Annotated in this window: 50 protein-coding genes and 1 pseudogene (1 of these 51 running past the window's edge); 31 read left to right on the top strand and 20 right to left on the bottom strand. The window is 69.2% G+C overall.

All coding sequences use genetic code 11. The features are described 5' to 3' along the window. Positions 1–142: 142 nt before the first annotated feature. Positions 143–787 (bottom strand): PhzF family phenazine biosynthesis protein, encoded by a 645-nt coding sequence (locus ACW4TU_RS33170; protein ID WP_457419235.1) that lies wholly within the window; start codon positions 785–787, stop codon positions 143–145. Positions 788–1,251: 464 nt separating this feature from the next. On the opposite strand from ACW4TU_RS33170, the gene efeO reads away from it, so the two are divergent. From efeO to ACW4TU_RS33150, 4 genes are read left to right on the top strand one after another with little or no spacing between them, the layout of a single operon-like run. Continuing rightward, positions 1,252–2,391, top strand: a complete 1,140-nt coding sequence (gene efeO / locus ACW4TU_RS33165) for an iron uptake system protein EfeO (protein WP_457419233.1) — start codon at positions 1,252–1,254, stop codon at positions 2,389–2,391. Between the two features lie 18 nt (positions 2,392–2,409). Beyond that, entirely contained in the window at positions 2,410–3,723 is a 1,314-nt protein-coding gene (efeB, locus tag ACW4TU_RS33160; RefSeq protein WP_457419231.1) for an iron uptake transporter deferrochelatase/peroxidase subunit, read from the top strand. Positions 3,724–3,728: 5 nt separating this feature from the next. Then, a complete protein-coding gene (efeU, locus tag ACW4TU_RS33155) occupies positions 3,729–4,613 on the top strand; it encodes an iron uptake transporter permease EfeU (protein WP_457419230.1) in 885 nt (294 codons plus the stop codon). Beyond that, positions 4,561–5,604, top strand: a complete 1,044-nt coding sequence (locus ACW4TU_RS33150) for an SCO2278 family lipoprotein (RefSeq protein WP_457419228.1) — start codon at positions 4,561–4,563, stop codon at positions 5,602–5,604. Before efeU ends, ACW4TU_RS33150 begins: the two co-directional genes overlap by 53 nt. Positions 5,605–5,638: 34 nt before the next feature. Here the strand turns inward: ACW4TU_RS33150 and ACW4TU_RS33145 are convergent, their stop codons facing one another. Continuing rightward, on the bottom strand, positions 5,639–6,388 hold the full coding sequence (locus ACW4TU_RS33145) for a bifunctional DNA primase/polymerase (protein WP_457419226.1): 750 nt from the start codon (positions 6,386–6,388) through the stop codon (positions 5,639–5,641). Positions 6,389–6,553: 165 nt separating this feature from the next. Next, positions 6,554–7,225 carry a TetR/AcrR family transcriptional regulator gene (locus tag ACW4TU_RS33140; protein ID WP_457419223.1) on the bottom strand — a complete coding sequence of 224 codons (672 nt, stop codon included), beginning with the start codon at positions 7,223–7,225 and terminating at the stop codon, positions 6,554–6,556. 100 nt (positions 7,226–7,325) lie between these two features. Here ACW4TU_RS33140 and ACW4TU_RS33135 point away from each other — a divergent pair, with 100 nt between their 5' ends. Further along, positions 7,326–7,562, top strand: a complete 237-nt coding sequence (locus ACW4TU_RS33135) for a DUF6243 family protein (RefSeq protein WP_457419221.1) — start codon at positions 7,326–7,328, stop codon at positions 7,560–7,562. A gap of 10 nt (positions 7,563–7,572) precedes the next feature. Here ACW4TU_RS33135 and ACW4TU_RS33130 read toward each other — a convergent pair whose 3' ends face one another. Beyond that, positions 7,573–7,734 carry an ArsR/SmtB family transcription factor gene (locus tag ACW4TU_RS33130; RefSeq protein WP_457419219.1) on the bottom strand — a complete coding sequence of 54 codons (162 nt, stop codon included), beginning with the start codon at positions 7,732–7,734 and terminating at the stop codon, positions 7,573–7,575. 341 nt (positions 7,735–8,075) lie between these two features. Here ACW4TU_RS33130 and ACW4TU_RS33125 point away from each other — a divergent pair, with 341 nt between their 5' ends. Continuing rightward, on the top strand, positions 8,076–8,489 hold the full coding sequence (locus ACW4TU_RS33125; protein WP_457419217.1) for a cytidine/deoxycytidylate deaminase family protein: 414 nt from the start codon (positions 8,076–8,078) through the stop codon (positions 8,487–8,489). Positions 8,490–8,582: 93 nt separating this feature from the next. Here the strand turns inward: ACW4TU_RS33125 and ACW4TU_RS33120 are convergent, their stop codons facing one another. After that, positions 8,583–9,701 carry a glycosyltransferase gene (locus tag ACW4TU_RS33120; protein WP_457419215.1) on the bottom strand — a complete coding sequence of 373 codons (1,119 nt, stop codon included), beginning with the start codon at positions 9,699–9,701 and terminating at the stop codon, positions 8,583–8,585. A 414-nt stretch (positions 9,702–10,115) separates the two neighbouring features. Between ACW4TU_RS33120 and ACW4TU_RS33115 the strand changes: the two genes are divergently transcribed. The 3 genes and pseudogenes from ACW4TU_RS33115 (at position 10,116) to ACW4TU_RS33105 (ending at position 12,398) form a co-directional block, all read left to right on the top strand. Beyond that, entirely contained in the window at positions 10,116–11,195 is a 1,080-nt protein-coding gene (locus tag ACW4TU_RS33115) for a hypothetical protein (RefSeq protein ID WP_457419213.1), read from the top strand. A gap of 196 nt (positions 11,196–11,391) precedes the next feature. After that, positions 11,392–11,611: pseudogene (locus tag ACW4TU_RS33110) on the top strand (GNAT family N-acetyltransferase); the annotation flags it as partial. 238 nt (positions 11,612–11,849) lie between these two features. Further along, the gene (locus tag ACW4TU_RS33105; RefSeq protein ID WP_457419211.1) at positions 11,850–12,398 is read left to right on the top strand and encodes a hypothetical protein; all 549 of its coding nucleotides are present in this window, start codon (positions 11,850–11,852) and stop codon (positions 12,396–12,398) included. A gap of 122 nt (positions 12,399–12,520) precedes the next feature. On the opposite strand, the gene ACW4TU_RS33100 is transcribed toward ACW4TU_RS33105, so the two are convergent. The 3 genes from ACW4TU_RS33100 to ACW4TU_RS33090 form a co-directional block, all read right to left on the bottom strand. Beyond that, on the bottom strand, positions 12,521–12,901 hold the full coding sequence (locus ACW4TU_RS33100; RefSeq protein WP_457419209.1) for a VOC family protein: 381 nt from the start codon (positions 12,899–12,901) through the stop codon (positions 12,521–12,523). Between the two features lie 341 nt (positions 12,902–13,242). After that, on the bottom strand, positions 13,243–13,470 hold the full coding sequence (locus ACW4TU_RS33095) for a DUF397 domain-containing protein (RefSeq protein ID WP_457419207.1): 228 nt from the start codon (positions 13,468–13,470) through the stop codon (positions 13,243–13,245). Next, positions 13,467–14,294 carry a helix-turn-helix domain-containing protein gene (locus tag ACW4TU_RS33090; protein WP_457419205.1) on the bottom strand — a complete coding sequence of 276 codons (828 nt, stop codon included), beginning with the start codon at positions 14,292–14,294 and terminating at the stop codon, positions 13,467–13,469. The genes ACW4TU_RS33095 and ACW4TU_RS33090 overlap by 4 nt, the downstream gene beginning before the upstream one ends. Before the next feature lie 106 nt (positions 14,295–14,400). Here ACW4TU_RS33090 and ACW4TU_RS33085 point away from each other — a divergent pair, with 106 nt between their 5' ends. After that, a complete protein-coding gene (locus ACW4TU_RS33085; protein ID WP_457419203.1) occupies positions 14,401–14,661 on the top strand; it encodes a hypothetical protein in 261 nt (86 codons plus the stop codon). Beyond that, positions 14,658–14,843, top strand: a complete 186-nt coding sequence (locus ACW4TU_RS33080) for a hypothetical protein (protein ID WP_457419201.1) — start codon at positions 14,658–14,660, stop codon at positions 14,841–14,843. Before ACW4TU_RS33085 ends, ACW4TU_RS33080 begins: the two co-directional genes overlap by 4 nt. Positions 14,844–15,104: 261 nt before the next feature. On the opposite strand, the gene ACW4TU_RS33075 is transcribed toward ACW4TU_RS33080, so the two are convergent. Then, on the bottom strand, positions 15,105–15,635 hold the full coding sequence (locus tag ACW4TU_RS33075) for a GNAT family N-acetyltransferase (RefSeq protein WP_457419199.1): 531 nt from the start codon (positions 15,633–15,635) through the stop codon (positions 15,105–15,107). 123 nt (positions 15,636–15,758) lie between these two features. Then, positions 15,759–16,769 (bottom strand): small ribosomal subunit Rsm22 family protein, encoded by a 1,011-nt coding sequence (locus tag ACW4TU_RS33070; protein ID WP_457419197.1) that lies wholly within the window; start codon positions 16,767–16,769, stop codon positions 15,759–15,761. Positions 16,770–16,868: 99 nt separating this feature from the next. Here ACW4TU_RS33070 and ACW4TU_RS33065 point away from each other — a divergent pair, with 99 nt between their 5' ends. After that, on the top strand, positions 16,869–17,600 hold the full coding sequence (locus tag ACW4TU_RS33065) for a class I SAM-dependent methyltransferase (protein ID WP_457419195.1): 732 nt from the start codon (positions 16,869–16,871) through the stop codon (positions 17,598–17,600). 7 nt (positions 17,601–17,607) lie between these two features. Here ACW4TU_RS33065 and ACW4TU_RS33060 read toward each other — a convergent pair whose 3' ends face one another. Next, complete coding sequence (locus tag ACW4TU_RS33060) at positions 17,608–18,792, bottom strand: serine hydrolase domain-containing protein (RefSeq protein WP_457419193.1); 1,185 nt, start codon at positions 18,790–18,792, stop codon at positions 17,608–17,610. Continuing rightward, on the bottom strand, positions 18,744–20,129 hold the full coding sequence (locus ACW4TU_RS33055; protein ID WP_457419191.1) for a multidrug effflux MFS transporter: 1,386 nt from the start codon (positions 20,127–20,129) through the stop codon (positions 18,744–18,746). Before ACW4TU_RS33055 ends, ACW4TU_RS33060 begins: the two co-directional genes overlap by 49 nt. A 115-nt stretch (positions 20,130–20,244) precedes the next feature. Between ACW4TU_RS33055 and ACW4TU_RS33050 the strand changes: the two genes are divergently transcribed. The 4 genes from ACW4TU_RS33050 to ACW4TU_RS33035 all read left to right on the top strand — a co-directional run bounded on the left by ACW4TU_RS33050 (position 20,245) and on the right by ACW4TU_RS33035 (position 24,755). Then, entirely contained in the window at positions 20,245–21,249 is a 1,005-nt protein-coding gene (locus tag ACW4TU_RS33050; RefSeq protein WP_457419189.1) for a Gfo/Idh/MocA family protein, read from the top strand. After that, the gene (locus ACW4TU_RS33045) at positions 21,246–22,025 is read left to right on the top strand and encodes an SDR family oxidoreductase (RefSeq protein WP_457419187.1); all 780 of its coding nucleotides are present in this window, start codon (positions 21,246–21,248) and stop codon (positions 22,023–22,025) included. The genes ACW4TU_RS33050 and ACW4TU_RS33045 overlap by 4 nt, the downstream gene beginning before the upstream one ends. A 489-nt stretch (positions 22,026–22,514) precedes the next feature. Beyond that, positions 22,515–23,999: an ABC transporter permease gene (locus ACW4TU_RS33040; RefSeq protein WP_457419185.1), complete on the top strand. Its 1,485-nt coding sequence runs from the start codon at positions 22,515–22,517 to the stop codon at positions 23,997–23,999. 66 nt (positions 24,000–24,065) lie between these two features. Beyond that, the gene (locus ACW4TU_RS33035) at positions 24,066–24,755 is read left to right on the top strand and encodes an ABC transporter ATP-binding protein (RefSeq protein WP_457419183.1); all 690 of its coding nucleotides are present in this window, start codon (positions 24,066–24,068) and stop codon (positions 24,753–24,755) included. 33 nt (positions 24,756–24,788) lie between these two features. Here the strand turns inward: ACW4TU_RS33035 and ACW4TU_RS33030 are convergent, their stop codons facing one another. Then, a complete protein-coding gene (locus tag ACW4TU_RS33030) occupies positions 24,789–25,835 on the bottom strand; it encodes an aldo/keto reductase (protein ID WP_457419181.1) in 1,047 nt (348 codons plus the stop codon). A 79-nt stretch (positions 25,836–25,914) separates the two neighbouring features. Beyond that, entirely contained in the window at positions 25,915–26,238 is a 324-nt protein-coding gene (locus tag ACW4TU_RS33025; protein ID WP_457419179.1) for a nuclear transport factor 2-like protein, read from the bottom strand. Positions 26,239–26,339: 101 nt separating this feature from the next. Between ACW4TU_RS33025 and ACW4TU_RS33020 the strand changes: the two genes are divergently transcribed. Both ACW4TU_RS33020 and ACW4TU_RS33015 read left to right on the top strand, forming a co-directional pair. Continuing rightward, a complete protein-coding gene (locus tag ACW4TU_RS33020; RefSeq protein WP_457419177.1) occupies positions 26,340–26,903 on the top strand; it encodes a DoxX family membrane protein in 564 nt (187 codons plus the stop codon). A 94-nt stretch (positions 26,904–26,997) separates the two neighbouring features. Continuing rightward, positions 26,998–27,324, top strand: a complete 327-nt coding sequence (locus ACW4TU_RS33015) for a MazG-like family protein (protein WP_457419175.1) — start codon at positions 26,998–27,000, stop codon at positions 27,322–27,324. A gap of 106 nt (positions 27,325–27,430) precedes the next feature. Here ACW4TU_RS33015 and ACW4TU_RS33010 read toward each other — a convergent pair whose 3' ends face one another. Beyond that, complete coding sequence (locus tag ACW4TU_RS33010; protein WP_457430446.1) at positions 27,431–28,093, bottom strand: helix-turn-helix transcriptional regulator; 663 nt, start codon at positions 28,091–28,093, stop codon at positions 27,431–27,433. Positions 28,094–28,229: 136 nt separating this feature from the next. On the opposite strand from ACW4TU_RS33010, the gene ACW4TU_RS33005 reads away from it, so the two are divergent. Together ACW4TU_RS33005 and ACW4TU_RS33000 are read left to right on the top strand one after the other, a co-directional pair. Next, complete coding sequence (locus ACW4TU_RS33005; RefSeq protein WP_457419173.1) at positions 28,230–28,433, top strand: hypothetical protein; 204 nt, start codon at positions 28,230–28,232, stop codon at positions 28,431–28,433. A 22-nt stretch (positions 28,434–28,455) separates the two neighbouring features. Further along, positions 28,456–31,359 carry a helix-turn-helix transcriptional regulator gene (locus ACW4TU_RS33000; protein WP_457419171.1) on the top strand — a complete coding sequence of 968 codons (2,904 nt, stop codon included), beginning with the start codon at positions 28,456–28,458 and terminating at the stop codon, positions 31,357–31,359. Between the two features lie 24 nt (positions 31,360–31,383). Here ACW4TU_RS33000 and ACW4TU_RS32995 read toward each other — a convergent pair whose 3' ends face one another. Continuing rightward, the gene (locus ACW4TU_RS32995) at positions 31,384–32,406 is read right to left on the bottom strand and encodes a DUF6183 family protein (protein ID WP_457419169.1); all 1,023 of its coding nucleotides are present in this window, start codon (positions 32,404–32,406) and stop codon (positions 31,384–31,386) included. 187 nt (positions 32,407–32,593) lie between these two features. Between ACW4TU_RS32995 and ACW4TU_RS32990 the strand changes: the two genes are divergently transcribed. From ACW4TU_RS32990 to ACW4TU_RS32980, 3 genes are all read left to right on the top strand, one after another. Then, on the top strand, positions 32,594–32,821 hold the full coding sequence (locus ACW4TU_RS32990; protein WP_457419167.1) for a hypothetical protein: 228 nt from the start codon (positions 32,594–32,596) through the stop codon (positions 32,819–32,821). A 309-nt stretch (positions 32,822–33,130) separates the two neighbouring features. Beyond that, on the top strand, positions 33,131–33,403 hold the full coding sequence (locus tag ACW4TU_RS32985) for a type II toxin-antitoxin system Phd/YefM family antitoxin (protein ID WP_457419165.1): 273 nt from the start codon (positions 33,131–33,133) through the stop codon (positions 33,401–33,403). Next, complete coding sequence (locus ACW4TU_RS32980; protein ID WP_398393984.1) at positions 33,400–33,663, top strand: Txe/YoeB family addiction module toxin; 264 nt, start codon at positions 33,400–33,402, stop codon at positions 33,661–33,663. The genes ACW4TU_RS32985 and ACW4TU_RS32980 overlap by 4 nt, the downstream gene beginning before the upstream one ends. Before the next feature lie 295 nt (positions 33,664–33,958). Here ACW4TU_RS32980 and ACW4TU_RS32975 read toward each other — a convergent pair whose 3' ends face one another. Next, on the bottom strand, positions 33,959–35,821 hold the full coding sequence (locus ACW4TU_RS32975; RefSeq protein WP_457419162.1) for a DNA/RNA helicase domain-containing protein: 1,863 nt from the start codon (positions 35,819–35,821) through the stop codon (positions 33,959–33,961). 164 nt (positions 35,822–35,985) lie between these two features. Further along, positions 35,986–37,074 (bottom strand): beta family protein, encoded by a 1,089-nt coding sequence (locus ACW4TU_RS32970; protein ID WP_457419160.1) that lies wholly within the window; start codon positions 37,072–37,074, stop codon positions 35,986–35,988. Between the two features lie 298 nt (positions 37,075–37,372). On the opposite strand from ACW4TU_RS32970, the gene pglW reads away from it, so the two are divergent. After that, positions 37,373–42,079, top strand: a complete 4,707-nt coding sequence (gene pglW / locus ACW4TU_RS32965) for a BREX system serine/threonine kinase PglW (protein WP_457419158.1) — start codon at positions 37,373–37,375, stop codon at positions 42,077–42,079. Then, a complete protein-coding gene (gene pglX, locus ACW4TU_RS32960; protein ID WP_457419156.1) occupies positions 42,076–45,699 on the top strand; it encodes a BREX-2 system adenine-specific DNA-methyltransferase PglX in 3,624 nt (1,207 codons plus the stop codon). The genes pglW and pglX overlap by 4 nt, the downstream gene beginning before the upstream one ends. Before the next feature lie 61 nt (positions 45,700–45,760). On the opposite strand, the gene ACW4TU_RS32955 is transcribed toward pglX, so the two are convergent. Together ACW4TU_RS32955 and ACW4TU_RS32950 are read right to left on the bottom strand one after the other, a co-directional pair. Next, on the bottom strand, positions 45,761–45,970 hold the full coding sequence (locus ACW4TU_RS32955; RefSeq protein WP_457419154.1) for a DUF397 domain-containing protein: 210 nt from the start codon (positions 45,968–45,970) through the stop codon (positions 45,761–45,763). Next, on the bottom strand, positions 45,952–46,794 hold the full coding sequence (locus tag ACW4TU_RS32950; RefSeq protein WP_457419152.1) for a helix-turn-helix domain-containing protein: 843 nt from the start codon (positions 46,792–46,794) through the stop codon (positions 45,952–45,954). The genes ACW4TU_RS32955 and ACW4TU_RS32950 overlap by 19 nt, the downstream gene beginning before the upstream one ends. 216 nt (positions 46,795–47,010) lie before the next feature. Between ACW4TU_RS32950 and ACW4TU_RS32945 the strand changes: the two genes are divergently transcribed. The 6 genes from ACW4TU_RS32945 to ACW4TU_RS32920 all read left to right on the top strand — a co-directional run. Continuing rightward, on the top strand, positions 47,011–47,268 hold the full coding sequence (locus ACW4TU_RS32945; protein WP_457419150.1) for a hypothetical protein: 258 nt from the start codon (positions 47,011–47,013) through the stop codon (positions 47,266–47,268). Next, positions 47,265–47,495: a hypothetical protein gene (locus tag ACW4TU_RS32940; protein ID WP_457419148.1), complete on the top strand. Its 231-nt coding sequence runs from the start codon at positions 47,265–47,267 to the stop codon at positions 47,493–47,495. Before ACW4TU_RS32945 ends, ACW4TU_RS32940 begins: the two co-directional genes overlap by 4 nt. 210 nt (positions 47,496–47,705) lie before the next feature. Continuing rightward, positions 47,706–49,646: a DNA/RNA helicase domain-containing protein gene (locus ACW4TU_RS32935; protein ID WP_457419147.1), complete on the top strand. Its 1,941-nt coding sequence runs from the start codon at positions 47,706–47,708 to the stop codon at positions 49,644–49,646. A gap of 92 nt (positions 49,647–49,738) precedes the next feature. Continuing rightward, positions 49,739–53,635 (top strand): BREX-2 system ATPase PglY, encoded by a 3,897-nt coding sequence (gene pglY, locus ACW4TU_RS32930; RefSeq protein ID WP_457419145.1) that lies wholly within the window; start codon positions 49,739–49,741, stop codon positions 53,633–53,635. Beyond that, the gene (pglZ, locus tag ACW4TU_RS32925; RefSeq protein WP_457419143.1) at positions 53,632–56,532 is read left to right on the top strand and encodes a BREX-2 system phosphatase PglZ; all 2,901 of its coding nucleotides are present in this window, start codon (positions 53,632–53,634) and stop codon (positions 56,530–56,532) included. Before pglY ends, pglZ begins: the two co-directional genes overlap by 4 nt. 40 nt (positions 56,533–56,572) lie before the next feature. Beyond that, positions 56,573–57,030, top strand: partial view of an AIPR family protein gene (locus ACW4TU_RS32920; RefSeq protein WP_457419141.1) — the 5' portion only. It continues 1,291 nt past the right edge of the window; 458 of the gene's 1,749 nt are visible here — the first part of the coding sequence; it begins with the start codon at positions 56,573–56,575; its stop codon lies off the right edge, out of view.

The following is a 57,030-nucleotide window of genomic DNA, read 5'->3' as shown; positions in this document are numbered from 1 at the left end:
AGGCGACGCGAGCCCGTCCTCTTCCGGGGGCGGGCTCGCCGCGTGTCCGGGTACGCTTCCGCCACTTTGCCGACAGACCGTCGGTAAAGTATTGACAATCGCCGGGACGGGCTGAGATTCAGTCCCTCCGGCGTGCGGAAACTCAGCGTTCCAGAAACACCCGCCCCCCGACCTCCACCCACCCCATCGGCTGCGGCGCCGTGAGTATCTGCGACCCCTTGCCCTGCGTGATGTTGAGCGCCCGGCCCAACTGGTCCGTGAGCAGCAACGCCGCCGCCCCCGTCGCCTCGTCCTCCGCGATCCCGTCGTCGCGCCCGGGGAAGGCGCGGGCCCGCACCCGGCCCGCCGCCTCGTCCTCCCAGGCCCACGCGTAGATCCACTCCCCCGCCGGCGGCACCGCCAGCGCGTCGACCTCCGCGGCCGACCCGTACCGCCGCAACGTCCGCGCCGGCACCCACTCCGCCCGCGCCTCGATCCAGCTGAACTCCCCGTCCAGCCGCGCCCCCACCAGTCCGGCGGGCGTGACCAGTTCGGGTACGTCGAGCAGCCAGGCCGTACCGACACAGGGGTGACCGGCGAAGGGCAGGCGCAGGGTGGGCGTGTAGATGTCGATGATCCCGCGCTCGGGGTCGTCGACGAACACAGTTTCGCTGAAGCCGAGTTTCGCCGCGAACGCCTGCCGCTCGCTCCGCTCCGGCATGACGGAGCCCTCACGGACCACGGCCAGTTCGTTGCCGTATCCCCCGTTGGGCGCGCAGAAGACGCGGAGTACGTCGTAGTCAGTCACGCGCGCATTCAAACACCCAGGTGGCAGAGGTCACCAACTACGCGTCGGTACACCGACGTCGTACCGCCACGCCACACCCGCGCCCGCCGCCACCGTAACCACTGCATCCGAACCCAGCACCCACCGGAATCCGCACGGGCGGCCGCGAGATCCACCGGTCACACCGCCGCTCGCCGTGGCCGCAGCGACGTCGTGGAGCCCGTAGTACCGGACCTGTCCTGATCTCGTCGATCCGTCACACTTGACCTGTGCGTTGCCTGTGCATGGGGTCTGCTTTAGGTTTCCTTTAGATCACCATTAAGTGTCCGTGATCGGGGCGTGCCCATCCACCGCCCATGAGAGGTGAATCACCGATTACCCGGGTATCACTGAGGCAAGCCTTAGGTAAGTTAGGGCCGCCTCACCAAACCTGTGTGAGCCCGGACACGTCGTTTTTTCGCCACTCGCGATTCTCAGGAGCCCGCATGCGAGCCGTCAGACTCTCCGTCGTCACCGCCGCCGCCACCGCGGCGGCCCTGGCAGCCGTCACGGGGTGCACGGAGAAGGGCAGCTCCGGGAGCGGCGACCGGGTCATCAGCGTCACCGCGACGGACGACAAGTGCGAGGTCTCGAAGAAGGAGTTCCCGGCCGGACACGTCGAACTGGCCATCGAGAACAAGGGCTCCAAGGTCACCGAGGTCTACGTCCTCTTCCCGGACGACCGGATCGTCACCGAGCGCGAGAACATCGGCCCCGGCACCAAGCAGAAGGTCACCGCCGAGGTGAAGGCCGGCGACTACACGATCGCCTGCAAGCCCGGTATGAAGGGCGACGGCATCCGTCAGGCCGTGAAGGCCACCGGCGGCAAGGTCGCCAAGCGCGACCCGCGCCTGGACGCGGCCGTCGCCGCCTACCGCAAGTACGCGCAGGAGCAGGCCGACGCGACGCTGCCGCTCGCCAAGACCTTCGCCGAGGCGGTCAAGGCCGGCGACCTCGAAGCCGCGAAGAAGGCGTACGCGCCCTCCCGTATCGGCTGGGAGCGCACCGAGCCGGTCGCCGAGTCGTTCGGAGACATCGACCCGAAGGTCGACGTCCGCGCGGACGGTCTGGAGGCCGGCCAGAAGTTCACCGGCTGGCACCGCCTGGAGAAGTCCCTCTGGGAGGACAAGAAGATCACCGCCGAGGACAAGGCCCTCGCCGCCGAGCTGATCACCGACCTGACTGACTGGCAGAAGCGGGTCGGCAAGGCCGAGATCACTCCGACCTCGATGGCCAACGGCGCCAAGGAACTCCTCGACGAGGTCGCCACCGGCAAGGTCACCGGCGAGGAGGAGCGCTACTCGCACACCGACCTGGTCGACTTCAAGGCCAACGTCGAGGGCGCCGAGCAGTCGTACGAGCTGCTGAAGCCGGTAGCGAAGGAGAACGACGCGGCGCTGGTCACGGAGCTGGACAAGCAGTTCGCGGCCCTGAACACGCTGCTCGACAAGTACCGCACGGACAAGAACTCGTACGACTTCACCTCGTACGACAAGGTCGGCGAGGCCGACCGCAAGCAGCTCTCGGACGCGGTGAACTCGCTCGCCGAGCCGCTGTCCAAGCTCGCCGCCGCCGTCGTGAAGTAGGAGAGGGGACCGACTGTCATGACGGAGACACCGGAGACAACCAAAAGCAGTGCTGAAGTCAGTACCGAAGGCAGGGCTGAAAGCGGTACCGAAGGCAGTACCTCGCGGCGCGCGCTGATCGGCTGGGGCGGGGCCGGGCTCGCGCTCGGGGCCGTCGTGGCCGGAAGCGCGGTGGCGGTGACCCGTGGCAGCGACGAGGTGCAGACGGTCGCCGCCGATGCCGGCGGGGCCGTCGGCTTCCACGGCGCCCACCAGGCGGGGATCGCGACGCCGGTGCAGGACAGGCTGCACTTCGCCGCGTTCGACCTGGCGACGGACGACCGCGCCGAGTTCGTGCAGATGCTCAAGGAGTGGACGGCGGCGGCCCGGCGGATGACCGCCGGACAGACCGTCGGCGAGGGCGCGTACGGCGGTCTTGCCGAGGCTCCGCCGGACGACACCGGTGAGGCGCTGGGGCTGAAGCCGTCGCGGCTGACGCTGACGATCGGTTTCGGGCCCAATCTGTTCGAGAAGCTGGGGATGGCGGACCGGCGGCCCGACGCGCTGGTCGATCTGCCGCAGTTCCCCGGCGACAACCTCGACCGGAACCGCAGCGGCGGTGACGTGTGCGTACAGGCGTGCTCGGACGATCCGCAGGTCGCGGTGCACGCGATCCGCAACCTGGCCCGGATCGGCTTCGGCAAGGTCTCGGTGCGCTGGTCGCAGCTCGGGTTCGGCAAGACGTCGTCGACGACCCCCGAGGAGCAGACCCCGCGCAACCTGCTGGGCTTCAAGGACGGCACCCGCAACATCGCGGGCACCGAGACGGCCCGGCTGAAGAAGTTCGTGTGGGTGGACGGCGCGGACACCGACGACAACTCGGCCTGGATGGAAGGGGGTTCGTATCTCGTCGCGCGACGCATCCGGATGCACATCGAACCCTGGGACCGGACGTCGCTGCAGGAGCAGGAGGACATCTTCGGGCGCGACAAGGGTGAGGGCGCCCCGGTCGGCAAGGCGAAGGAGCGGGACGAGCCGTTCCTCAAGGCGATGAAGCCCGACGCGCACGTCCGGCTCGCGCACCCCGACTCCAACCACGGGGCGACACTGCTGCGCCGCGGCTACTCCTTCACGGACGGCACGGACGGTCTCGGCCGCCTGGAGGCGGGCCTGTTCTTCCTCGCCTACATGCGGGACGTCCGCAAGGGTTTCATCCCGGTGCAGCGCAACCTCGCGACCGACGCGCTCAACGAGTACATCCAGCACGTGGGTTCGGCGGTCTTCGCGATCCCTCCGGGCGTCCGGGACAAGGACGACTGGTGGGGCCGAGCACTGTTTTCCAAGGAGGCGTAGGCGCCGTGTTCGCGAACTATCTGATCGGTCTGCGCGAGGGTCTGGAAGCCAGTCTCGTCGTCTGCATCCTCATCGCCTACCTGGTGAAGACGGACCGCCGGGATGCCCTCAAGCCGATCTGGATCGGCATCGGGGTCGCCGTCGCGCTGGCCCTCGGCTTCGGCTGCGCGCTCGAATTCGGCTCCCAGGAGCTGACGTTCGAGGCGCAGGAGGCGCTCGGCGGCTCACTGTCGATCGTCGCCGTGGGTCTGGTGACGTGGATGGTCTTCTGGATGCGGCGTACGGCCCGGCATCTGAAGTCGGAGCTGCACGGCAAGCTGGACGCGGCCCTCCAGATGGGCACGGGTGCGCTGGTCGCGACCGCGTTCCTGGCGGTGGGCCGGGAGGGCCTGGAGACCGCGCTGTTCGTGTGGGCGTCGGTGCGGGCGTCCAGCGACGGCACCGAAGGGCCCCTGATCGGCGTGCTGTTGGGCATCGCGACGGCGATCCTGCTCGGCTACCTCTTCTACCGGGGCGCCCTGCGGATCAACCTGTCCAGGTTCTTCACCTGGACCGGCGGCATGCTGGTCGTGGTCGCGGCGGGCGTCCTCGCCTACGGCTTCCACGACCTCCAGGAGGCCGACTGGGTGCCCGGCCTGACGAACAAGGCCTTCGACATCAGCTCGACGATCCCGCCGGACAGCTGGTACGGCACGCTCCTCAAGGGCGTCCTCAACTTCCAGCCGGACCCGACCGTCCTCCAGGTCACGGTGTGGGCGCTGTACCTGGTCCCGACGCTCGCGCTCTTCCTCGCCCCGGTAGGGTTCGCCTCCGGGAAGGGGAAGGTGAAGCCAGCTGATGAGCACGGTGAGCAGGGGTCGCAGCCCTCGGAGTCCACAAACGCCTCGTAGGCCTCGAAGGCCTAGGGGTCTTCTTGACCGGAGCGTCCTCGCAGCGGCCTCGGTGACCGTGTTGGCCCTGGCCGCGAGCGGCTGTGTCGTGGTGCACGGGGAGCGCGAGGTGCTCCCGGCGGCGACCCCGACGGAGGCCGCCGAGGCGCTGAAGGACTTCACGGCGGCGTACAACAAGGCGGACAGGGCGTACGACCGTGCCCTGGACGCCGACTACGTCACCGGCGCCCTCGGTGCGATCGACGCGGCCCGGCTGGACGCCGGTCACGAGGTCAGCCCGGCCGGCAACCCGTCGTACGTACCGCTGGAGTTCACGGACACCCGGTTCACGATCCCGAAGAAGGCGGGCTGGCCGCGCTGGTTCGTCGCGAACGCCGACGCCAACAAGGGCAACGAGGCACGCTGGCTGCTGGTGTTCACGCGCAGCAACGTGGCCGAGCCGTGGGCGGTGGCGTATCTGACGCTCCTCGACCCGGCCGACGTGCCGGTGTTCAGGACGGACAAGGACGGCCTCGCGGAGCCGGTGACGGCGAACTCGGCCGAACTCGCCGTCTCCCCCAAGGACTTGAGCGCGGACTACGCGACCTATCTGACGAACGGCGGCGGCGACGTCTTCGCGCCGGGTGTGCACACGAGCGGCTGGGTGGAGCAGCGGAAGAAGAGCGCCACCAAGCCCGGGCTCGTCACCCAGTACATCGACGAGCCGCTCGGCAAGGGCGACTTCGTCCCGCTGGGCCTGCGGACGGCGGACGGCGGCGCGCTCGTCTTCTTCGCCACGCACCACTACGAGAAGCAGACGGCCGCGCTGGGCACGTCGATCCCGGCGCAGAGCGACAGTGTGCTGGCGCTGACGACGGGCGAGATCAAGCAGTCGCTGACCCTGGAGTTCGTGTCGAACCAGGTGGTGCTGGACCCGGGGAAGGGTGCCGCGAACCAGAGTGTGGAGTTCCTGAACCGCATCCAGGGTCTGACGGCGGCGCAGGGCGAGTAACTCCGGCAGGAACTCCGCCTTGTCAGGCGGCAGTTCAGTTGCGGTGGGGCCAGGCCGCGGTGGCGTGGTCGGGCTCCTCGCCGGCGTACCGGGCGCAGGCGTCGGTGAGGACTTCGAGCAGGCTCAGCGGGTCGGGCAGGGCGAACTCCGGTCCGCGCACCCAGTACACGCCCTGCTCACCGGGCAACCGGGCGGGCGGTACGAGGACGTAGGAGCCCCGGCAGTGCCAACGCAGGCCCGGATGCTCGTCCATGGTCTCGGGGTGGCAGTCCAGTTCGCAGGGCCACCACTCGTCCTCGTCGTCGGGGGTGCCGCGCGTGAGGGTGAAGAACAGGAGCCGTCCGTCGTCGCTCTCGGCGACGGGTCCGACCTCGATCCCGGCCCCGAGCAGCCGCTCCAGCGCCTCGCGGCCCGCTTCGAGGGGCACGTCGAGGACGTCGTGGACTATGCCGGTCGCGGTGATGAAGTTGGCCTGCGGCTGGTGCCTGGCCCAGCGCTCGATCTGGGCGCGGTCGGTGGTGGACTGCGTGTGCCAGGCGAAGGAGATCGGGTGCCGGGCGGGCGTGGGACAGCCGACGCGGTCGCAGGAACACCGGTAGGCGGAGGGGTGCGCGGCGGGCGCGAGGGGCAGTCCGGCACGGGCGACGGCGAGCAGCAGTTCCTCACGGCGCCCGCTCTCGGCGGCGGTGGCGGCGTCCTCCCGGGCATTCGTACGGCCGCCACGCAGCCACTGGGAGATCCTTCCCTGCCAGCCTGTCGTACTACCGCCGAACTCCGCGCTCATGTATCGCCTCGCCTCGCTGCTGTTGTGCGGACAGCCTGCTCCATGCTCCCACCATCCTGCGGTGCGAGAGGCCGGAGCCGACATCCGGGGTAGGGGGGACGAGGCGTACGGGGAGTGGGATGAACCGTTTTCAGGTCGATTAGCAGGATTTACCACCCACCATTTTCAGCCATTCCGGCTCCTGCCGTTGCCGGGTGCGGCGATCCCGCCCAGGGCGTAGTCGACGAGGGTGTCCGTGTACTCGTACGAAATCGGTCCGGTGCGCTGGAGCCAGCGCTGGGCGAGCGGGGAGACGAAGAGTTCGAGGGCGATACGGGGGTCGACGTCGGCCCGCACCTCCCCCGCGTCCTGGGCGGCGCGCAGTCGCTGGACGTAGAGCTGGAGGGAGGGTTCGAGCAGCCGGGCGACGTACCTGCGGCCGAGTTCCTCATTGACGAGGCCTTCGGCGGCGAGGGCGCGGGAGGGGACCTCGAACGCGGGGTCGAGCAGTTCGTCGACGGTGGCGCGCAGTACGGCCTTGAGGTCGGCGGCGAGATCACCGGTGTCGGGGATGGCGTACTGTCGCCCGGGCTGAGCGGCTTCGGCGGCCTGCTCGCTCAGATCGACGAAGGCCTCCATGAGCACGTCCCCTTTGGAGGCCCACCACCGGTAGATGGTCTGCTTCCCGACACCGGCCCGGGCGGCGATGCCCTCGATGGTCGTCTTCTGGTACCCGACCTCACCGACGAGCGCGAGCGCCGCGCTGTAGATGGCACGGCGGGACTTCTCACTGCGGCGGGTGGAGTCGGGGCCGGGTTTGGCTGGGGCGGGTTTGCCTGGGGTGGGCTTCTGGACCATTTCGGCAATTTATCAGGTTGACAAGACGGAGCGTCTCGCCTCAGGGTGAGATCGTACCGAACGAGACGATACGTATCGTCAGAACCGAAGGAGATGTCTCATGGCACGAGGTGGCGGAAACATGCTCGGAGTGGGCGGCACCCGCAGCAACCTGGGCAAGAACGCCCTGCGCGGCGGCGGCCGGGGCAAGCAGACCGGCGGCGGGACGGACCCGCAGGCCCAGAAACGGGAGCTGGTGCGCAAGCTGCAGGAGAAGCGTGCCGAGGAGGAGGGCACACAGGAAGGCACTCCAGAGGGACCTGCGTCGGACAAGGCCGACCCGACGGCGACCGAGTGACCGAAGCTCCTCAGCGCAGTACGGCCACCAGCAGGTCGGTTCCCAGCACCGTCAGGTCGGGCGGACTGACGGTGCAGCGGACATGACGACCGTGCCGGCGGGCCGCGAGCAGGTCCGTGCGGCACAGGACGGCGAGATGGCGGGAAACCTCCGGTGGTGAGAGGTCCCACACCTGGGCTGGTTCACGGGTGGCGCGGGGACCGCGAGGGCCGCCGGGCCAGGGTGCGCGGCAGCCACAGCCGCACCGGACGGCCGCTGGACACGGCTGGACCGCTCCGGCCGTCGCCGCAGTGACCGTGGCGTCCGTGGTGGCCGTAGCCCGTGGTCCGCACGATCGGCGAGATCGTCTACGCCGGCAGCACGACCGCGCCCGTCACCGCCACTCGCCCCCACCCACCACCACGGCTCGACGGCTCGACGGCCTGTGGGGTGGCCTCAGCGCTGAGGTGCTCCTCCCAACGTCCGCCGGTAGCCAAGGACTTGGGGTGTCCGACACCTGATGAAGGCAGAGAGATGAGCACGCAGCCCCACCCCGTCGACCACGAACTCATCCAGGCCGCAGCGCGCATCGCGCGCACTCGCTGCCGGGGTGACAACCACACCATGGCAGCAGCGGCCCGTACTCAGGACGGCCGGATCGTCACGGCGGTGAACGCCTACCACTTCACCGGGGGCCCCTGCGCCGAACTGGTCGTCATCGGCACGGCAGCGGCCCAGGGCGCCTACGACTTGGACACGATCGTCGCGGTGGGCGACCGGGACCGCGGGGTTGTCCCACCTTGCGGCCGATGCCGTCAGGTCCTGCTCGACTACTTCCCCGCCCTCAAGGTCATCGTCGGCGAAGGCGACCGCCTCCGAACCGTCCGCATCACCGAGTTGCTCCCCGAGACCTATGTCTGGGCCGACCACCAACTCGATACCGAGTAAACCGCTGTCGCAGCCGAAAGCCCCACCATGTACGCGACTTGTGCCCGACTGGGGTGCTTGGTTTCCGCCGTGAGTGGCACGATGCGGCCGCGTCTAGATTTCGGCCCCCGATTTCCGGGACGCTCCCCCCTCGACGCTGTCCGACTCTTCGGCTTGACGGGCGACGGCGAATTCGCGATTCCTCAGTGTTTGCAGACGGTGGGATTCCGGCAGGTCAGGCATGGCCAGAAGGCGGTCACACGCATCGAGGGAGCCTTGAACATCCCCTGCCCAGTAAGAAACGACGGAATACTCGAAGAGCATCCCCCACTTGTAGACCCATGGGTGAGTGAAGAGAATATCGTCGGGCTCTGTGCGATTGATCCCCGCACATGCGAAGGCATGCCCGGCACGATAGTTTCCACGCTTCCGCAGCCGTGAGACCAATTCGAAGCATGCCTCAAGGCGCTGCGGACGCTGCTCCCATGCCCGCGAGAGGGTGTCCATGGCTCCCGGCCAGTCACCGGAGTCATCTTTGAGGATTCCTGCCTGCAGGAGTGAGTAATAGACCTCCTCTCCCCAGCCACCCATCTCCGCACGCCGTTCGTAAAGGGCGATCGCCTCTTCGGTGCGACCCATGTCACGCATGGTCTGGGCCAGGTAGAACGTGCTTCGCGCGTTTGTGGGATCGCGCTCGAGCTCCGCGCTCAGCAGGGCCATGTCTCGTTCGAACTTGTCATGCCGGGAGCCGCCGTCGGCGAAGTGCTCGATCACGAGGGCGTCGAGATTCTCCTGCTCATGCTCCTCGTCGGCGGTCAGGTACTCGTGTGTCACGCCTTCGTAGCGCCAGTGCAAATCACCGCGGACGAGACGCTTGATCCGGTAGGCGAGACTTCCGGCGTGCGGGATCATGTAGGACGCACAGGACAGCGAAGGCAATGGCCCTTCTTGCCGAATGGTCATGTCGGCGTCCATCAGAAGCAAGTAGTCAGCTTTCCCGCGGGCGCGTTCGATGTTGAGTGTGCGATTGACCCCGAAGTCAACCCAGGCGTCTTCGTGCAACTCGCCGGGGACACCGTCGAAGGCTTTTCTAATCAGATCCTGAGTGCCATCTGTCGAGCCCGTGTCAGAGATAATCCAGGTGTCGACGATGTCGCGCACCGAGGCGATACACCGCTCGATTACGGCCGATTCGTTCTTTACGATCATGCAGAGACAGATGGTCGGCTTCATGGTTCTGACCCTACTTTCGAGTTTCTCATCGGGCATGACGAAAAAAGCTTGAATCGCACAGGAGGAAGTCGCCGTAATCACTGTAGACACTTCAACTCAAGGATTGTCGACGCAACGCCGATTCTTGTTATGAGCGAGCCGGCCGGGCGACAGGAAGCGGGCGGGTGCCGGTAGACCGGCGGCCACCCTTGCCCCCCTGGAGGGGATACATCCGGCATCTGTCATGGAGTTGGCCGTTCGCGCCAATGCCCGGCAAAAAATGCCATGTGCATGGCACGTAACTAGGAGCACTTAAAGCATGGACAAGGCGGCAATGTTACACAAAGTGCGCAAACCGTCGCACATGGTAATGATGGGGATGTCGCCCCTTCCGGGGTGGCGTGACTCTTCGACTTCGCGAAATCAGGAGACCGCATGAGTCCTGACTCCAGGACACGTTCCTCACTCGGCCCGCTCCCCAGGCGAAGCAGTTGGATCGCGGGCAGCAGCCTTGCATCCCTCGCCATCGTGCTCACGGGCATGGCCAGCCCGGCTCTCGCGACGGAGCACACCAAGACGGTCGCCAACATAGCCTCTGCCACCAGCCCTGTTGGCGATGGCGACTACGGCGACGACGACCAGACCGGCCCCACAGGACCGACCGGGCCGAAGGGTCCCAAGGGGCCGAAGGGGCAGACGGGCGCGACGGGCGCGACGGGGCCGAAGGGTCCCAAGGGGCCCACGGGGCCGACGGGCGCCACAGGCGACACGGGCGCTGACGGTGCGACCGGCCCGACCGGTGACACGGGCCCGACCGGTGACACGGGCGCTACCGGCGCTACCGGCCCTGCGGGCGTCGACGGTGCGACCGGCCCGACCGGCCCGACCGGCCCGACCGGCGCCACGGGTGCTACCGGCGCCACGGGTGCTACCGGGGCCACAGGTCCCACGGGAGCTACCGGCGCCACCGGCGCCACCGGCCCTGCGGGCGTCGACGGTGCGACCGGCCCGACCGGCCCGACGGGCGCCACCGGCGCCACGGGAGCCACGGGAGCCACCGGCGCCACCGGCGCCACGGGTGCTACCGGCCCTTCGGGTGCTACCGGCCCTTCGGGTGCCACCGGCGCCACCGGAGCTACGGGCGCCACGGGTGCGACGGGCGCGACGGGTGCCACCGGCCCGACCGGCCCGACCGGCCCTGCGGGCGTCGACGGTAGCGCGGGTGCCACCGGCCCTGCCGGCGCCACGGGCCCCACCGGCGCCACCGGCCCCACCGGCCCCGCCGGACCGTTGACTTCGGTGATCGTCTCGCAGGACTACAACGTCCTGGTGGGCGTTAACGCGTCCTACGACTCCCCGGCATGTCCGGCCGGCACCACTCCCATCTCCGGAGGACTGTCTGCCGTTGGCCTCGCCACCGTCCTCGGGCAGACCTACCCGAACGGAGACCACTGGACGGTGACCGCGACGGCGGGTGCCATCACCACCATTACGGTCTACGCGGTCTGCAGCTGACCGCACACCTCACGAACGCCTTTGCACGTATGAGTCCCCGCCGGGCTTCTTCCGGCGGGGACTCACGCGTGCTGAGGTTCCACCTCGGCTCGGTGCGGCGGAAGAGCCCGCCTTCGATATTCCATCCGCCTGTCCAGCTCGCACCTGCGCTTCCTGACCCGCCAGCCGGCCGATCTCCGCCGTCAGGTCGGCACCGGCCGGCGGATCCGGGTACGCCGCCGAGGCAGGCGTGGCGGCACTCGACTGGCTCACCGGCGCCCTTCCCGGCGAGCCGGTGGTGCTCACCGCCCAGACCGCCAAGCGTCGGCTCGATGCGCCTCGCGGCGAAGCTGGGGTTCACCGAGGTGGAGCGGTTCGAGGCCTGGGGCGCCGAGCGGTGGCTCGGCATGTGGTCCACGGTCACATCACCCGACTGACCTTTCCCGCCAGCCCCGTGACACCTCAGGCAGCCTGGACGGTTTCAGCCGGCCGTGGGAGAGCCGCGTCGGGCTGGACAGCGGGCCGGGGCGAGGGCGAGCATCGCTTCGGAGCGCTCGGCCGGTCCCGTAGTCGCGAACGTTGCGGACATTGCGGCGCACGTGCAGCAACCGCACCGGACTCCTCTCGACCGCCCAGCATCCGGCCACCGGTTGCCGCACTTCCAGGAGCACCCCCTTGTCCCCCACACGATCGTCCATCGCCGCCCGCGTCGGGCTGACGGCCGCCCTCCTCCTGCCGACGGCCTTCCTCACCGCGTGCTCCGCGCTCGGCGACGACGACGGCTGCCACGACACGGCCGCCCAACTCGAAGGGCTGGCAGGCCAGCCGCCGCTCGGCTCGGCGCCCGCCGGCGCAGGCGAACCCGCCAACTACCGCGGTACGGGGGTGACCACCGGCTGCGACGACGACAGCGGTGGAAAGCCCTGGCTGCACGCGGACCGCCTCTACACCTTCCCGGGAAAGCCGGACGCCGTCATCGCCTACTACACGAAGACCGCCACCGCCGAAGGCTGGCGACCCGAGCCGGACCCGGACCCGGCGGCGCCGCCCCCCAGTGTGGAGGGCGCCTGCTGGACCAAGACCGACAAGAACCGACACCTGCTGCTCAGCGTCGACTTCCGCACCGACGGCTTCTCGCCCACACCCGAGGTCGGCACGGGACTCGCCTACGCGGTAACGGTCGGCGCCGAGGGGGACGACGGCAAGGCCACCTGCTGGCACTAGGTCGCGTCGACGGGGAGGCCCGGAACCGGGCCGCTCGGGTTCCGGGCATCACGAACGGGGACCAGGCCACGCGGGGCGACCATGTTTACGGATTCCGCCGCACAGGTGTCGTCGTCACGGCGTCAGAGCGGGTTGAGGCGGGCCTTGAGCAGGCAGAACTCATTGCCTTCGGGGTCGACCAGGACATGCCACTGCTCTTCCCCTGTCTGGCCGATGTCGGCCGGACGCGCACCGAGCTTCAGAAGGCGTTCGAGCTCGGCGTCCTGGTCGCGGTCGGTGGCGTTGACGTCCATGTGCAGCCGGGTTTTCCCCGGCTCCGGCTCGTCCCTGCGACTGAGGATGATCGTCGGCTGCGGACCGCCGAACCCTTCGCGCGGCCCGATCTCGTACATGTCGTCGCCCTCGCGATCGAGCACGACGAAGTCGAGGACCTCGCACCAGAACCGCGCCAGCACCTCAGGGTCGCGGCAACCGAGCACGAGCTCACTGATACGACACGCCATGACGAAACCTGCTCTCAGCCTGGGAACCGCCGGGAGCCGAAGGTGTACCCCATGTGCTCCCAGCAGTGAAAACAACCTCGCGACCGTATCGAACGAGGCGAGCGCTGGCGAACGATTTCAGAGCGGTACGGGGGTGGCGGGCGGGCGCCGGGGCCACCGGGAAGCCGGTGGCCCCGCGTAGTTGAACTTCTCGTCCTCGTACGGGGCCCACAGGCAGCCGTGAGAAAGGCTGGGCGGCGCAGCAACAAGCCCCACACCACGCTCCCTCCTGACAGGGGGCGCGGCGAGGATTCTGCTGCCGCGCACTACGTGCGGAGCCAGGCGGTCGGACGGTCAGACGGTCAGACGGCGCCGAACTCTCCGGCCCTGACGCCCTTGACGCCCTTGATGCCCTCGACAAAGGTCGAGAACGCGTCGACGTGGAAGTCCAGAACCGGGCCGCTCGGGCTCTTGGAGTCACGGACGGGGACCAGGCCGCGCGAAGCGACGAGGTTTGCGGCGACCGCTACGCAAGCGCCGCCGTTGTTGCTGTACGAGGACGTGAACCAACGCGGGGATTCGGTCGTCACGAGGTGCCCTTTCGTAACTGCTCGATCATGGCCACAGACGCCGCCTGAGAGAGCGCTTCGGCCTGCAACTGATGGTAGGCCGTCAGCATCGGCAGTACGAAAGTGCTTTCCCGTTCGAGGTGACCGCGGTGGGCGGACTCGGCGTAGGACACGAGCGAACGGTCCGGCAGAGTCAGGATGTAGATCGGCAAGTCGAACGGACGACGGGACCCCATCACGAACGGAGCGACCTGGAGGACGGTGTTCGGCAGCTCCGCGAACTCGACCAGCCGCGCCAACTGGGCGTCCATGACGGCGGGTTCACCAATAGGCACACGGATGCAGCTTTCGTCCAGCACCACGAAGACCATCGGCGGGGGTCTCCGGACAAGCGTGGCCTGCCGTTCCGCGACAAGCTCGACGCGTTCGTCCGCCTGGTCGCTCGTGATCGCACCCCGCCGCACAGCGCTCTGTGCGAGAACCGCCGCGTACTCCGGCGTCTGGAGCAGACCGGGGACGACACCCACCTCGTACAGCCGGATCTCCGCCGCCTGCGCCTCATGGTCGACGAACTGCGGGAAGCCTTCCAGCAGCCCCGCGTTCCGCACCTTGCGGAATGCGCGCTCGAACATGTCGCCTGTCCCCAACGCCGAATCCGCACTCCGCGCGAGGCGCAAGGTTGGAAGCTTGCGACCGGTTTCGACCGACGAAATATGCGTGCTGGAGTACCCCATCTGCTCTGCCAGCTCTTCCTGCGTCCAGCCACGCGCCTCCCGTGCAGTGCGCAATCGCGCCCCGAAGGCCGCCTGGGGCGAGCTGTCCGGGTCCAACTCCTTACGGTTCAAAGTTTTTTCATCAACCTTTCGTCCTCACCTGACAAGTTGAAGGGTTCCCGCCTCTGAGTCACGCTGAAACGCCTTGGTAGTGGAACGACTACGGAGAGGAGTGGTTGTGTCCGGAGAGAGTGTTCCCGCACACAGGCGAGAACCCCCGCACGCACCGACCCCCGGCACACTCGTGGTGGACACCAGCAGTGAAGGCCGGGTCGGGGAGTTCCGGGGTACGGCCGGCCCGTACTGGTCACTGCGTCCGGTCTGCGGCGGAACGGAGTGGGACGCGGACCCTGAACACGTCCGCCCCGCCACACCGGCCGAGTGCCTCAGCGCCAGGACGGCGCGCGAGAACGCCAGAAGCCGGGGAGAAGTGGCGTGACCGACACCAACACCGACATCAACACCGACGTCAACGCCGCTGAGCCCACCGCATGTTGGGGCTGCCAGGAACTCGACCGGGCCGAAGCCGCCGCCAGAGCCGAGCGGGACGCGAGCAAGGTGAGCGACTGCCGCGTGCTGCGTGTTCGGCACCGGGTCGCCGAGCACGGAGAGCGCTCGTGAACCGGGAGAAGAGGGCCGGCACGCTCGCCGACCGGGCGACCGACCCGGATTCCCTGGGGCGCCCGGTGGTGGTGGCTGCGCCCCGGCACGAGTTGGTCCCGCGCTGGTGGGATGTCGACGGCTGGGGGGTGCGGGTTCTCCGCGAGCGGGAGACGCCCCGGACGTGCGGGCGGAAGCCGCTTACGTGGACGGGTAGTGGGTGACCGGGCTCGCGGGCTCGACGAGTGGCCGGAACCAGCACGGCTGCGGCTGCGGCACTGTCTACAAAGTGATCCAGTAGCGGCGCTTGATGCCCACTTCGGTGGTACGTACGTCCTCCAGGACGCCACCGTTGCGCTCGATGGTGCGCGCCGATCCGACGTTGTCGTCGTCGCAGGTGACCAGGACCCGGTCCAGCCCGAGCGTGCGGGCTTCGTGCAGAACCGCCCCGAGGGCCCATGTGGCCAGGCCACGTCTCCGTGCGGAGGGCCGGATGCTGTAGCCGATGTGCCCGGCGATATCGAGCAGAACGGCGTTCAGATAGTGCCGCAGATCGACGGCTCCCAGATAGCTGCCGTCCTCGACGATCCACCAGTAGGTGGCGTGGACGTGCCCTTCTCCCACGGCAACCGACCTGTCCGACTGCTGCCGCAGTTGTTCGACCCACTGCGCGAAAACCTCGGGGCTGTCGAGGCCGTCGTCAGGTGCGAGACGCAGACCGGTTCCGTCCTGGTGGGCGCCTGGAGGCCACTCGTCACACGCCGCGAGCCATGAGGACTGGAGTCGGCCTGTGGGTGTGATCAGTTCGGGCATGCGAGCGACGTTAACACCCGTCCATCCTCGGTGATCAGGCATTCTTCGTAACCTCGGGCCCACGACTGCTCACGCGTCACGCGACATGCGTCACGCATGACCGTTCCCGACCGAGATCTACTTTCACCTCGGGTCATGGTTCCCGTCCTCCTCCACCGGCGGCCAGGCATCCCCCCAGTCCACGTCCCGGGCCGCCCGGTAGAGAACACCGTGCCGCTTCGTGACTGTTTCCCGGCGCAGCGAGAGGTCTGTCTCGCACAGATCCAGAAGCACCTGCCCCTTGCGGATCTGCGGCTTGCGTACGACGCGGGCGGGCGCCGGAGTCACCGGGAAGCGGGTGGCGGCGACGTAGCTGAACTTCTCGTCCTCGTACGGGAGGGAGCCGCCCTTCACCTTTCGGTGGAGGGAGGAGCGGCTGACCCGGGCGGAGAAGTGGCACCAGTCCTCGCCGGGGACGATCGGGCAGGCCGCGCTGTGCGGGCAGGGCGCGGCGATGTGGAAGCCGGCGCGGACGAGCTGCTCGCGGGCCTCGATGACGCGGAGGTAGCCGTCGGGGGTGCCGGGTTCGATGACGACGACGGCCTGGGCGGCGCCGGCCGCCGTGTCGACCACGGAGGTGCGGTCGGCGGCGGTCAGTTCGCCGAGCACGTAGGAGATGGTGACGAGATCAGTGCTCTCGATTTTGAGCGCCGCTCCGATCCGAGAGCGCTGCCACTCCGCGCCCTTCAACTCCGGGTTGGCGGCGGCGATCTCCCGCCCGAGAACGAGCGCCGGCTCGGCCCAGTCGAGGACGGTCACGGGCCGTACGCCCGCCCACACGGCGTTGACAGCCCAGGTCGCGGCCCCGGTCCCGCCCCCGACGTCGACATGACTGCCGGGCACCCAGCCGGGCGCCGCCGCGGCGAAGGCGTCCAGCGCCGAGCACATCGCCTCGAACGTGGCCGGCATCCGGTAGGCGGCGTACGCGGCCACGTCGGACCGGTCCCGCAGTACGGGCACATCGGTCGGCGTCAGTCCCCGGTAGTTGGCGATCAGCCGCTCGACCGCCTGCGTGGCCGCCTTCGGCGGCAGCCCGTCGAGCAGACCGGCAAGGGCGACGCGCAGGGCGCCGGCTGGGGAAACAGGGGTGTTCACGGGCCGATTGTAGTGATTCCCGGAGGGATGCCGATCTCGCCCATGGGACGGACGAAACTCGGCGGCGGCCGGGCATCCGGCGCCGATAGCGTCCGCCCCATGGCTGACGAAGCGTTCCGGCACCCCCGCCTCGCCGCGATCTACGACCCCCTCGACCCCGACCGTACCGACCTCGACGCCTACGTCGGCATCGCGGCCGAGTTCGAGGCCCGCCGCGTCCTCGACATCGGCTGTGGCACCGGCGTGTTCGCGCTGCTGCTCGCGCGCCGGGGGATCGACGTGGTCGGCGTCGACCCCGCCCTGGCCTCGCTCGACGTCGCCCGTGCCAAACCCGGTGCCGGACGCGTCCGCTGGATCCACGGCGACGCGACAACCCTGCCGCCCCTCCGGGTCGACCTCGCGACGATGACCGCCAACGCGGCCCAGGAGATCACCGACCCGCACGCCTGGCAGCGCACCCTGCGGGGCGCCTACGCCGCCCTCCGTCCCGGCGGCCACCTCGTCTTCGAGACCCGGGACCCGTCGAGGCGAGCCTGGGAGCAGTGGAACCGTGACTCCTCGTACCGCGTGACGCAGATTCCCGGCGTCGGTGCGGTCGAGAGCTGGGTCGAGCTGACCGGCGTCAACGGCCCACTCGTGACGTTCCGTTGGACCTTCGTGTTCCCGGTGGACAGGGAGGTGCTGACCTCCGACTCCACGCTGCTCTTCCGTGAACGGGACGAGACCGAGGCCGAGTTGCTGTCCCAGGGTTACGAGGTACGGGACGTGCGCGACGCTCCCGACCGCCCCGGCCGGGAGTTCGTGTTCGTGGCACGGCGGGCGCAGCAGTGACCTGGCCTCATCTCCCCCGCACCCCCCGAGCCACCCGGTCCGCCACCCGCACCCGGGGCCCGTTCCCCACGCGCCCCCAACTCCGTTTCGGATGCACCGCGTTCGTCAGCAGCACCACGAACGTGTCCGTGGCCCGGTCCAGGACCAGGGACGTACCCGTGAAGCCGATGTGGCCGGCCGCGCCCCGCCCCGCCAACTCCCCCATGAACCACGGCTGGTCGACGGCGAAGCCCAGACCCGGCGGGACCAGCAGCAGTTCCACGTAGTCCGGGCCCAGGATGCGGGCCGGGCCGTACGCGCCGCCCGCCAGCAGGCAGCGGCAGAAGACGGCCAGGTCGTGTGCCGTCGAGAACAGGCCCGCGTGGCCCGCCACCCCGCCCAGCGCCCACGCGTTCTCGTCGTGGACCTCACCCCGTACCATCCCCCGTTCCACCTTGGCCCAGGGTCCGCGCTGGTCCTCGGTCGCCGCCGCGTCGGGGCAGGGGCCGAAGCCGGTCGCCGTCATGCCGAGGGGGCGGGTGATGCCGTCGTGGATCAGTACGTCCAGAGTGCGTCCCGTGACGCGCTCCAGGACGTACTGGAGGAGCAGCATGTTCAGGTCGGAGTAGAGGTGGTGGCCCGGCGGGGACGACGGCGCCTCCGCCCGTAGCCGTGCTCGGCGGGCCACGCCGTCGGGGCAGTCGTACAGCGGGAGTTCGGGGCGCAGGCCCGAGGTGTGGGTGAGCAACTGCCGTACGGTGATGGCGTGTTGGGCCGCCGCCGTGAAGTCCGGCAGGTATGCGGCCACCCGGGCGTCCATGCCCAGTGTGCCGCGCTCCAGTTGCTGCACCGCCGCCACCGCCGTGAACAGCTTCGTCAGGGAGGCGAGGTCGAAGGGCGTCGACATCGTTGCCGGGATCCGTGCCGCCGCCGGGAGTTCCACTCCCGTGTCCGTGCGCTCGTCGTACGACGCGTACCGCACCGCCCAGCCCGCCGCCGCCTCCACCGCGATCACCGGGCCGCGCCCGACGATCACGACCGCGGCCGGGGCCCAGGGGCGCTCGCCGGTGGTGAGGGCGCGTACCTCTCGTACGAGGTGGCGCATCTCCTCGGGATCCAGGCCGGCCCGTTCCGGGGTGTCGACGCGCAGTCTCGGTACGGCGCTCAGCTCTCCACTCCCTCCAAGGTCGTACGTCTGTTCCAAGGACGGCACAGTCCCACGAAGCAGCCGACCGCCACCAGTGCTGCCGCCAGTTGGACGACCGCCATCGGGACGGCGGTGTGCTCTCCGGCGATGCCCACCAGGGGGGAGGCGACCGCGCCGATCAGGAAGGACGTGGTGCCCAGGAGGGCGGACGCGGCGCCCGCCGAGTGGCGCGTCCGCATCAGGGCGAGGGTCTGGGTGTTGGGCATCGCCACGCCCATCGCCGACATCAGCACGAAGAGCGCGGTGGCCACCGGGAACAGGCCCGCCTCGCCGAACACGCCGGTCGACATCAGCAGCAGCGCCGTCGCCGCCAGGGTGATGACCGCCAGGCCCAGCGCCAGCACCTTGTCCATCGACACGCGGCCGACCAGGAATTTTCCGTTGATCTGGCCGACGATCACCAGCCCGACCGAGTTGATGCCGAACAGCAGGCTGAACGTCTGCGGGGAGGCGCCGTAGATCTCCTGGATCACGAAGGGGGACGCGGCGATGTAGGCGAACAGGGCCGCGAAGGCGAAGCCGCCCGCCAGGACGTACCCGGTGAAGACCCGGTCCGCGAGGAGAGCGCGCATGGAGTGGAGCGCCTCGCCGACTCCCCCGGCGTGACGGTCGGCCGGGTCGAGGGTCTCGGGGAGGCGGAACCAGACCAGCACCGCGAGCGCGATCCCGACCACCGTGAGGACGGCGAACACACCCCGCCAGTCCGTCACCCGCAGGATCTGGCCGCCGATGAGCGGCGCGACGATCGGGGCGACGCCCGAGATCAGCATGAGGCTGGAGAAGAAGCGGGCCATGGCCACGCCGTCGTACAGGTCCCGTACGACCGCCCGCGCGATGACTATCCCGGCCGAGCCCGCCAGCCCCTGGAGCAGCCGGAAGGCGACCAGGAACTCCAGGCTGGGCGCGAGGGCGCACAGGACGGTGGCCACGACGTACACCGCCAGGCCCGCCAGCAGCGGGCGCCGGCGGCCCCATCGGTCGCTCATCGGGCCGATCAGGAGCTGGCCGAGGGCCATGCCCGCCAGACAGGCGGTCAGGGTCAGCTGGACGCTCGCGGCGGGCGCGTGCAGGGAGGTCGTGACCTCGGGGAGGGACGGGAGGTACATGTCCATCGCCAGCGGAGGCGTCGCCGTCAGCCCGCCGAGCATGAAGGTGACGAGGAGGCCGGTGCGGCGGAGGGCGCGGGCGGAGCCGGGTATGTCTTCCCGAATCTCTGCCGCTGCCTCTGTCTCTGCCTGCGCTGTCTCTGCCCCCGCTGTCTCTGCTGTCTCCGTTCCTGCCCCTGTGTCTGTCTCTGCCTGGGGACGCTTCCTGTCCCGCGTGGTTCGGCCACGCTCGGGCATACGCCCTCCCTTTTCGAGTAATCCGCCACCTATGCTCTCAGCTCGTACAGGCGGTTCGTACATTCCGTTCGTGCAGGGTGTTCGAGGTAACAAAGTCACGGGACTAGGGGCTGGCATGTCGGCTGAGCGCGTGCGGTGGGGAATTCTGGCTACGGGAGGGATCGCGGCGGCGTTCGCGGCGGATCTGGTCGATCTGCCGGACGCGGAGCTCGTGGCGGTCGCCTCGCGGACGGAGGCCTCCGCGAAGGCGTTCGCGGAACGGTTCGGCATCCCCCGGGCCTACGGCGACTGGGCGTCGCTGGCCGAGGACGCCGACGTGGACGTGGTGTACGTCGCCACTCCACACGCGGCGCACCGGGCCGCCGCGGGCCTGTGCCTGGAGGCCGGGCGGAACGTGCTGTGCGAGAAGGCGTTCACGCTGAACGTGCGGGAGGCGGAGGAACTGGTCGCGCTGGCGAAGGAGCGCGGCGCCTTCCTGATGGAGGGCATGTGGACGTACTGCAACCCGGTCGTCCGGCGGCTGAAGGCGCTGGTCGACGAGGGTGCGATCGGTGAGGTACGGACCGTGCAGGCCGACTTCGGGCTCGAGGGGCCCTTCCCGCCCTCGCACCGGCTGCGGGACCCGGCGCAGGGCGGCGGGGCACTGCTCGACCTGGGCGTCTACCCGGTGTCGTTCGCGCACCTGCTGCTCGGGGAGCCCGACGGCATCTCGGCGAGAGCGGTGCTCTCCAAAGAGAACGTCGATCTCCAGACGGGAGCACTGCTCTCCTGGGAGAGCGGCGCTCTCGCCTCGGTGCACTGCTCCATCGTCGGCGGTACGTCCATCAGCGCGTCGGTGACCGGTTCCAAGGGCCGGATCGACGTACCCGACGGGTTCTTCTTCGCGGACCGGTTCGTGCTGCACCGCGACGGCCGCGACCCCGAGGAGTTCGTCGCCGCCCCCGACCACGGGGCCCGCAACAGCTTCCGGCACGAGGCCACCGAGGTGATGCGCGCGCTGCGGGCCGGCGAGACCGAGTCCCCGCTCGTCCCGCTCGACGGCACCCTCGCGGTGATGCGGACGATGGACACCATCCGGGAGCAGATCGGCGTCCGCTACCCGGGCGAGGCCCGCGTATGAGCGAGGGGAAGATCGCGGTCGTGACCGGTGCCGGTTCCGGTATCGGGCGCGCGGTCGCCCTCGAACTGCTCGGCGCGGGCTGGTCGGTGGCACTCACGGGCCGCCGTACCGAACGCCTGGAGGAGACGGCGGCGCTCGCGCCCGAGGGCCTCACACCCGAGGGCGCGAACGGGGGCGCCCGTCTCGTCGTACGCGCCGACGTGGCCCAACCCGACGACGTGGCCGCCCTGTTCGCGGCCGTGCGTGAGCGGTTCGGGCGGCTCGACCTGCTGTTCAACAACGCGGGGACGTTCGGTCCTGGCGGGGTGGCGGTGGAGGATCTGGCGTACGAGGCGTGGCGGCACGTCGTGGACACCAACCTCAACGGGGCGTTCCTGTGCGCGCAGGCGGCGTACCGGCAGATGAAGGAACAGGATCCGCAGGGCGGGCGGATCATCAACAACGGGTCGATCTCCGCGCACACACCCCGGCCGCACTCGGCGCCGTACACCGCGACCAAGCACGCGCTGACGGGGCTGACCAAGTCGCTGGCGCTGGACGGGCGGCCGTACCGTATCGCGGTCTCCCAGATCGACATCGGGAACGCGGCGACGGACATGACCGCGCGAATGCAAACAGGCGCCCTGCAGGCGAACGGGGAGACGGCGCCGGAGCCCGTCATGGACGTGACGGACGTGGCACGCACCGTGCGGCACATGGCGGAGCTGCCGTTGGAGGCGAATGTGCAGTTCGCGACGGTTCTGGCGACCGCGATGCCCTATGTGGGGCGGGGCTGAGGCGGAGTCGAGGCGGTCTCGCGCAGGTATTCGAAGACTCAACCTGCACAAATGGAATTGATTGCTCCGTAGCGTTCTGCCCGGTCGCAGGCATATGCTCAACACGCCTTCTCCACCGGAGCTTCACACTTGACGCTCCGGGGTTCCGGTAACACACAACGGACCACACCGAGGGGTGGGGAAGACGACAGCCGCTCCATGGCGCATCCGGGTGGGGGTGGACCTCGCGTGGGACCGCGAGGTACGCACCGGGTCATGGAGCGGCTGTCGTGTGCTCAGGCACACGAGCATCACGGGCACGGGCAGCGCGATGGGCAGCACCAAGAGCCACGCCACGCGTCTTAATTGTTCGTGATTGTTTCGGTCCCGATTTCTCAGCCCCCGCACATCGTTTACCCAGTTCCCCACAAAGGTTCCTCCCTAGCTTGTGGCAGCGCCCACAGTGGGCGCCGTCCGCAGCTGGGCGCCCATGAACCTTTGAGGAACGGGATGTTTGGCATCTATCTCAAGCGTGAGCTGAGCCGGCGCAAGAAGGCCGCTCTGGTCATCGCCATGGGTCTGGCGCTCGGTATCGCGCTGGTCATCACCGTCAACTCGGTGTCGGCCGGCATGCAGCAGGCACAGGAGAAGGTCCTGCAGTCGCTGTACGGCCTCGGCACCGACATGACCGTCACCAAGGCCAGATCGGCCCCCACCGGCACCCAGTCGGGCCGGCCGAGCTTCGACTTCGACGCCAGCTCGAACGACTCGACGGAGACGCAGAGCAGCGACCGCGTGACGACCCAGGGCGGACAGACCCTGAAGTCGGCGCTGGTCACCAAGGTCGCCGCCCAGAAGGGCGTGGCGACGGCGGTCGGCGCGCTGAGCCTCAACGTCACCAAGGTCGACGGCTCCTTCACCCAGGGCAAGGCGAAGACCGACACCTCGTCGTCCTCGTCCTCGTCCTCCGGCCAGGGTGGTCCCGGCGGCGGCCAGGGCAACAACTCCGGCAGCACCGCCCCGCCCGAGATCCAGGGCGGCGGCGCCTCGTTCGACGTCAACTCGTACTCCGTCACGGGCGTCGACGTGACGAACCAGGCGCTCGGCCCGCTCGCCACCACGACGATCACCAGCGGCAAGACGTTCACGACGGCGCAGGCCAACGCGAAGGTCGCGGTGCTCAGCAAGTCGTACGCCAAGGAGAACAAGTACACGGTCGGCAAGACCCTCACGATCTCCGGTACGAAGTACAAGGTCATCGGCATCGCGACGCCCGAGAGCAGCGAGGCCACGACCGACGTCTACGTGCCGCTCAAGCAGGCGCAGACGCTCGGCGACTCCGCGAACCTGGTCTCCACGATCTACGTCCAGGCGACCGACTCGAAGCAGATCGACACCGTCAAGTCGACGATCCAGAAGAACATCTCGGGTACGACCGTCACGACCTCCGCCGACCTCGCGGAAACCGTCTCCGGTTCCCTCTCCACGGCCTCGAACCTCGCGACCAGCGTCGGCAAGTGGCTGTCCATCGCGGTACTCGCGGCGGCGTTCCTGGTGGCCGCGCTGCTCACCTCCTCGGCCGTGTCCCGGCGGGTGCGGGAGTTCGGCACACTGAAGGCGCTGGGCTGGCCCTCGCGCAGGGTGACCCGGCAGGTCGTCGGCGAGTCCATCGTGAACGGTCTGCTCGGCGGCGCGCTCGGCATCGGCCTCGGCCTCGCGGCGGCGTACGCGGTGACCACCTACAGCCCCAAGCTGACCGCGCAGCTCGGCAACACCGGCGGCGGTGGCGGCGGCATGGGTGGCGGCCCCGGCGGCGGCCCGGGTCAGCAGTCGGCGGCCAACACGATGGAGATCGCGCTGTCGGCGCCCGTCTCCCTCACCACCATCGCGCTCGCGGCGGGCCTCGCCATCACCGGCGGTCTGATCGCCGGGGCGATGGGCGGCTGGCGGGCCTCCCGGATGCGGCCCGCGGACGCGCTGCGCAGCGTGTCGTAACCACCCGGCACTCCCCTCAGCTCCACTCTCCCCCTGCCCCAATTCCCGTACGTCACGGAGTCGTTCATGTACAAGCTCACCGGTGTCACCAAGAGATACACGCGGGGCAAGGAGACGGTGGAGGCGCTGCGCGGCATCGACCTCGTCATCGAGGACGGCGACCAGCTCGTCATCCAGGGCCCCACCGGCGGCGGCAAGTCCACTCTCCTGCAGATGATCGGCGGCCTGGACCGGCCGACCGAGGGCAGCGTCGAGCTGGACGGTGTCGATCTCGGCGCCATCAGCGAGGCCAAGCTGACCCGGCTGCGCGCCGAGAAGATCGGCATCATCTTCCAGGCGTTCAACCTCATCCCGACGCTGACCGCGCAGGAGAACGTCGAGACGGCCCTCGTCCCGCTCGGTGTGAAGCCCGCCGAGCGGCGCGAGCGGGCGGCCGAGGCGCTGCGCTCGGTCGGCCTCGGCGACCGCCTGACCCACTCGCCGGCCGAGCTGTCCGGCGGTCAGCAGCAGCGGGTCGCCATCGCCCGCGCCCTGGTGAAGAAGCCGAAGGTACTGCTCGCGGACGAGCCCACCGGCAACCTCGACGAGGGCACGCGTGACGACATCATGGCGCTGCTCGAAGGGCTGTGGCACGAGTACGGGCTGACCTTCATCCTGGTCACCCACGACTCGTCGATCGCCCGCCGCGCGCCCCGCGTGGCGACCATCAAGGCGGGTCAGCTGACGGTCACGGACCAGGACCAGTACGTCAGTTGATCACCTGACACATGGTGATCGCGAAAGGGCCGCTCACCGCCCGAGCAGTTGGTCGATCTCGGCCAACTGCCCTGCGGTGAGCGGCCCTTTCGCGATCGCGCCGGCGTTCTCCTCGGCCTGCGCGACGGACCGGAAACCGGGGATGGGGACGGTACGGGGGCTGCGCGCCCACAGCCAGCCGAGGGCGCCCTGCGCGAGCGTACGGCCGTCGCTGGTGAGGACGGAGCGAAGTGCGTCCACGTGCGCCAGCCAGTCCGGGTCGGCGCCCGCACCGGCCGTGAAGCCCGGCAGCCAGGCGGGCGGCGCGTTGCGGATGTCCCCCGCTTCGAGTGCCTGCCCGGCGGTCCGCTTCCCCGTCAGCAACCCCATGGCGAGCGGACTCCGGTTGATGCTCGCGAGCCCCGACTCCTCACAAAGGGCGAGCATTTCGGGCGCGTCCTGGACGACGTTGAGACGGTGCTGTACGGCGGCACAGTGCGGCCCCTGGGCGAAGAGGGCGGCACGGGCCGGGTCGTCGGTGCTCCAGGCGTAGGCACGGATGAGCCCTTCGGCGACCAACTCCTCGCATACGCCCCGGAGTTGAGCAGCCGCGTCCAAGTCGCCCTCGGACAGGTGCAGTTGGTACAGATCGACGTAGTCGGTGCCGAGGCGGGCGAGGGAGGCGGTGAGGGCGTGGCGGACGTACGCGGGGCTGTCGTCCTGGCCGTCCGCGATCCGCGTCCGCTCGTCGAAGAGGTTGCCCCACTTCGTGGCGACCACGACATCCGTACGGTGCTTGCCGAGGGCCCGGCCGAGGACGCGCTCGCTGTGTCCGGTGCCGTACACGTCGGCCGTGTCGAAGAAGGTGACGCCCAGGTCGAGGGCGCGCCGCACCGCCCGTACGGACTCGTCGTCGTCGACCCTGCCCCAGCCCAGGGGTTGTCCGTCCGGGGCACCCCACTCCCCGCCGATGGCCCAGCAGCCGAACCCGAGGGGGCTGACCTCGATGCCGCTGCGGCCCAGGGTCCGGTTCGCGAAGGCCCGGGTGGCGCCTGCGCTGCCCGGGCTGTCCGCGTTGTCCGTGATATCCGTGGTCTCCATGGATCAGGACACTAGGAGTTGGAGCACACTTCAGCGCAAGGGCAGGACGTACCGGCGACTCCCGCGACTCCCGCGGCTGTCAGGCCTGGCCCGTCTCGAAGCGGAGGATGCGGCCGTCGTCGACGGTGAAGATCCACTTGGTGCGCATCTCGCCCCAGGTGTCGTTGCTGTAGTTGGCGACGAGGACGTGGCCTCCCCGCCGCTCGTTGGCGACGTCCATGTGCCCGTGGGAGGAGAAGATCTCGCGCTCGGTCCAGTCGGCGAGGTCACGGTCCGAGCCGTCGTCGGACATGGTCGCGTCGGGCGCCAGGACGGCCCGGAAGGCCTCGCGGTCGTGCGCGTTCACGGCGTTGACGAAGGCCCGGACGGCCGGGTCGCTGAGCTTGGCGGTCTGAATCGTCATGCCGGTCACACTGGCACCGCGCCCGGGCACCCGCCACCCGAACGGCAGGCATGGATGGCCCCCGCGGGTGCGGTGGACGTGATCGGTGCGACGGTGGGGGCATGACCTGTGACGACCGATGCGACCGTTACGACCGGCGTGATCTGGGGCTCCTGTTGCTCCGTCTGGGGACGGGCGGGGTGCTGGCGGCGCACGGCGCGCAGAAGCTGTTCGGGTGGTTCGGCGGGCACGGCCTCGAAGGCACCGGCGCCTTCATGGAGTCCGTCGGCTACGCGCCCGGGAAGGCCAGCGCCACCGCGTCGGGCCTCGCGGAGACGGGCGGCGGTGCGCTGCTCGCACTGGGCCTGGCGACTCCGGCGGCCGGCGCGGCGGCAGCGGGCGCGATGGTGGGCGCCACCGCCGTGCACGCGCCCAACGGGTTCTTCAACACGGGCGGCGGCTACGAGTACGCCGCGACCCTCGGCCTCGCCGCCGCGGGCCTCGCGGTGACGGGCCCGGGCCGGCTCTCCCTGGACCACGCGCTGGGCCACGTACTCGACCGCGGCTGGATGGTCCCGGCGGCCCTCGCCGGCACGGCCGCGGTCACGGCGGTGGTCGTGGGGGCGCGGAACAGACGGGTGCGGGAGCGTCAACAGGGCACGCAGGAACCGCTGTTCGAGGAGTAGGGACGTAGAGGGCGCATCCGAGGAACAGATGAACGGGGGAACTGAGGGGAGCAGACGGATTCGGGGTGCCGGGGTCGCGTGGGAGGCTTCTCCCATGGCCGATGACGACGTCTGGGCAGTGATCGACGACCTCTGGACCTGGCTCGACGCCAACCAGGCGCATCCCGACCGCGAGTCCCTGCTCCTGCGCATGCTGAAGCTGACCGAGGAGGTCGGCGAGGTCGCCCAGGCGGTGATCGGCGCGACCGGCCAGAACCCGCGCAAGGGCGCCAGTCACACATGGGACGACGTCCGGTCGGAGCTCTGCGACGTCGTCATCACGGCGATGGTGGCCCTGCGCACCCTGACCCCGGACGCCCGGGAAGTCTTCACGACCCACCTGGACGGAGTCAGGGAACGCTCCCTGGGTCCTGCGTCATGACCGGCTCATGACCAGCCCATAACCGACACGTTGCCCTGTGGCGCCCAAGGAACAGGCGAGCGGGCATGAGTTGGTGCCCGCGCGCCGTGTTCGATTACCCGTTCGGTCAGATGTAGCCTTCGCGCAAGGCATAGGCCACGGCATGCGCCCGGTTGCGCAGATGCAGTCGGGTGGTGAGTCCATGCATCACGTTCTTGACCGTGCGCTCGGAGTAGGACAGCTTGCCGGCGATCTCCCCCGTGTCGAGCCCCTCGGCGACGAGGCGCAGGACATCGACCTCGCGCGGCGCGAGGCCCGCGGTGGGGGCACCGGGCTGGCCGGCCGCCGTGCGGTGCAGTGTGCCCACCTGGCTGATGAGCCGGCCGAGCAGGTCGGAGGGCAGGTCGCCGTCACCGCGGGCGGCGGCGAGTACGGCCTGCGCCAGCCGGTGTCCGGTGGCCTCGTGGCGCCAGACGATGGCTCCGACGCCGCACTCGATGACGTCCAGCAGTTCGTTCTCGCGCAGCACGCCCACCACGAGAACGGCCTTGGCGCCCTCGCTGCGGACGAGTCGGCGCAGCCTGGACAGCGTTGTCTCGTCGAGGACCTCACTGACCAGCAGGGCCACGACGCCGGGCCCACTGTCGGATTCCTCCCGGAGTTCGACCACCGGGTGCTGCCGCAGCTGGCTGATCGCGCCGGCGCGGGAGATCGGGTCGGCCGCGTGCACGGCCACGGGTATGCGGCGCCCGGCTTCGGACGGCCCGGTACTGGCCCTCGTGCCGGCCACGGCCCCCGTGCCGGGGCCTGTGGTGCGGAGTGTGGTGCGCAAGAACTGCCCCCAGGGTCAGGTGCCGCCACCGTCGAGGGGTCGGTGGCCGACGTACACAGCCCAGACTTCTGTGACACATGGGGCGCGCACAATCGTGGACCACCACGAGACACACCACGAGATCGGCCACCAGTTCGACCACGAAACCGGCCAGTACCTATCCAAGACAGGAGGCAGGCATGCAATCCCCACCCCCATCCCCCTCCCCCTCGTCGTCCCCGTCGTCATCCGCGTCCTCAACGTCACCGTCACCGTCGTCGTCAGCTGCGCCGTCATCCGCGTCCTCATCGCTGTATGAGCGCCGGGAGGCACTTGCTCTGGTGGCCGACGAGGCAGCCCGCGCCCGCGGGGGGACGGGCCGCCTGGTCCTGCTGCGCGGCGCCACCGGCACCGGCCGCACCGCACTCCTGGAGGCCGCCACCGAGGACGCGGAGGCGCACGGCATGCGCGTCCTGCGGGTCCGCTGCTCCACCGGGGGCAGCGCGCCCGGCGTCCGCCTGGCCGCCGTAGAGCAACTGCTGTCCCCCCTACAGGAGTTGACCTCCTCGCCTCCGCCCGGTTCCGCTGCCGAAGTCACCGGCACTCCGGACGAGTCGCTGCCGGCCGCCGCCCGGCTCTGGCGGTTGCTGCGCGCGTACGCGGCCGAGGGCCCGGTGCTGGTCGCCGTGGACGACGTACACCTCGCGGACGAGGACTCCCGGTGCTGGCTGATCGAGGCGGCGCGCAGGGTGGACCGATTACCGCTACTGCTGCTGGTGACGGAGCGCAGCCAGTACGACGTGGACCCGCCGTCCGCCGGCCTGGTCCACACCCTCTCCCCCGCCCTCGTACGCACCCACACCCTCGCCCCGCTGAGCCGCGACGCGGCGGCGGAGCTGGTGCGTTCGGCTCTCGGCGACGTACCGGAGGAGTGGGTGACGGACTACGTGCGGGCGGGCGCGGGCAACCCGCTGCTCCTGCGCGCGCTGCTGGAGGACCTGAACGCCACCACCGCCGCACCGGCCCCGCTGCCGGAGACGTGCGCGGCGCTGTATCCGGGGGCATATCCGGCGGCGGTGTCGTGGTGGCTGGACTGTGCCGGGGCGGCGACGACCGAGGCGGCGCGTGTGCTCGCCACGTTGGACGAGCTGTCGGAGGGCGCCGACGTCGACCTGTTCACCGAGACCGCGGACACCCTCGGAGCCGACCCGGCCCGGGTACGGGGCTGGCTGACCGCCATGCCCCGGCTCGGCATGCTGCGCTTCGGCGACAACGGGCTGCCCCGCTATGCCCACCCGCTGCTGCGGGACGCGGTGCTCGCCGGCTGGTGCGCCGCCGACCGGCAGGCGGCGCACGGGGCGGCGGCCGAGGCGATGCTGCGCCGCGGCGTCCCGACGGCGACGGTGGCCCAACTGCTGCTGCGCTCGGGCACGATGGGCGAGGTGTGGGCGACGGAGGTCCTGCTGGACGCGGCTGGCGGCGCCGTCAGCGAGGACCGCACCGACGACGCGGTGGTCCTGTTGCGCCAGGCACTGGACGAGCCCATGTCGGACGGCCGCCGGGCCGAGGTGCTGACCGAACTGGGCTCGCTGGAGTTCGCGGCCGTACGTTCCTCGGCGGGCATCCCCCGGCTCACGGAGGCGATGCGCCTGCCGGGCCTGCCGCAGTACCGCGTACGGGCGGCGGTGGCCCTGGGCACGGCGCTGGCCAGACGCGGCGAGGCCCGCGCGGCGGTGGCCCTGCTCCGCGACCTGGACGGCCAGCTGACGGACCACCCCGACCTGCTCCGCACGGTCCAGACGGCGTCGGCGCTCCTCTCCGACCACGACCAGACGATCCGCGAGGAGATGTACCGCCGGCTGCACGAGACCGCCGAACACTCCCCGCAGGCACTCGGCCCCGCCGGCCACGCCCTCCTCGTACGGTACGAGGCGACAGCGGGCCTGATTTCGGCGAGCGCCGCCATGAAACGGGTACGCGCCCTGCTGGCGGAGCCGGCCGGCCCCCTGGCGGAGCCGTTCCTGCTCGGCACGGCGGCTGCGGTGGCCCAGTGGGCCGACGAACTGGACGAGGCCGAACGCCTGACGGACCGAGGCCTGACCGGCCAACGCCCGACCCTGCTCCACCCCATGCACGAGGCGTTGCTGAACGTACGCGCCGACATAGCCGCCGCCCGCGGCGACTACGGGCAGCTGCTGAGCGATCCGGAGTCGTGGCGGACTGACAGGGTGACATCCGGGGCGGGGACGGGGACGGGGGCTGGTGAAGGGCCCGGACCGGGGTTCAGATTCGGGTCGGAATGGGCGACGGGAGCCGGCGCGGCCGAGACTGCAGCTGCGGCTGCGGCTGACCTCGGAGCCGTACCCGGAACCGGAACCGGAACGACCGGGACCGGACCGACGAACGTGGAGGCGCACGTACTGCTCGCGCTCGTCGAGACCGGCCGCGTCGACGAGGCCTGGCAGCTCGCCGACGCCTTCGACCTGCGGGAGGCGCACGACTCCTGGGAGTTGAACCGTTTCCTCTACGCGCGGGGCGTGGTGCGCGCCGCCTCCGGCGATGCGGCCGGCGCCCTCGGTGACTTCCTGGAGTGCGGACGCCGCCAGTCCGCCCGCGAAGTACTGAGCCCGGTGGTCACCCCCTGGCGGGCCGCCGCCGCACAGTGCCAACTGGCCCTCGGACACCCCCGGGAGGCGCTCGCCCTGGCCGAGGAGGAACTGCGGCTGGCCCGGGTGTGGAACACCCCACGCCTGGTGGGCCGTTCACTGCGGATACTCGCCACGGCGACGGGCGGTCGCCGCGGCCTCGACCTGTCCGACGAGGCGGTACGGATCCTGCGCGAAGCCTCTGTCGAAACGGAACTGATCCCGGCCCTGATCGCCCGGGGCCGTCAACTGACCGCCGCCGGCGAACGCGCCCGAGCCCGCAAGTCGCTGCGCGAAGCAGCCGAACGCGCCGAACGCCTGGGCGCCGTACGCCTGCGATCCGCAGCCGACGAGTCCCTCCGCGAGGGCGGCGCCCGCAGCACGACGACGACACTGACGGCGAGCGAACGCCGGATCGCCGAACTCGCGGTGGAGGGCCGCACGAACACGGAGATCGCGGAACTCCTGCACGTGGCCCGCCGCACGGTGGAAACCCATCTGACCAGTGCTTACCGGAAGTTGGGCATCAGGCGCAGGGGCGAATTGGCGGGGGCGCTGGGCCGGGGACCCGGTTCCGACTCCCGATCCAACTCGCCGTAAGAGAGGCGTTGTGAACTGTGTGAACTAGAAGTGGGTGTCGGTGTCGGTGTCCGTCGCCGCCAGCACCGCGACCCGGGTACGACGGGGATCGAGTACGGCGAAGGCCACGTCCGCCGTGTCGTGGTGGAACCAGTCCGTGAACGCCATGAATCGCAGCCACCGAAAGTCGGCGGCGTGCCGCACCGCCCCCGGGAACGGGATGTCGTCGGGCAGCCCCATCAACGCGTAGAAACTGTTCCAGGCGTGCAGTCGGGCGTACGCGGCACCCAGTCCCTGGGCGTTCACCCCGCCGTTGTGCGCTGCCGTGAACAGTTCGTTGATCACGTCGTCGGCTGTGGTGTGACAGGTGAGGGCACCGCCCCGGCGCGTGCCCTCACCCTCCAGGCACTCCAGGGGCAGTTCCTTGATGAACGCGATGTTGAAGTCGTCCGGATCGAGCTGGCTCGGCAGCGTGAAGAAACGCGCTTCGGGCTCGCGGGACCAGCCGCTGGCGGTGAAGGGCTCGGCGGCCGTCCCCGCGCGCCCGACGTCGGGGCTCTCAACTGCCGTACGTCCGGCGGCCACACCACTGTCAGACGGGGGAATCTCCGGGAACCGGGACCGTAGCTGGTCGGGGGTTTTCACCGCCCCGAGGCCCCGTACGCGGACCCCGAACCGGTGCTCGACGTCCAGGCGAGTCCTCGGCAACCGGGCCAGCGGGTGCCCCAGCTCGCGCAGTCTCTCCGCGTAGGCGTCCAGGGCGGGCCGACCCCGCCCCGCCCCGATCATGGCGAGCTCGCCGAGGACGCAGGCCCGTACCTCCACCGCGGGGTCATCGAGCCGCTCCGGCAGTTCACCGAAGAGAGCTTCCAGATCCCGCGGTTGCTGGGCCTTGACCAGTTTCTCGACCAGCTTCTCGGCCACCGAGCGCCGCACCCCGGCACGTTCCTCCCGTCCCTCGGACCCGAGCGGCAACAGCAACCCCACGATGTCCACGGCGAACCTCGCGCAGTCCCGGGAGCGCGTGTCGGCAAGAGCATCGGCGATCCGTCCGACGGCCTGCGCCACGGAGGGTCCCTCGGGTCCTCCTCCGAACACGGTGCGGCACAAGTGAACTCCTCCAAGATCCTCGCCGCGGGCGAGCGCGGTGCCGTGATCGCCGTCGCCAAGAACGGTCGCCCGGCCTGCCGGACCTCGCCAACCCATCGGAATCCGTACTAGAATCTGTACAGAATCAAGACTCTATATGGGTACGGTGACATTGTGGAGATCCCCGAAGTCACTTGGCGTCTACACCGGAGAGGCCTTCGGCCGTCTCGCCTCGTCCGGCCATTTGCGGGATCTCCCCCGGCAGGAATTCGTCATCCGACTGGCCGCGCCGTACGGCGACCTGAACGTCCTCCACCTGTTCCGCGAGGGCAACTGCCGCGCCCAGCGGGCGTTCCAGACCCAGCTCAGCGCCGACGCGCGGGATACGACCTGAACTGGTCGGGCATGGACCCTCAATGCAACGAGGACGCCTCAGTGAAGAGCTTCCTCTGAGACAACAGCCTGTCGGACCAGATGCTGGACGAACTCGTCACTGGTGGAACACCGGGCGGCTACGGCGTCGGTGGCACATACGGCGCCTGAGGCCGCCTAACCCCGGGCCCGGGCGAAATGGTCGCCGTCGTGCGCTGCGGCGCCAATACCGATCCTGGCGACCCGGCCCGTTGAGCGCAGCCAAACCAGTACGGATTTCCGTACCAGTCCGGTACGGTATTAAGTACCAGCCTGAGAGAGGACGTGCGTCATGGCCCTCACCGCAAGCGAGGCGCGCAGGGATCTGTTCCCTCTGATCAAGAAGGTCAACGACGACCACGCACCCGTACGCATTCACTCCAAGAACGGCGACGCCATACTCATGTCCGCAGAGGACTACGACGCCTGGCAGGAGACCATCTACCTCCTACGCTCCCCGGCCAACGCTCGCCGCCTCATGGAAGCCGTCGCCCGCGACCGTGCGGGCCAGACAGGGGTCACGAAGACCCTGGAGGACCTCCAGGAACTGGCCGGTGAGGAGTGAGGGACGTCAACTTCGACCCGGCCGCCTGGGACGACTTCCAGCACTGGCTGGAGACCGACCGCAAGATGGTGCGCCGCGTCGTTCGCCTCATCGGCGAGATCCAGCGCGACCCGTTCAACGGTATCGGCAAGCCCGAACCCCTCAAGGGAGACCTGTCCGGCTACTGGTCGCGACGCATCGACGACGAACACCGCCTCGTCTACCGAGCCGACGACAAACAGGTCAAGATCCTCAAGGCTCGGTACCACTACACGGACTGACCTCGGCCGCGAAGGTACCGGTCACAGCGGCTCGTTGAGGACTGCGGCCGGCACGGTCGCCTCGTGGCGGACGGCAGGCGTACCTGGTTGCCCTTCTTGACCTCAGCAATGGGGTCAAGCCCCTCCTGCAGCGCATCGTCGAACCCGGGATCGCTGAAGGCGCACATGTCGCTGGCATGCGTCTGTTGACGTCGGCGACCTGGTGGAGCTCGGCGGCCGTGGAAGTGTCCAGGGCCAGCCCAACACGTCAAAAAGTCCGCAGCTTGAGCTGGCGAGTCGTCATGAAAAGCCGGGGCTAGCGGCCCGCCACAAGCCCGCAGAGCATCTCACGCGTCTCCCTGTCCGTGGAGAAGATCACGGTGCCCCGCATGCCGCGGGTGAGCAGCACCTTGTAGGTGTTGCGTATGAGGTAAGCGAACGCCTCTGGCGAAGTGCCGGCAACGGCACCGTCCTCGCTTTCCTTGCTGTCGGAGATCCAGGTGCCGTCGCGCCACACCATGTCGGGTCCGAGGATCACACCGTTCCAGTCGTATTCGAAGCCCTGAGCGGTGTAGATACATCCGACCTGGGAAAACCCTGCCGAGTCGGTGGCCCACAGGTTCTTGGACGGGTAGCCGCCGACGGGGCGATCGCTCTTGACGTTCCACGGACGCGCCCAACCCCATTCGGAGAGACTGACGTCGTCGACGAGTCCGATGAGTCTCCGGTCGGCATCCACCATGGGATCGCTCCAGGGCCAGCAGAAGCCGGCGGTCATACGAGCTTGCTCGCCGCTCTCCTGACGAGAGCGAAGAACGGCCTCGAGTTCCTGCGGCGTCTCCGCCACTTGGACCGTGAACCGGTCATCTCCTCCCCAAGGCATGGGCCCACCGGGGCGCAGCCCCAAAAGACGCAGCACCCACTCCTCGTAGGCGCGGCTGCCGCCACAGCGGAACTGGGCGTTGAGGTTCACGTGGCGGACGGGCAGGTTCATGGCTTTGGCGGCCTCGTCGATCACCGCGACATTGCACCTCTCACCCGGGCGTACGACCTGGTCCTCGTCCAGAAGGAAGACGGGTACGCGGGCGGCATCAAGGAGTGCTTCGACTTGGCGGCGGTATCCGCGTATGGGCTTGGCGGGGCGACGGAAGGACTCCCGTATGCGGTGCGCTTCGTCGCAGATCAGCACGTCGATTCCGTTCTTCGGCGCCTTGGTGAAGTCGTTGAAGTAGCGGAACAGGTTCCGGACACGTGTGTCATCCGCGCCCGCGACCTGCTGCAGCGTGGTGGTGAATGACTTGGATCCGGTGGCATGCAGGGCGGAGAGGCCGTTCCGGTACAGCTCTCCCAGTAGTTCGAGGGCGATGACGCTCTTCCCGGATCCGGGCCCGCCGATGACGACGATGACTTCCTTGGACTGGGCTTGCCCGGCGTTCTTCACCGCGCGCATGACCAGGGAGTAGGCGATCTGCTGCTCGTCGAGCAGGTTGAAGTGGCCGCGTTCCGCGATCTCTTCAGCGGCCACGGCCATGAGCCGCTTGCTCGGGGCGACGGCTTCCGGGCGCAGGGCATCGGCTGCCTCCACCCCGGACATGGGTGCTAGCCGCTCGGCGAGGTACGTCTGGAACTTCTCCCGACCGGAGCCGGTGAAGAGCTGCCCGTACGCATCGGAAGGGAGGGCGAAGAGCTGGTCGACGCCGTCGTCCGTGGCGTTGTGCAGATAGGCGGCTCCGCTGATCCGGCGCTCGTGGCCGTGCAGCGCCTCGGTGAAGTCGGCGATGTGGTCGCAGTAGCGGCGGACCTGCGACACGGGGTGCAGACGGGCCACATTGCCCATGTGTTCGACCAGCACGAGGTCTTCCGCGTCGGCAATGGACCTGGCCTTGGACCACTGCTTGAGTTCGACGGCCACGTACGACGGTTCCCCGGTCGCGGGATGGACGCCGCAGAGGAGGGCGTCCACACGGTAACTGGACAGCGGGACCGGATATTCGACCAGAACCTCGACGTCTCCGAGCCCGGCGTCCACGAGTGTGTCGGCGAGAGCGGGAAGGCTCTTCCGCCAGGAGCGCTGCTCGCTATCGCCCGTCTCGTATCCGTACGCTCCCCGGAAACTCGAGGACAACTTCTCCCCAAGTGTGCCTGCGGCGGATTCCCTGAGGAGGTCGTGGGCGGACATGCGCAGCAAAGACACTGGAGATTCCCGCCAGGACGAAGAGACCTGTGCGGTCCACAGGGCGTGGCGCACACCTGTGCGAACGCCCTGTGGACCGCAAGAACGAGATTCACCCTAACGGGTGACGTCTCGACCGGAGGTGCGATTAATCGCCTGTCGCCGACCCATCAGGCCAAACGTTGCGCGACAAGACTCAGATGCCGGATATGGCCGATCTGAATCCATTTCTCAGCACTGCCCGCGTTGCGCGGTCCGTCGCCGTACGCGCATGCGTGCAACCAGTGCTCCGCCTCACTGACACCGAGGCCGCCGACGCCTCGGAAGTCTTCCGATTCCACGATCCAACGGGCCATGGCACGAGCGCGCTCGCCGTGGTGCGGACCTCGCGTGGGCGCCCTCGCGATAAGAAATCCGTCAGGCGTCGTATAGCGGAGCAGCCCCCACCCCGGGCCCGGCTGCCTGACCGTCGGGATGTTCGCTCTGCAAGCGTGCTCCACGGAGTAGTCCCCGTAGACGACAGTTCTCGGGAAGTCGGGACGGGCCTCGCGCAGTGACCGGTGGAGTTGCCGGTCGTAACGCTCGACGGCACGTGTGGGCTGCGCCTCGAGATCTTGGGTCACGCGAGGGAACGCGCCGGCGGCAAGGACGACCCGGCGCCATGCGACGAGGGAGCCGAAGTAGTCGAGTCCCGCGAGGGCTCTCTTTCCGGACTCGACCGCGTCCGTGATCGGACCGACGTCGAGCAGGAGATCGAGTCGCGAGGGAGGCATGCGCAACCAGTCGATCATCTCCACGAGTTGCGCTCGTTGGCGTTCGTCGGGCGGCTCGTCGAGCAGGACCCGTATGCCGAGGCCCCGGCCGCTCAGGAAGGCCAGGTCGGCGGCGTACCGCTGCTGGGTCGGCGTTCGCTCCGGGCCGGTGACGGGCCAGAGGCTGCTCCTGGTCGCCAGTTGCCACAGGCTCTGGGCGGAGGCGTCGACGAGGCGTTCGACATGGACGGCATCGAGCCAGCCGCCCAGACCGTCCATGGCCTCGATGAGACCGTCGATGCGCGGAGTGAGCCAGCGCTTCAGTTCTGCTTCGTCCGGCTCGGGATCGGGCACCATGAGTCGTCCTCGTAGGCGCTCGGGCCCGATGCGCGGCACGACCGTCCACAGGGGTGCCATCCGTCGCCTCAGGTGAAGATCCACGTGGGAGTAGGCCGTGATCGCTGCTCGTGTCACCGGCAGTACCGGTACATAGATCGGCTCGACCATCGCGGCGCCCCCGTCGATTCCGCTGTTCTGCCGTATCGCCCCTGGTCGAAGGGTGAGCTGCGACAGTTGAAACGGAAAGAGCGCAATTCAGCCAGGAATTCACATTTCTCCGAAACCACGGGAAGTAGCCTGTCGAAGGACAGGCACGTTGTTCCCGGGTTGTCGGCGCCCTCCCGGAGAGGTACCCGCTGTCGGTGGCCGCGGCTAGGATTCAGCAGGTCCGCGACGTGGTGAGAACAGTGTGTGAGGCCGGGAGCGGACAGGTACGCGAGTCGGAGTCAAGAGGCGGGGACGGCGCATGCGGCAAGGCCGGTGGACCACGGTCACCGAGTCCGAGTTCGACCATGAACACCGTGGCCTGGAGGCGATCCGGGAGAAGCTGCCGGACGCCGATCCCTGGCGGGCCTGGTCGAACTTCACGTTCACCGCCCACACCGGTCACGTACGCGAGGTCGACCTCCTCGTTGTCGCCCCCGGCGGCGTCTACATGATCGAACTCAAGGACTGGCACGGCTCCGTGACCAGCGAGAACGGCACCTGGGTGCAAACCACCCCCGGTGGCCATCGGCGCCCGCACGGCAATCCGCTCCACCTCGTCAACAAGAAGGCGAAGGAACTGGCCGGGCTGCTCGGCCAGAACGGACCGCGGGTATGGGTCGGCGAAGCGGTCTGCTTCACCGACGGCGGTCTACGTGTCCGTCTGCCCGCCCACGACCAGAACGGCGTCCACACCGTCGACGAGCTGGTCACCATGCTCAAGCAGCCTCCGCGCGACGAGCGGCGCCGCATCACGGCCGTCGAGTCCCGCGAGATCAAAACCGCCCTCGACCGGATCGGCATCCGGCGCAGCGACGCCGAGTACAAGGTCGGCCCGTACCAACTGGACCGGAAGTCCTTCGACTCGGGCCCGACCTGGGCCGACTACAAGGCGAGCCACAGCGAGCTGCCCGAGGTCGCCCGCGTCCGCGTCTACCTCAGCGAGCGCGGCTCGGACGCGTCGATCCGGCGGTCGGTGGAGAACGCGGCCCGCCGGGAGGCCGCCGTACTACAGCGGTTCAAGCACCCGGGCGTCGTTCAGCTCAAGCAGTACTACCCGTCCGGGCACACCGCGGGCCCCGCACTGATCTTCGACTACGACCCGCGCACGCTCCGCCTGGACGAGTACCTGCTCCAGCACGGCAAGAGCCTCGACATCCTCGCCCGGATGGCACTGGTCCGCCAGCTCGCCGAGACGATGCGTTCCGCGCACTCCGCCCGCATCCACCACCGGGCGCTGGCAGCCCGTGCCGTTCACGTCGTCCCCCGCGACCGGGGCCGGCGCGGGCAGACGGTCGGTGAGGACGCCGCCTGGCTCAATCCCCGCCTGGAGATCTCCGACTGGCAGATCGCCACCCAGCGCGCCTCCGGCACGGACGGCGACAGCGGGCAGGGCATGACCCGCTTCGCGCCGACCGCCCTCTCGGCGATGCACCTGGCGGAGGGCTCCGACCCCTACTTCGCACCGGAGTTGACCGCCCTCAAGGCCGACCCGGTCTACCTCGACGTGTACGGCCTCGGCGTCCTCACCTATCTCCTGGTCACCGGCAAGGCCCCGGCCGCGAGCCAGGCCGAGCTGCTGGCACGCCTTGAGGCGGGCGAGGGGCTGCGCCCCAGCTCGCTGGTCGACGACCTCTCCGAGGACATCGACTTCCTCGTCCAGGCGGCGACCGCCTACCGGCCCGGACAACGACTGTCATCGGTGGACGAGTTCCTGGAGATGCTGGAGATCGTCGAGGACGGCCTGACCGCGCCGACCTCGCCGCCCGACCCCGAACCGGCCGAGGACCCCGAGAAGGACCCCCTCGAAGCGGTTGCCGGTGACCTGCTCGGCGGGCGCTGGGAGGTCCGCCGCCGCCTCGGCACCGGCTCCACCAGCCGGGCCTTCCTCGTCCGCGACCTCCAGGCCGAGGCGCGCAAGACCCGGCCGCTCGCCGTCCTGAAGGTGGCCCTCTCGGACAGCCGGGGCCAGGTGCTGGTCCACGAGGCCGAGGTGATGAACCGGCTGCGCCCCGACTCCCGGGTGATCCGCCTCGTCGAGCCGGAACCCCTGCACATCGCGTCCCGGACGGTCCTCGCCCTGGAGTACGTGGGCGACGAGCGCGAGGCCACCGAACAGAGCGCCGAGACCACCGACTCCAGCACCGGTACCGGTACCCGCACCCGCCGCCGCGAGGAGACGGTCGCGCGTCAGCTGCGCGAGCAAGGCCGTCTGAAGATGGACCAGTTGGAGGCGTACGGCGACTACCTGTTCGGGGCCGTGGACTTCCTGGAGGGCGAGAGTGTCTGGCACCGCGACATCAAGCCGGACAACATCGCCATCCGTATCCGCCCCAACCGCACCCGCGAGCTGGTCCTCATCGACTTCTCCCTGGCGGGCTACCCGGCAAAGGACTACGAGGCCGGCACCGACGGCTACCTCGACCCGTTCATCGGCACCCTGACCCGCACCGCGTACGACTCGCACGCCGAGCGGTACGCCATCGCGGTCACCCTGCACCAGATGGCCTCGCGCGAACTGCCCAGGTGGGGCGACGGCTCGGTCCCGCCCCGGATGACGGACCCGAAGGAGTTCCCGTACCCGACCGTCCAGGCCGACGCCTTCGAGCCCGCCGTACGGGACGGTCTGGTCGCCTTCTTCCGCAAGGCCCTGCACCGGGACGCGGCGAAGCGCTACGCCGAGCTCAAGCCGATGCGGGACGCCTGGAAGAAGATCTTCCTGGACGCCTCGCAGACGGTGCCGTCCAGCCACCGCTCCCGCCACCCCGAGCCCGCACCGCGAGAGACCGTGGAGGGCGAGCGCGCGGCGACGATCGCGGACGCCGAACCGCTCACCGCCGACGAGCAGCGCGAACGCCTCGCGGCGGCGGTCACCCGCGACACGCACCTGTCGGCAGCCGGTCTCACCCCGGCCGCCGAGTCCTTCCTCTACGGCCTCGAGATCACCACGGTCGGCGGCCTCCTCGACTACAGCCGCAGCAAGCTCCTCAACGCCCCCGGTCTCGGCACCAAGACCCGCACCGAGGTGCAGCGCCGTCAGCGCCAGTGGGGCAGGCTGCTGCGCGAGGCACCGCTCTCCCCGCTCACCCCGAAGGGCCGCGCGGAGGCGAAGGAGGAACTCGCCCAGCTCACCGCCACCGAGTCGGCGGTCGCCGGAGCCCTGGCCGTGGGCGACGGAGCGGCGGGCCTGAGCGAGTCCGCGCTGCGCTCGCTCAGCCTCGACCTCCTCGCCACGCTCTTCGTCCCGGAGCTGAACAACAACCGCTCCAACAGCAACAAGGTCGAGATGGTACGGCTGTTGCTGCGCCTGCCGGACGAGCGCGGCGAGCTGCCCGGCATCGGCGTCTGGCCCAAGCAGAAGGACGTGGCGGTGGCACTCGGCCTGTCCGCCGGGCGCATCCCGCAGATGCTGAAGGAGGAGCGCAAGCGCTGGAAGAAGCACCCGGCGGTCCAGGCGCTGCGGGACGAGATCGTGGGCCTGCTGGTGGGCCTCGGCCGGGTCGCCTCAGCAGTTGAGATCGCCGACGCCCTCGCCGTACGGCGCGGTACGCAGCTGGCGGGACGCGAACAGCGGCGCGCGCTGGCTCTGGCGGCGGTACGGGCGGTCGTGGAAGTTGAGCAACTCCAGCCGGAGGAGGCGGAGTTCCAGCACCAGGCCAACCGCAAGGCCACGGAGGACGTCCTGGCAGCGGGCCTGCTCGCACTGGACGTACGGGAGGTCGACGCCCCGGACACCCCGACGGCTCCGGGCCTGCTGGACTACGCGACCCGCCTGGGCAAGACGGCGGACCGGCTGACCCGCCTGGAGACCTTGCCGACCGCCACGACGGTGCTGAGCGAGCTGGGCGCGCTGACTCCGCCGCCCGGTGTCGTGGACTGGGACGAACGGCGATTGGTCGAACTGGCCGCAGCCGCGTCGGTGAACGCGGCGGCGACCCCCCGCCTGGAGATCTACCCGCGCGACCTGCCCCTGGTACGGGCCCTGCGCCTCACCCAGGCCGGCCTGGTACGGCTGATCCCGGGCGTACCGGAGGCACGGCAGCCCGGCCTGACGGGCGAGGACGTCCACGAGCGGGTACGGGCCCGCTTCCCGGAGCTGGTCATCAGGGACACCCGGGGCACGAGCACGCACGACCTCCCGACCGGCGGCCCACTGACCAAGGCGCTGCGCGACGCAGGCTTCGATCTGACTCTGTCGACGCGCGAGGACACCAGGACGCTCCGCTATCTGCCGACGCGGATGGACAGTGCGTCCAGCTATCTGACGGGCGGGAACTGGCGCCAGTCGACGCAGGCCGGCGCGGTCACGCGCTACTCCGACGACCCGCTCGTGGCAGGCGGGGTCCGCACGGACGAACGGCTGCTGGCCTCGGCCCGGAAGGACGGCTACCGGGTCCTGACCGTGCACCACGGCCGTACGGTCGAGGCGGTACGGAGGCTGGCGGGCCATCGCATCGGCGCGCAGGCGGTGTCCGTGACCGAACTCTTCCTGGAGTCGATGCACGCGCTGGTCCCCCCGGGCACGAAGCCGACCTGGGAGACGCTGCTGAAGGCGGACGTGGCGGAGCCGGGCTCTCGGGGCGCGCTGAAGTTCACCGAGTACGCGCGGACCGCGTGGGGCACGGTGGAGCCGCAGGTACGGGAGCTGCTGGCCCCGGGGGCCGGTTCGGGCCCGGTCCTGCTGACCGAGGTGGCGGTGTTTGCCCGGTACGACGGGATGGGCGTCCTCGACCGACTGGCGGAGGCGGCTCGGCAGGGCGGGCGCGGACTGTGGCTGCTGGTGCCGCAGGCGGACCCTGGGCGTGAGCCGAAGCTGGGGCACACGGCGGTGGCCTACCAGGCCGGCCTGGGCGAATGGATAGACCTGCCGGACTCGTGGGTGAAGAAGGACTACCTGTCCGGGGTGACGGACGTGAGTGTCGTGGGCGTGAACGTAAACGTGAACGGTAACGAGGGGGACGACAAGTGATCGACCGCAAAGCCCTGTTGGACGACCTGAAGCAACAGGTCAAGGCGGTCGAGGCCGACCTCGGCAAGCAGGTCAAGGTGGTGCAGGAGGGCGAGAAGCTGCGCGCCGAGTGGGACCGTGCGCGCAAGCTGGGCCGTACGGCGGCCACGTGGAACTCCTGGCTGGACGAGCGGGTCACTCAGGTCGCGGTGGCGTGGGTGCTGGGGACTGTCTTCGTACGGTTCTGCGAGGACAACAGGCTGATTCCGGAGCCGTACTTGACGGCACCGGAGGGCGATCGGCGGGATCTGGCGCTGGTTCGGTTCGAGGAGTACGTCGCTCGGTCGGAGGACCCGACATACCGAGGCTGGCTTGAGCAGGCGTTCGAGGAGCTGGGGGCGGGGCAGGCGGGGCGGTTGCTGTTCGATCGGCGGCACAACCCGCTGTTCCAGATTCCGCTGTCGCATGACGGTGCGCGGGAGTTGGTGGACTTCTGGCGGGGGCGGGACGAGGGCGGTGTTCTCGTCCACGACTTCACGGATGCGCTGGAGGAGGACGGGGACGGTACGCGGGGGTGGGACACGCGGTTCCTGGGCGACCTGTACCAGGACCTGAGCGAGGCCGCGCGCAAGACGTACGCGCTGCTTCAGACGCCGGAGTTCGTGGAGGAGTTCATCCTCGACCGGGCGATGGATCCGGCGGTGCGGGAGTTCGGGTACGAGGGTTTGAAGATGATCGACCCTACGTGTGGGTCGGGGCACTTTGTGCTGGGGGCGTTTCGGCGGTTGGTGCGGCTGTGGGGGGAAGGTCGGCCGGGCAAGGACGCGCATGAGCGGGTGCGGGAGGCGCTTGATTCCGTTCACGGGGTGGACTTGAATCCGTTCGCGGTGGCTATTGCTCGGTTCCGGTTGCTGGTGGCGGCTATGGCTGCGAGTGGGGTGCACACGCTGGGGGAGGCTGCCAAGTACGAGTGGCCGATTCATCTGGCGGTGGGCGACTCGCTCATCAAGAGCCGGCACAAGCAGGGGAACCTGTTTGACGACTTGGAGGAGGAGGGGGCCGATGAGCTGGCCGACTTCAAGTATGAGACTGAGGATGTGCATGAGCACCCGGATATTTTGCGGCCGGGGCGGTATCACGTGGTGGTGGGTAATCCGCCGTACATCACGGTGAAGGACAAGAAGCTTAACGAGCTTTATCGGGGATTGTATGACGCATGTTCGGGGACATATGCATTGTCGGTTCCGTTTGCTCAGCGATTCTTCGAGCTAGCGAAGTCGGGGGACGCGGAGAGCGGTCTCGGGTACGGGATGGTTGGGCAGATTACTGCGAACTCATTCATGAAGAGGGAGTTCGGGACGCGACTGATCGAGACGTACTTCGGGCACGAAGTGGAGCTAACTGAAGTCATTGACACATCGGGGGCTTACATCCCAGGCCACGGGACGCCAACGGTCATCATTGCAGGCAGGCGACGATGGGGCAGCAAGCGCTCCACCACCATTCGAACCGTCCGGAGCATTCTGGGAGAACCCATCACTCCGGGAAACGCCGAGAACGGGCTCGTATGGAATGCCATCGCTAATCAGATTGACGAACCCGGGTCGGTAAGCCGGTGGGTTTCAGTGAATGATCTAGACCGAGAGCGATTTTTCGGGAAGCAGCCATGGATCCTCACAGACGGCGGACTCGAAATTATCGAAGCCATCGAGTCAGCAGCTGTCCAGCGAGTTAAAAACATTGCCATTCGTATCGGATATGTAGGGTCCACTCACGCCGACGAAATTATGGTTCGTCCCAGTCGCACCTGGAAAAAAGATTTGTCAGATTTTCTCACCCCTATTGCAGCAGGTGATGAGGTACGAGATTGGGGCACCAGCACCGAAAGCGCTGCTTTCTACCCTTACACTACGGATCGCACCCTCCGGCCACTTTCGGACAGTATCGGCAAGTCGAGTGATATCTGGCCCTACAGAACCGATCTTGGGCAGCGAGCTTCATTTAGCGGCGGCACTTACTTTACTGCTGGCCGCGCCTGGTGGGAATGGCACCAACTCCCCAAGGATCGAGGCGCGCATGACTGGTCGATCGCCTTTGCAGAAGTTGCTACACATAATCACTTTTCGCTCGATCGAGACCGGAAAACATTCAAACAAACAGCTCCCGTTATCAAACTCGCCCACAGCGCAACAGAGGTTGACCATCTCCACCTGTTGAGCTTGTTCAACTCATCCACTGCTGGACTGTGGCTCAAGATGGCGTGTCACAATAAAGGCGGTCAGGGAGTAAACGAGGGGTTCAAATCTCAAGGATGGGAGCGTTTCTACCAATTCAACGGGTCCAACATCGAGCGCTTCCCACTGCCAGCCAATTATCCGACCGTTGTCGCCAATCTATTCGCCATCTTGGCCCAGAAAATCGATGCGGCCCGCCCGTCCACATTGACTGCCGAGTCGACTCCCAACACTGCCGCCCTCAAGCAGGCCAAGGAAAATTGGAACTCCGCTCGCGCCCGCATGATCGCCCTCCAGGAAGAGCTGGACTGGCAGGTCTACTCGCTCTACAACCTGTACCCCGAAGACCTGCGCGTCTCTGAGAACCCAGACTGCCCCGACCTCCCCGAACTTGCCCTCGGAGAGCGTGCCTTCGAGATTGTGCTCGCGCGGCAGGTCGCCGCAGGCGAGGCCAGTGACGAATGGTTCAAGCGGCACGGGTCCACGCCCATCACCGAGATTCCCGCCCACTGGCCCGCCACCTACTGCGAGGTCGTCCAGAAGCGGATCGACGCCATCGAGTCATCCCGCGCCATCGGCATGATCGAACGGCCGGAGTACAAGCGGCGTTGGGCCACCGAAGGGTGGGACTCACTTCAGGAGAAGGCCCTCCGGAGCTGGCTACTCGATCGGATCGAGGACCGTGCGCACTGGTTCGACGAGAACGGGATGCCCACGCTCGTCACGCTTTCCCGCCTCACAGACAACCTCTCCCGTGACGAGGATTTCGTCTCCGTCGCCAAGATCTACGCGCCCCACAAGGAACTGCACGCCGTCGTTGCCGAGTTGCTGACCGACGAGCACGTGCCATTCCTCTCCGCCCTGCGCTACAAGCCCGCCTCCCTCAAGAAGCGCGCGGACTGGGAGAACGTCTGGGATCTCCAGCGCCAGGAGGACGCCGCACCGGATGAGCCAGCCAAGCGGAAGATCCGGGACTCCATCCCCGTACCGCCGAAGTACACCTCCGCCGACTTCCTGCGCCCCTCGTACTGGCGGGCGCGCGGCAAGCTGGACGTACCCAAGGAGCGGTTCATCTCGTACGCGCGGGCCAACGTGGCCACCCCCGACCTCTACGGCTGGGCAGGCTGGGACCACAGAGAGCAGGCGATCGCGCTCGACACCTACATCGCCACTCACGAGGGCCTGACGACCGAAGAGGTCGCCCCGCTCCTCGCTGGCCTGCTGGAACTCCAGCCCTGGCTGAACCAGTGGCACAACGAGCCCGATCCACTGTTCGCCCCGACCCCCGCCAAGTTCTTCGAGGGCGACCGGCAGATGGAGCAGGGCAAGCACGGCCTCACCGACGACGACCTGCGTGCCTGGCGCCCGACAGCCACGACCAGGGGACGCCGTACGACCAAGAAGTAGCCCCCAGCTACGCCAACGGCCCCGCGATCGGAACAGATCGCGGGGCCGCCGCCTTGCCTGATCAGTCGCTCAACTGCCCGTCCCTGATTGCCGAAACGAAGGAGGTCCACCCGCCAGCAGGGAACACAAGCACCGGCCCGAGGAGAACCTTGCTGTCCCGCACCGGGACGACAGTGGCGAAGTCGTCAGAGACTTCGACGCAAGCGCCACCGTCCGAGTTGCTGTATGAGCTCTTGCGCCAGTTCACGACGCTCAGGTCGATGGATCGCACGGCACTTCCTCCAACATGCGCAGGACGAACTTCCGCGACTCGGCCGGGGACAGCGCCAGGTCACGAACTGCATCGTAAGCACCTTGCAGCTTCTCGACCGCCGCGCTGTCTTCGATCAGATCGCCGCGGTGCGCGTTCTCCGTGTATGCCACCGTACGTCCCTGCGCCAGACGTAGGAACCACACGTCAGTGCTATCAAGCCCGTAGGGGCCAGCACTGAACGGCAGCACATGGACGGCGATGTTCGGGCGCTCCGCCATCTCAGCCAGGTGCTCCAACTGCCCGCGCCACTCAAGGGTGTTCAGCAACGCCGTGCGCATGACCGCCTCAGAAAGAATGGTCCGGAACCGGGGCGCATCCTCCCCCTCCAACAACTCCCGCCGCCCCATCCGAGCCTCGACCTGCTGCTCAAGCTCCTTCCCCTTGAGCCCACCCGCCGCCAACACCTCCCGCGCATACCCCGGCGTCTGCAACAGCCCCGGCAGCACACTCACCGCGAAGTGCCACAAGCTCACCGCCTCCGCTTCCAGCGCCATGTACCGCCGGTACCGCTCCCGGAACTGCGTATGGTCCCCGGCCGCCACCTCCCACAGCGCCAGCAACAGCCCCGGCGTCCCGTAGTGCGTGTCGAGGGCCTGGACGACCTCCGGGCTGCCGAGCGTCTCGCCCTTCTCCATCTTGCCGAACAACGACCAGTCCCAGCCCAGCCGTTCACCGAGCGCCCGCAGGCTCAACCCGCTCTCGGCCCGCAGCTTTCGCAGCTCCTCGGCGAACCGCTGACGGGGTTCCTGGCTACGGCCGGTGATGACGCGTCGCTGCGGCATACCGCTCCCTCCGGGACGTTCGGGTGACCGATGTGGAACCTGTGGAACTTGTGGAACCACCTCTCGCGACGGGGAACCACCACCCCGCCCACAACCCGGTCGCCCACATCCGGGCGCATCCTCGTAACGACCGGACTACGCAGCGTAATTCACCCAGCGCAGCTAGGTCATGGAATCAGCGGAACCACACCTCCAACCGCACCGACGAGGACCCACATGACCCCCACACCTCACCCTCCCCACGCTCTCAACGCACCCCACACCCCCAAGATCCAGGAAGCCCTCAACGCCCGCGACGCCCTCGCCACCGCCCTCTCCCAGGCCGGCATCCAGCTCCCCGCGATGGACATCCGCACCCCCTGGGCCGACGACCGCAAGGCCGAAGCCGAGTACGCGCTCGTCCACCTCGGCGTGTGCTCAGCCCCCATCGCCCTGATGCTCGCGGACGTGATCACGAAGGGGATCGCCGGGTGACTGAGGACGCCGACGGGATCCCGACCGTCGGCGCGGCCGTCCACGACAGTGCCCGCGACCGCGTCGGACGCGTCATGGGCCACGAAGGGCCGTACATGCAGCTCCGCCCGCTCGCCGGTGGCCGCGAATGGGACGCCGAGCCCAACCGCCTCCGCACCCTCACCCCGGCCGAGCTGCTGAGCGTCCTCGTCGCCGAGGCGAACGCCCGGAGCAGACAACCCAGATGACGGCACCACTCCACATCCGACCCGACCCATCCGAAGCCGCACCCCAACCCCCCACCCACCACCCACCACCCACCACTCGGTTATGGCCGACTCCGTACTGATCCCCTCCCCGTGATCAACACCCTCACCTAGGATGACGAGAACCAATCTCAGCGGCCCGACGGGCTTCCTGATCCGCCTCGCGAGAGCGCACGGCGGATCTCCAAGGACATGCCCCCACCCGCACGAGTCTTCTTCGTGCTGCATGGGGGCATTTCCTTGCTGTTCCGTGAGTCCGCGGCGTCCGTGGCCGCCCGCATCCTCGAAGGGTCGCTGGCGCTGCATCTGACCGAGAACTTCCGTCACCTGCACGGCCGGAAGGCCGGGCAGTCGGAGATCAGGTCCTGGGAACGCAGCCTCCCGGCTCTTGTCAACGCCCTCCTGGATGCCGGACTCGGCGATGTCGAGGTCCTCATCGAGTACAGCCTGCCCCTCACCAGCAAGCGCGCCGACGCCGTCCTCGCGGGCGTGCACCCCACCACGGGCGAACCGTCGTACGTCATCGTCGAACTCAAGCAGTGGAGCGAGGCCCGCCCGGACGAGGACGAGCCGCTGCTGTGCCGGCTCGACGCCTACCCGAACGCCGTGCTCAACCCGATCGAGCAGGTCCGGGGCTACTGCGAGTACCTGCTGTCGTTCAACGGCGCGCTGGAACGGATGCCGGAGGCCCTCGCCGGGGTGGCGTTTCTGCACAACGCCACCGAAGCCCGTATCGCAGGTCTGCGGGGCGTCGACGAGGACCAGCACGGCCGGATGTACACGGGTGAACAGCGCGGTGCCTTCCTCGACTTCCTGCGTTCGCGGCTCGCTGCCAAGCCGGGTGCGGAGGCTGCGGACGCACTGCTGAGCGGCAAGATCCGGCCGTCCAAGCAGCTGATGGCCGTCGCGGCGGCGGAGATCCGCGACCGTGAGCAGTTCGTCCTCCTCGCCGAGCAGCGGGTCGCCTACGAGATGGTGATGTCCGCCGTACGCAAGGCGAAGCAGTCCAACCACAAGCAGGTCGTCGTCGTGACTGGCGGCCCCGGTTCCGGCAAGAGCGTCGTCGCGCTGTCGATCCTGGGGGACCTGTACCGGCGCGGGGTGACCGCCTATCACGCCACCGGGTCCGCGTCGTTCACCAAGACCATGCGCAAGGTCGCCGGGACGCGTATGCCCGTCGTGCGGGAGTTGTTCAAGTACTTCAACAGCTTCATGGACGCCGAGCCGAACGACATCGACGTGCTGATCTGCGACGAGGCCCACCGGCTGCGTAAAACCTCCGCCAACCGCTACACCAAGGCGGAACTGCGCACCGGCCGCCCCCAGGTGGCCGAGCTGATCGACGCCGCCCGGGTGCCCGTGTTCCTGCTCGACCAGCACCAGGTGGTGCGGCCCGGCGAGATGGGGACCAAGGAGGAGATCCAGCGGGCCGCCGCCGAGCAGGGCCTCGACTGCACGGTCGTAGAACTGGACGGGCAGTTCCGGTGCGGCGGCAGTGACGCGTACGAGAAGTGGGTCGTCGACCTGCTCGGGCTGGAGGGTGGCACGCCCACCTCGTGGGAGCCGGACGGCAAGCTGAAGCTGCGGACCGCCGAGAGCGCGCAGGAGCTGGAGGACTTCCTCGTCGCCCGCCGGGCGGACGACTACAGCGCGCGGATCTCCGCCGGCTACTGCTGGAAGTGGACCACCAAGGTCACCCCGGACATGACCGAGCTGCCCACGGACGTCGTCATCGGTCAGTGGGCGCGGCCCTGGAACGTGTACGGCGACCGGTCCGTCCTCGGTGCGCCGCCCGCGCCCCTGTGGGCCACCGAAGCGGCCGGTTTCGGGCAGGTCGGCTGCGTCTACACCGCGCAGGGCTTCGAGTACGACTGGTCGGGCGTGATCATCGGCCCGGACCTGGTGTGGCGTACGGACCGCTGGGTCGTGGACCGGGCGGCGTCGAAGGACCCGATCTTCACGAAGACGACGCCGGACAGCGAGATCGACCGGCTGATCCGCAACACCTACAAGGTGCTGCTGACCCGGGGCATGGTCGGGACGATCATCTACTCGACGGACCCGGAGACGCGCGACAAGCTGCGCTCACTCGTGCATCCGGCATCCGGCGTGGAGGCGCCCGCCCTCGTGTAGTCGCGCGTGTGCGAAAAGTGGTCTTCCGTTGTCAGTGGTACGCCATACGATCGAATGAGCCCGCGCAGCCGCCCGTCGGAGAGTGATCCTTCATGGTCCAGCAGCCGCCCCTGCTCCGCGATGTCATTGACATCAAGGAGTCCATCTCCACGTCGGACTTCGTCCTCCAGCTCTCGGAGGCGACGACCCCGGAAGGCGCCGAGCGCGCGCTGCGGGACTACGTGGTCACGGAGCGGCTGCTGGAGAACTTCGACGAGGCGCTCGGGCTGATCCGGTCCGCGCTCGACGGGCACACGTCGAAGGCGTCCTACCTGCACGGGTCGTTCGGTTCCGGTAAGTCGCACTTCATGGCGGTGCTGCACGCGCTGCTCAGCGGGGCCCCGGCGGCCCGTGGGCGGGCGGACCTGGACCCGGTGCTGACCAAGCACGAGTGGCTCGGCACGGAGGGGAAGCGGTTCCTGCTCGTGCCGTACCACATGCTCGGGGCGAAGGCCCTGGAGCAGCGGGTCCTCGGCGGGTACGTCAGTCACGTCAAGAAGCTGCACCCCGAGGCTCCGACGCCGCAGGTCTACCGGACGGACTCCCTGTTCGCGGACATCCGGGCGATGCGGTCCCGGCTGGGCGACCAGGCGGTGATCGGCGGTCTCACCTCGCTGGACGGCGGCGACGGTACGGCCGACGAGGAGGACGAGTGGGGCGAGGCGTTCGGCTGGACGCCCCAACTGCTCGACACCGCCCTCGGCGCCGAGGAGGTCCACGAGGGCGGCCAGGCGCTCAACCTGGTCAGCCCGTCGACGCCCGCCGAGTTGCGGGCGCGGCTGGTGCAGGACGCGAGCACACACCTGCTGCCGGGCTTCGCGAGGAACGCCGCCGAGGACGAGCACGGGTTCGTCTCGCTCGACGCCGGTCTGTCCGTGATCGCCGAGCATGCCAAGGCGCTCGGTTACGACGGGCTGATCCTCTTCATGGACGAGCTGATCCTGTGGCTCGCGACCCTCATCCACGACCAGAAGTTCGTCGCCCGGGAAGCCGGCAAGATCACGAACTTCGTGGAGGGCGGCGACGCCCGCCGTGCCGTGCCGGTGGTCTCGTTCATCGCCCGTCAGCGCGATCTGCGCGAACTGGTCGGCGAGGAGGTGTCGGGGGCGGCCGAGGCGTCCATCCAGGACACGCTCAACCTCGCCTCGGGCCGGTTCGACAAGATCACGCTGGAGGACCGCAACCTCCCCGAGGTCGCCCATGCCCGCCTCCTCAAGCCCAAGGACGACGAGTCCGCCGCCCTCGTCGACGCCGAGTTCGAGAAGACCCGCAGGATCCGCCAGGAGGTGTGGGACACCCTCCTGGGCTCCGACCGGGGTGCCGACGGTGTCGGCGCGGACGAGCAGAGCTTCCGGCTGACGTACCCGTTCTCGCCGGCATTCATGGACACCCTCGTACACGTGTCGTCCGCTCTCCAGCGCAACCGGACCGGCATGAAGCTGATGGGGCAACTGCTCGCCGACCACCGGGCCGAGCTGCGGCTGGGCGACCTGATCCCGGTCGGTGACCTGTACCCGCTGATCACGGCGGGCGGCGACAAGCCGTTCACCGACAGCCTGAAAGTCGTCTTCGAGGCGGCCGACAAGCTGTACCGGACGAAGCTGCGGCCGTACCTCATCCTCACGTACAACGTGTCGGAGGAGGTCATCGAGCAGTACGTCCACCGGCCCGACAGCATCACCGACCCGGACCTGCGCAACCGGCTCAAGCAGTTCACGGGGGACAACCGCATCGTGGGCACGCTGCTGCTGTCGGCGCTCGCCCCAAGTGTCCCGGCCCTGTCCGACCTGACAATCCGCCGTCTGTCCGCGCTCAACTACGGCTCGGTGGTCGCCCCGATCCCGGGCCGCGAGTACGGCATCCTGAAGAACAAGGTCGCCGAGTGGGCCGGCCGCTTCCCCGAGATCAAGGAGACCGGCACCGAGGCCAACCCGGGCGTCCGGCTCGAACTGTCCGGCGTCGACGTCGACTCGGTGATCGCCAACGCCAACGTCAACGACAACCCCGGCAACCGCGAGGCCCTCGCCAAGCGGGTCCTCGTCGAGGAACTCGGCATCGACCAGTCGCAGTTGATCAACGAGCTGCGCTTCGCGTGGCGGGGCACCGAGCGCAGTGTCGAGGTGGTGTTCGGCAATGTCGCCGACGAGGACGCGCTGCCGGACCACGACCTGATGCCCCAGCAGGACGGGCACTGGCGGATCGTGATCGACCTCCCCTTCGACGAAAGCGAGTGGGGCCCCCGTGAGGATGCCAACCGCATGCAGCGGCTGCGTGAGCGGCAGGGCGAGCCGTCCCGCAGCATCGCGTGGCTGCCGACCCACCTCTCCAGCCAGCGGTACGCCGACTTCCGCCGCCTCGTCGTCATCGACAAGGCCCTGTCCGACAGCCAGCGGTTCGACGGCCAGTACGCGGGCCATCTGAGCCCCGACAACCGGGCGCGGGCCAAGGGGCTTCTGGAGACCCAGCGGGAGTCGCTGCTCAAGAACGTGAAGGCGGCGTTCAAGCAGGCGTACGGCCTGGCGGACAAGAAGGCCACCGACGTGGAACTCGGCTTCGGCGACCATCTCGAGTCGCTGCGCGAGGTCGAGGGACTGGTCCTGTCCTTCGGACAGTCGCTGCGGGACGGCATCCGGCACATCGCCGGCAAGCTCCTCGCGAGCCAGTACCCGGACCACCCGAACCTCGACCCCGAAAGCAACGGCACCGTCGTCAAGCCTGCCGACGCCAGGAAGGTGTTCGCGCACGTCCGGGCCGCCGCCGAGGCCCGCGACGGACGCGCCGAAGTCCCCGCCCCCGACCGGAACCTGATGCGGCGGGTGGCCACTCCGCTGCGGCTGGGGCTGCAGAAGGAGGCGTACTTCGAGCTGTCGCAGTACTGGGCGGACCACTTCCGACAGCTCGCCAGCGGGCAGGGCGTGACCGGCGACCTCAGCCTGATCACCCTCACCGACTGGACGGACCGGCCGACACCGCGCGGCCTGCCCGGCTTCCTCGCCCGGCTCGTGGTGGCCTCGTTCGCCGAGATGGACGACCGGGTGTGGGTGCGCGCGGGTACCCCTCTCGACCCGGCGCCCGCGCTGAACGAGATCAAGGACCATGACGCGCTGCGCAGCCAGCCGCTGCCCTCGGAGGAGGACTGGTCGGCCGCCCGTCAGCGGTTCACCGCGATCTTCGGTGAGCCGGCTCCCACACTGCGGCGTGGCCGGATGGTCAACCAGCTCGCCCGGCAGATCGCCCAGCAGGCGGGCGCCCACCAGGAGGCGGCCCGTGAGCTGGTGACCCAGCTGGAGCGGCACGTCGGCTTCCTCCGCCTCGACGAGACCGCCGAGGGCGGGCGCCTCGCGCTCGCGCGGCGGGCCGTCGAACTGCTCCAGGCGCTGACGCGCTCGGCCGGTCAGGGTGCCGCCGGAGCCCGGAAGACCGTTGAGGCTCTGGCCGCCTTCGACTTCGGCGCCGTCGGCGCGGACCGGTTCGGGACCTCGGTCAAGCAGGCCCGTGCGGTGGCGCAGGCGCTGGACTCGGCGTCCTGGACCACCCTCGACCTGGCCACCTCGGAAGGTCCGGAGGGAGAGGCGCTGCTGGAGTCCCTGCGCAACGCCGCGCAGAGCGACCAGCGGACCAACGACCTGAAGGAGGCGCTGGCCCGGACGCAGCGCGAGGTGCTGGCGCTGGTGAAGCGCAACCGCGCGACGCAGACTCCGCCGCCCGCTCCCCCAGCCCCGGCCCCGGGCCCCAATGACGTGCCGCTCGACAGGCCGACAAGTCACCCGCAGGTCCCCGAGCAAACGCCGAGTCCGGGCCCGTCCACCCCCGGGCGGGTGAAGCGCTCCGGCGGCGGACGCACGACCGCGGCAAAGGCGGTGGCCGAACTCCAGGCCGAGATCGCGGAGTTGGCGACCCTCGAACCCGGTACCGAGGTCACGTTCACTTGGCGGGTCGTCGAAGGATGAGCACGGCGACGACCAGCACGGTGGCGGTGCGGCTGAACCTCGCGACCATCACCCAGTACCTGTCGGCCCAGAGTTCACTCGCCGACGTCCTCGCGGGCCGGGACCAGCGGCGGGCCGTGCTGCTGCGCTCGTCGCCACAGTGGGACGGGCCCGCCGAACACGCCTGGGGCGACGGGCTGTCGGCCCGGATCGCGGCGGCGCCTTCCCCGCTCGCCGTGCACGAGCTGCTGCTCGGCCACCTGTCGGGCACGGCGGCCAGTCCCGCCCTGCTCGTCGTCCTGACCGACCGCGAACAGAACGAGCTCGACCCCGCCATCCTGGCCCGCGCTCACAAGAAGCGCATCGACACGGTGGACAGCTGGGACGTGGTGCGGGACGCGTTCGGAGCGCATCAGGTCGACCAACGGCTCAGGGACGACAAGTGGGCCGCGGAGGCCCTGCTGGACGCCGCGCCGCCGAGGGGCGGCTGGCCCCGGCTGGGCGGCGGCATCCTGTCGCGCGGCACAGCACTGTCCGCGCTCGCGCTGCGGCGCCTGAGGCTGGGCAGCTACGAGGACGAGGCGGCCCGTCAGGACCACACCACGTCCGCCGACCGGCTGGACACCCACGCACTGCTCGGCTGGTCCCTGCTGCCGGGCCGTCCGGAGCGCTTCCTGACGCTGCGCGGCCCCGAACGCGGCGGCCTGGCGCAGTTCCTCGGCGAGGACGACCGGGCCGGACTCGCTGGGCGGGCACTTCTGGCCCTCGTCGATGCCGAGCACGGACCGGACGCGGTGGCCTTCGGACTCGTCTGCGCCGCGCTGTGGTGCCATGCCGAACCGGACGCGACCGTCTACACGGCACGCGGTCGCGCGGAGCGCTGGTTCGGGGAGCGTCCCCCGGCGCGGGGCGAGCAGCTCGACGCCATCGCGACCGCCTTCGGCCGGGCCTCGGAGGACTACGTCGGCACGCTCCTCGCCGCAGCCGCCAGGGATGGTGCCGCAGGCTCGGAAGGAGCCCGCGAGGCCCGCCGGACCAGCGACACGGTGCTGGAGCGTGCGTCGTCGCTGGTCCGCCAGTTCGGCGCGGAAGCCGCCGCCAGGACCAGTCCCCTCCTGCCGGCAGGCCTGGACGCCAGGTTCAGCGCCGTCGGGACTGCCCTGGCAGCCGGTGAACCTGGACCGCTCGACACGGCCGTGCGTTCTCTGAGCGAACACCGGCGTGCGCAAGGACCGGAGGTCCAGTCGCGGATCGAGCGGACCCGCATGGCGCAGCGGCTCGTCCAGTGGCTGGCCACCGAGCCGGCGGTGGAGGCGTCTCACGTCGGCGCGGCCATAACGCGCCATGTCGACGAGACCGCGTGGGTCGACCGGGCCCTGGAACACATCGAGGCCGGCGGGGACCCCGACGACCGGCTCAGGTCCGCCTACGACGCACTGGCCGTGCGTGTACGGGAACGCCGGCACGAGATCGACCGCGACTTCGCCGGCGTCCTCGCGACCTGGACCGCGGCGGGCACCGATCCCGGCCGGATGCTGACCGTGGAGACGTTTTTGGAGCGGGTGGTGAAGCCGGTCGTGCGGGGCACCGACCGGCGCGTGCTGCTGATCGTCCTGGACGGGATGAGCGCGGCCATCGCCACCGAGCTGGGTGAGGAACTGCGCGCGTCCTGGGCCGAGTTCGATCCGGTGGCCGAGGAGGGAAAGTCTCCGCGCCGCCGTGCCATGGCCGCGGCTCTCCCCACCCTCACCTCCGTGTCCCGTACTTCGCTGTTCGCGGGCAAGCTGACGCAGGGATCGCAGAACGACGAGGCACAGCTGTTCCCCGCCCTCCCGCTCTGGGGCGGGGCGCCGGCGGCCGTGTTCCACAAGGACGACCTGCGGGCCGACAGCGCCGGGGACACGTTCGGGCCCGCGCTCACCGAGGCGCTCATGGACGGCCGTACGCATGTCGCGGTCGTCCTCAACGCGATCGACGACCGGCTCGCCAAGGAGCAGAAGCTGGGTGACGGAGCCTGGCAGGCCGGGCACATCCCCGGCCTTCCGGACCTGCTGCGGATCGCCGCCTCGCAGGGGATGGCCGTGGTCGTCACCAGCGACCACGGGCATGTCGTCGACCGGCACGGGGTGAAGCTGGACACCGGCTCGCCGCTGTCCGCCCGGCACCGCGCACCGGGCGGCGAGACGGGCCCCGCCGAGGTCGCGCTGCACGGCACCCGAGTGGTCGCGCCGCAGCCGGGAGGCTCGATCGTCGCCCTGTGGGACGCCGACTCGCGGTATACGGCTCGCAAGGCCGGATACCACGGCGGGGCGTCCCTGGCGGAGTTCACGATTCCCGTGCTGGCCTTCCTGCCGTTCGGGGCGCCCCCTCCCCCGGCCTGGCGTGAGTTGGGGGATCAGCGGCCGACCTGGTGGCTGGTGGAGGAACCCGCGCCGCGCCCCACCACCCTCTCACCCGCCCCGGCGGCCACCGCGAAGCGGTCGACGCGGCCGAAGCCGACGAAGGCGCAGGCCCACCTGGCCCGTACGCACGACTCGTTGTTCGAGGTCGCCGTGGTCCCGGCGTCCGACGACGAGGAGACACTGGTGACCGCCACCCTTGTCGGTCCCGACGACACCCTCGTCTCGGGCCTCTTCGCCTCGGAGGCGTTCCAGGGTCAGACCGGCCTGCTCGCGCGCAAGCCGCCGATGGACAAGGTGGAAGGAGCGATCCGGGCCCTGCTCGACGCCGGAGGCACTCTGCCGGTGACCGCCCTCGCCCAGCGCGTGTCCTACCCGACCACTCGGGCCGACGGGTTCGCGGCCATCCTGCGCCAACTGCTCAACTACGACGGAGTACAGGTCCTGGAGACGCTGCCGGACGGTCGGACCGTCCGCCTCGATCTCTCCCTGCTCCGCATGCAGTTCGACCTGGCCTGACGTTCCATCAGGCCTTTAGACCACCGATGAGCCGGGAGCCATGAGCGCCAACGACCGTGTGTTAATCAACCAGATGATCGAGGAACGTCGCAACGCCCGCGCCGTCCCTCTCTCGTTCGACGCGGCCTTCGAAAGGTTTGCGAGCGAACACGCGCTGCACGGCTTCGGTCTCTCGGAAGAGGAGATCGAAGCCGGTGTGATCGGTGGGGCGAACGACGGTGGCATCGACGGGGTATACGTCTTCCTCGGTGGTCGGCTCCTGCACGAGGACAGCGAGATCCTTCAGCAGACCTCCGCCGTCTCGAACGTGGAACAGGGGACCCAGCTGACCCTCTGGCTCGTCCAGGCCAAGACAAGCTCCGGGTTTTCCGAAGTGGCACTGGACAAGGTTGCGTCCACCTGCACGAACCTCCTTGACATGGAGGTCGACGAGGCCACCGTCGGGATCCTGTATACCGAAGACCTGCTCGCCCGCTTCAGGTTGTTCAGGACAGCGCT

It is taken from the genome of Streptomyces kryoterrae, from assembly GCF_054072135.1.
The sequence above is the reverse complement of the archived record's forward strand: the minus strand, read 5'-3'. Positions and strand labels throughout refer to the sequence as shown.

Excerpts from the sequence above, each read along its gene's own strand:
- efeO (WP_457419233.1), top strand. The coding sequence starts at position 1,252 with ATGCGAGCCGTCAGACTCTCCGTCGTCACCGCCGCCGCCACCGCGGCG.
- efeB (WP_457419231.1), top strand. The coding sequence starts at position 2,410 with ATGACGGAGACACCGGAGACAACCAAAAGCAGTGCTGAAGTCAGTACC.
- ACW4TU_RS33150 (WP_457419228.1), top strand. The coding sequence starts at position 4,561 with ATGAGCACGGTGAGCAGGGGTCGCAGCCCTCGGAGTCCACAAACGCCT.
- ACW4TU_RS33145 (WP_457419226.1), bottom strand. The coding sequence starts at position 6,388 with ATGAGCGCGGAGTTCGGCGGTAGTACGACAGGCTGGCAGGGAAGGATC.
- ACW4TU_RS33140 (WP_457419223.1), bottom strand. The coding sequence starts at position 7,225 with ATGGTCCAGAAGCCCACCCCAGGCAAACCCGCCCCAGCCAAACCCGGC.
- ACW4TU_RS33135 (WP_457419221.1), top strand. The coding sequence starts at position 7,326 with ATGGCACGAGGTGGCGGAAACATGCTCGGAGTGGGCGGCACCCGCAGC.
- ACW4TU_RS33125 (WP_457419217.1), top strand. The coding sequence starts at position 8,076 with ATGAGCACGCAGCCCCACCCCGTCGACCACGAACTCATCCAGGCCGCA.
- ACW4TU_RS33120 (WP_457419215.1), bottom strand. The coding sequence starts at position 9,701 with ATGAAGCCGACCATCTGTCTCTGCATGATCGTAAAGAACGAATCGGCC.
- ACW4TU_RS33115 (WP_457419213.1), top strand. The coding sequence starts at position 10,116 with ATGAGTCCTGACTCCAGGACACGTTCCTCACTCGGCCCGCTCCCCAGG.
- ACW4TU_RS33100 (WP_457419209.1), bottom strand. The coding sequence starts at position 12,901 with ATGGCGTGTCGTATCAGTGAGCTCGTGCTCGGTTGCCGCGACCCTGAG.
- ACW4TU_RS33075 (WP_457419199.1), bottom strand. The coding sequence starts at position 15,635 with ATGCCCGAACTGATCACACCCACAGGCCGACTCCAGTCCTCATGGCTC.
- ACW4TU_RS33065 (WP_457419195.1), top strand. The coding sequence starts at position 16,869 with ATGGCTGACGAAGCGTTCCGGCACCCCCGCCTCGCCGCGATCTACGAC.
- ACW4TU_RS33055 (WP_457419191.1), bottom strand. The coding sequence starts at position 20,129 with ATGCCCGAGCGTGGCCGAACCACGCGGGACAGGAAGCGTCCCCAGGCA.
- ACW4TU_RS33050 (WP_457419189.1), top strand. The coding sequence starts at position 20,245 with ATGTCGGCTGAGCGCGTGCGGTGGGGAATTCTGGCTACGGGAGGGATC.
- ACW4TU_RS33045 (WP_457419187.1), top strand. The coding sequence starts at position 21,246 with ATGAGCGAGGGGAAGATCGCGGTCGTGACCGGTGCCGGTTCCGGTATC.
- ACW4TU_RS33040 (WP_457419185.1), top strand. The coding sequence starts at position 22,515 with ATGTTTGGCATCTATCTCAAGCGTGAGCTGAGCCGGCGCAAGAAGGCC.
- ACW4TU_RS33035 (WP_457419183.1), top strand. The coding sequence starts at position 24,066 with ATGTACAAGCTCACCGGTGTCACCAAGAGATACACGCGGGGCAAGGAG.
- ACW4TU_RS33030 (WP_457419181.1), bottom strand. The coding sequence starts at position 25,835 with ATGGAGACCACGGATATCACGGACAACGCGGACAGCCCGGGCAGCGCA.
- ACW4TU_RS33025 (WP_457419179.1), bottom strand. The coding sequence starts at position 26,238 with ATGACGATTCAGACCGCCAAGCTCAGCGACCCGGCCGTCCGGGCCTTC.
- ACW4TU_RS33020 (WP_457419177.1), top strand. The coding sequence starts at position 26,340 with ATGACCTGTGACGACCGATGCGACCGTTACGACCGGCGTGATCTGGGG.
- ACW4TU_RS33015 (WP_457419175.1), top strand. The coding sequence starts at position 26,998 with ATGGCCGATGACGACGTCTGGGCAGTGATCGACGACCTCTGGACCTGG.
- ACW4TU_RS32985 (WP_457419165.1), top strand. The coding sequence starts at position 33,131 with ATGGCCCTCACCGCAAGCGAGGCGCGCAGGGATCTGTTCCCTCTGATC.
- ACW4TU_RS32975 (WP_457419162.1), bottom strand. The coding sequence starts at position 35,821 with ATGTCCGCCCACGACCTCCTCAGGGAATCCGCCGCAGGCACACTTGGG.
- ACW4TU_RS32970 (WP_457419160.1), bottom strand. The coding sequence starts at position 37,074 with ATGGTCGAGCCGATCTATGTACCGGTACTGCCGGTGACACGAGCAGCG.
- pglW (WP_457419158.1), top strand. The coding sequence starts at position 37,373 with ATGCGGCAAGGCCGGTGGACCACGGTCACCGAGTCCGAGTTCGACCAT.
- ACW4TU_RS32950 (WP_457419152.1), bottom strand. The coding sequence starts at position 46,794 with ATGCCGCAGCGACGCGTCATCACCGGCCGTAGCCAGGAACCCCGTCAG.
- ACW4TU_RS32945 (WP_457419150.1), top strand. The coding sequence starts at position 47,011 with ATGACCCCCACACCTCACCCTCCCCACGCTCTCAACGCACCCCACACC.
- ACW4TU_RS32935 (WP_457419147.1), top strand. The coding sequence starts at position 47,706 with ATGCCCCCACCCGCACGAGTCTTCTTCGTGCTGCATGGGGGCATTTCC.
- pglY (WP_457419145.1), top strand. The coding sequence starts at position 49,739 with ATGGTCCAGCAGCCGCCCCTGCTCCGCGATGTCATTGACATCAAGGAG.
- pglZ (WP_457419143.1), top strand. The coding sequence starts at position 53,632 with ATGAGCACGGCGACGACCAGCACGGTGGCGGTGCGGCTGAACCTCGCG.